Here is a 57671-nt window from a genome sequence, read left to right on the forward strand (position 1 = left end):
CTAAAGTCATCTCACCCGTGCCGGGTCAACGCCTGCGGGTAAACCTCAATGGCGAGGATGCCACCGTGCGGCCGAAGCTGGTGGCGGACTTTCATGGAGAGACGCTGCCCTCCTCCCGCCCCCAGGCCAGCGCCCAAATCAGGCGACTCGAAGACAATGACGGCGCGTTCCAACCCATTCCCGCCAACGACCCATTGCGCCCAGCCGAAAAACGTTCGGCACAGGCGCTGGAAACGCAGAAGCAGAACGCGGCGCGATTCTACCTCTCGGCCCCCCAGGCACTGGCTTACAAACAATTGGCAGTCGATGTGGCCACCACCCTACCCAACACCCGGGCAGAAGCCAAGAAATGGGCCGACGCGATTCTGTTCAAACTGACCGGAAAGCACATCGATTCGGACACCATCTACCTGAACCGCTTCAACGGCGGCGGGCGCACCCCTGATAGCTACGATAAATCGACCGTCACCGGCTGGGAATACGTCATCGTGGAGCCTGTCTCCTCCCTGCGACTACCGGATGCGCTGCTGAAAAACTTCTCCGAAGGCGACTGGGTTCCAGGCAACCTTGACGCGAACTCCGGCCTGTACACAGACAGCTATGGGCAAAGCAATCCAAACAATCAAGGCAATAAAAAGGGCTACGGCGCTCACAACCAACTCCAGATTCTGCCATCCGCAGTGATGCACGAAAGCTGGAAAACCGACTTTCAAGGTCAAATCACCAAAAAAATCGACAGTTTCTGGAACAGCCACACTGATGACTACCGCACAGCCATCAAAGGCGAATTCGCCTACCGGGCCCGTAAGCAGATAAAAGCTACGCAGGCGATGCCGCCCGCCGAACGCGCACTGCAAGCCCCGGAGCACCGCTTCACCCGGGAAGATTACCGCTTGGTGATGGGCGCAGTTCCCAACCTTCCACTGGATGAATATGCCGCGCTGACCATCGAGCAACTCAAAGGCACGGCTACGTTAGAAGGCCGGGTGCATGCGCTGAATATCGCAGGCATTGCGTCCAGCGACATTCTGCGATTCAGTGCTGCTGACGGCAGCCGCCAAGTGCTTTATATCCCTGGCGCCGAGCCTGCTTTTCTGCGTTTCGATTCGCTTGAGAAACTGGAGCAATGGGTCACCGACCAGGCCAAGGACGAAAAAAAACGCGCGGCCCTGGCTTCCCACTTTCCACTGCTCACTCGCCAGGACCACAAGCCCGGAACCCTTTATTCTCTGGCCCATACCTTCATACCGCTGCTCTGGATTGCAGACTCCCACCTACATAAAGATGGCCTGGACACGGTGTTGAAAAACATCGCTTCGGGCAAGCACAGCGGCTCTGTCATCAATAGCAGCGAATCGGAGATCGAAGGGGATGTTTTCTCTACAATGACGTCCACCGGCAAACAGCGCATGACAAGCGACGCCGATGTGGTCATCAAGTCCAACAGCGAAGTCACCCGCGATACCTGGCTCAACGACATTACTGTAGCGGCAGGCCTGCTGGCCAAACTGGCGCCTATCGCTGCGCCTGTGGCGGGAGCGGCCGTAGTACTAGGCTTGACCGAGGCGACACTGGGGGCAGAAAAACAAGCGTCCGGCGATACCGAAGCCGAGCGCCAGGACGGCGCATCCAAGGCGTTCGACGGTTTACTGAACACGTTGTTCTCGGTCGGGGCGAGCACAGTCCCCGAAGATCCGTTCGCCATTGCTCCCGAGAAAGAGACACCGGTGGTAGAGCCACGCCCTCAATCAGAAACCCCTGAAAATGAAGAACCTCAGCCTGGACCGTCCACAGGCCCAGCGCCGACCAAACCGATCGTGCCCGCTCCCTTGCCGCAATCCCCGTCCCTCATCCCCATCGCGCAATATGCCGTCCCTGACGCAGAAGAACTGATCAAGAACGCCACCCGGGATGCCATGGGGGTTTATCGAATGACCGACAGCACGGGAGCCTACCGTCAGTTCGTGCGCATTACCGATGAAACAAACACGAGCAGGGTGTTTGAAATACATGCCCAGCACCGATCGGGTAGCGAATTTGCCTGGGTCATTAATCCAAAAAACGGCAGGGTGATATCGGTGGTAACACCAGGGAACAATGGCGAGTGGAACCGCGTAGCGGGCGATGGTGGTCTCAAGTGGCCTTGGCAACGCGGGTCTTCGCCAACGCCCCCTAACAGTCTCAACCCTCAGGTTTCAGACTTGTTCGCTGAAATCGATGAGCAGGCCGTCACACAGACGAAAAAGCTCGACGAGTATTTGAACGTTGATGAGGCGACCCGCTACGTCGTATCCACAAGTGGATTTGAGGACAATGGCGTCCTTAAAAGAAAGCTCAACCTTTCATGGCAGGGCCGCACCGATGAACGTGTTGAGATTTATGATTCGGAAAAGGCCGCCCCTACGGAATACAGCACCAGCGACTATTCACCCAATTTCATTCTTGACCTTAACCGCGCCGACTATTCGGTCATAAAGGCATCAAAAGAAGGCGACCTTGTGCTGCCACTGAATGCTAAAGGCAGCTCTGCCGAAATGATCAGACAGAACAGAATCAAACAGTTCGAGGAAGCGATTCCCGACGCAGACCTGCGCGCCCGTATTTCAGAGGTCGCTCATCAAGGCTCGGTCTTCCCTGCCAATGCTGAACTGCTCAATACGTTGAAAGAAGGCTACGGCGCCAAGGTCAGCGGCACGTCCTACTTTGTAGACTACGACCCACTCAAAAATGAAACCCAAGTCAGAGTTGTGGCCAAGTGGTACTTCAATGACCTGACGGGCGACAACCCCAGAGCTCTCCAGGACATCGAAGCAACGACGACCCGAACCTTCACAATCCGCGAGAGCAATGAGATATCGGGTGACTCCTACCTCATCGACAACCTCGCCCCCACTCATCTGGAGGTATCGGTGCCAGCCGACCTTCCCGCGTAATTCAAACACTGTCATTCCAGTGTTTGTCTCTACCTGAGCAACCAGAACGGCGGTAACCTCGGTGACCGCCGTTTTCGTTTGGGCAGCCTTATATACCTGCCACTTCAGGGGTCTCCATGGAAAGAATCGCCGTCAAACCGCTCCTCCTCGCTGCAAGCCTGCTGGCTTTTATGCCGATGGCCCACGCCGCCAGCACTTTGGTCTACTGCTCGGAAGCCAGCCCTGCCGGCTTCGATCCCAGCCAGTACACCAGCGGTACCGATTTTGATGCTTCGGCAGAAACCGTGTTCAACCGCCTGACCCAGTTCAAGCGTGGCGGCACCGAAGTGGAGCCTGGGCTGGCGACACGCTGGGACGTGTCCAAAGACGGCCTGACCTATACCTTCCATCTGCGCGATGGCGTCAAATTCCACACCACTGATTTCTTCACCCCAACCCGCGATTTCAATGCGGATGACGTGCTGTTCACCTTCAACCGCCTGCTGGATGCCGACAGCCCGTTTCGCAAGGCTTACCCGTCCGAATCGCCCTACTTCACCGACATGGGCTTGAACACCACGATCAAGAACGTCGAAAAACTCGACGAGCACACCGTGCGTTTCAACCTGAACAACGTCGACGCTTCCTTTGTGCAGAACCTGGCGATGAGCTTCGCCTCGGTGCAATCGGCCGAATACGCCGCCCAGCTATTAAAGGAAGGCAAGGCAGAAGAGATCAACCAGAAGCCGGTGGGCACCGGGCCATTTGTGTTCAAGCGTTACCAAAAGGACTCGCAGATTCGCTACGTCGCCAATAAACAGTATTGGAAGCCCGAAGACGTGAAGCTCGACAATCTGGTGTTCGCCATCACGCCTGACGCCGCCGCGCGCTTGCAAAAACTCAAGGCGGGCGAATGCCAGGTCAGTGGCTACCCGCGCCCGGCAGACATCGAGATCATGAAGCAGGACCCGAACCTGCGCGTGCTGCAACAGGCCGGTTTCAACCTCGGCTTCCTGGCCTACAACGTAACCCACCCACCGCTGGACCAGCTCAAAGTGCGCCAGGCACTGGACATGGCCATCGACAAGCCTGCCATCATCAAGGCCGTGTACCAGAGCGCCGGGCAATTGGCGCAGAACGCACTGCCTCCTGCGCAGTGGTCTTATGACCCGACGATCAAGGACGCGCCGTACGACCCGACCAAAGCGCGGGCGCTACTAAAAGAAGCAGGGGTTGCACCAGGTACCACCATCAATCTGTGGGCGATGACCGTTCAGCGCGCCTCCAATCCGAACGCACGCATGTCGGCGCAAATGATCCAGCAGGATTGGGAAAAAGTCGGCATCAAAGCCAACATCGTCAGCTATGAATGGGGCGAATACATCAAGCGCGCCAAAAACGGTGAGCACGACGCGATGATTTATGGCTGGACGGGCGACAACGGCGACCCGGATAACTGGCTCGGCGTGCTCTACAGTTGTGCCGCAGTCAAGGGCAGCAACTACGCCAAATGGTGTAACCCTGCCTACGACAAACTCGTTCAACAAGCCAAGGTCAGCAACGATCGCGACCAGCGCATCAAGTGGTATCAACAGGCACAAAAAATCCTTAAGGAACAAGTACCTATAACACCTATTGCGAACTCGACGGTTTTCCAGCCACTTCGCAAGGAAGTGCAAGGCTTCAAGATCAGCCCGTTTGGCCTCACGCCGTTCTACGGTGTCAGTCTAGATAAGTAACAAGCGCGCCCCAACCGAGTGCGCCAGACGCCTCGGTTGGTCATTTTTGGTGCGCCTCACGCACCGAAAAAAGCCTCTAAATATATGCATTTATGTCAAAACTTTCATAAATGCGACATTCCTGTACGTTCGTACCACACTTTGACCTTCGCGACGGTTCAGCATCTTGCAATGGGTATGGCGCCTGCATAAGTATCCGCAGGCCGACTCACGAGGTCGCCCTCACCACCAAAAATGACAACAAATCATGAGGCCAACATGCTTAAACACGCAGTCCTTCCGTTACTTGTTAGCGCTGGCCTTATGGCCGCAGCTCCTTTCGCCCAAGCGGCGACTAACCTGGTGTTCTGCTCCGAAGGGAGCCCGGCCGGTTTTGACCCAGGCCAGTACACCACCGGAACAGACTTCGATGCCTCGGCCGAAACCATGTTCAACCGTCTGACCCAGTTCGAACGCGGCGGCACCGCTGTGATTCCTGGGCTGGCCACCAGCTGGGACGTGTCCCCGGATGGCCTGACGTACACTTTCCACCTGCGTGATGGCGTGAAATTCCACACCACCTCGTACTTCAAACCGACTCGTACCTTCAATGCCGATGACGTGCTGTTCACGTTCAACCGCATGATCAACAAGGACGATCCGTTCCGTAAGGCCTACCCCACCGAGTTCCCGTATTTCACGGACATGGGGATGGACACCAACATCAAGAACATCGAGAAAGTCGATGACCACACCGTCAAGTTCACCCTTGGCACCGTGGACGCCGCGTTCATCCAGAACCTGGCGATGAGCTTCGCCTCGATCCAGTCCGCCGAATACGCAGCGCAACTGTTGAAGGAAGGCAAAGCGCCGGACATCAACCAGAAGCCAATCGGCACTGGCCCGTTCGTATTCAAGAGCTACCAGAAAGACTCGAACATTCGTTACACCGGCAACAAGGACTACTGGAAACCTGAAGACGTGAAGATCGATAACCTGATCTTCGCTATCACCACTGACCCGTCGGTGCGTATCCAGAAGCTCAAGAAAAACGAATGCCAGATCACCCTGTTCCCGCGTCCGGCCGACTTGAAGGCACTGGGCGACGACAAGGACCTGAAACTGCCGCACCAGGCCGGTTTCAACCTGGGCTACATCGCTTACAATGTCATGCCGGTTCTCAAAGGCCAGACCGCCGCCAACCCACTGTCTGACCTGCGCGTTCGTGAAGCGCTGGACATGTCGGTGAACAAGCAGCAGATCATCGACTCCGTGTATCAGGGCGCAGGCCAACTGGCCGTCAACGCCATGCCGCCGACCCAGTGGTCCTACGACACCACCATCAAGGATGCCCCTTACGACGTGACCAAAGCCAAGGCTTTGCTCAAGGAAGCGGGCGTCAAGGAAGGCACCGAGATCACCCTGTGGGCCATGCCGGTTCAACGCCCGTACAACCCGAACGCCAAGCTGATGGCTGAAATGCTGCAGAACGACTGGAAACAGATCGGCCTGAAAGTGAACATCGTCAGCTATGAGTGGGGCGAGTACATCAAACGTTCCAAAGGCGGCGAGAACCAGGCCATGATCATTGGCTGGAGCGGTGACAATGGTGACCCGGACAACTGGCTGAACGTGCTGTTCGGCTGCGACTCGCTGGCCGGTAACAACTTCTCCAAATGGTGCGACAAGAAATTCGACGGCATCGTGAAAGAAGCCAAGGCCACATCGGATGTCGCCAAACGCACCGAGCTGTACAAGCAGGCGCAACATATCCTCAAAGATGCAGTCCCGATGACACCTATCGCGCACTCGACGGTGTATCAACCCATGCGCAACACCGTGCAGGACTTCAAGATCAGCCCGTTTGGCTTGAACTCCTTCTACGGCGTGAGCGTCAGCGGCAAGTAAGGATCACTGACGGCGACGTTTCATAACGTCGCCGTTATTGCATCCGCCCGGACCGCAGGAAACAGACCACATCCGCAACCGTTGCCGTCCTACGGCAACGAACTGCGATTTGTGCCTCCGTTACCTACAAGGTCAATCAGTTTCGGCGCATTTACTGCGAAGTCCACGGCCCATAACGTCGCAGGACAGCAGAGGCGCCCACTGAGGGGTACTTGCTGTTTGTGGGATCAGTGATGTCTCCCGAGCTTTTGGCCCGGGTGATTGCTCGCTGATGACAATTACAAACAAGGATCGGGATCGTCATGCGCCATACCACCGTTCTATCCGCAATTTTTGGTACCAGCCTGCTGGCTGTGGCCACGATGGGCCAAGCCGCCGAGAAGAAGAGCCTGGTGTTCTGCTCCGAAGGCAGCCCGGCCGGCTTTGACACTGCGCAGTACACCACCGCCACCGACAACGATGCGGCGGAGCCTTTGTACAACCGCCTCGTGGAGTTCGAAAAAGGTGCAACTAACGTGGTGCCCGGGCTGGCAACCAAGTGGGATATTTCCGAAGACGGCCTGACTTACACCTTTCACCTGCGTGAAGGGGTGAAATTCCACAGCAACAAGGAATTCAAGCCGACGCGCGACTTCAACGCCGACGACGTGCTGTTCACCTTCAACCGCATGCTTGACCCCGAACACCCGTTTCGCAAGGCCTACCCCACCGAGTTTCCGTACTTCAACGGGATGAGCCTGAACAAGAACATTGCCAAGGTCGAGAAAACCGACCCGCATACCGTGGTGATGACGCTGAACACGGTTGACGCCGCGTTTGTACAAAACATCGCCATGAGCTTTGCCTCGATCCTGTCAGCCGAATACGCCGAGCAGTTGCTCAAGGAAGGCAAGCCGAGCGACATCAACCAGAAGCCGATCGGTACCGGCCCGTTTGTGTTCCAGCGCTACCAGAAAGACTCGCAGATCCGTTTTGTGGGCAACAAACAGTATTGGGACCCGAGCCGGGTCAAGCTGGACCAATTGATCTTCGCCATCAACACCGACGCCTCGGTGCGTGTGCAGAAGCTCAAGGCCGGCGAGTGCCAGATCACCCTGCACCCGCGCCCTGCCGACGTCGACGCGCTCAAGGCCGACCCGAACCTGCAATTGCTGACCAAGCCCGGTTTCAACCTAGGCTATATCGCCTATAACGTGCGCCACAAACCCTTCGACCAACTCGAAGTGCGCCAGGCGCTGGACATGGCAGTCAACAAGCAAAGCATCCTGAACGCCGTGTACCAGGGCGCGGGGCAACTGGCGGTCAACGCCATGCCGCCGACCCAGTGGTCTTACGACGACACTATCAAGGACGCGCCCTACAATCCGGAAAAGGCCAAGCAATTGCTCAAGGCCGCCGGCGTGAAGGAAGGCACCGAAATCACCCTGTGGGCCATGCCGGTGCAACGCCCGTACAACCCCAACGCCAAACTGATGGCCGAGATGCTGCAAAGCGATTGGGCCAAGATCGGCCTCAAGGTCAAGATCGTCAGCTATGAGTGGGGCGAATACATCAAGCGCACCAAAAACGGTGAGCACGATATCAGTCTCATCGGCTGGACCGGCGACAACGGTGACCCGGACAACTGGATGGGCACCCTCTACAGCTGCGACGCCATCGGCGGGAACAACTACTCCATGTGGTGCGACCCGGCGTACGACAAATTGGTCAAGCAAGCCAAGGTCGTCACCGACCGCGAACAAAGGACTGTTCTGTACAAACAGGCGCAGCAGCTGCTTAAAGCGCAGGTGCCAATCACGCCAGTCGCCCACTCGACGGTCAACCAACCGTTAAGCGCCAAAGTCGAAGGGTTCAAAGTCAGCCCCTTCGGCCGCAACGTGTTCTCGGGCGTCAGTCTCAACCCATAAGAAAATAACCGGATGATGGAGAGCGAAGTCTGCTCTCCAGTAAACGTGCAGCCTTTTGTTGGGAATTATCCTACGGCAAACGTTTGCAATGGCTTGAACGAGTTACACACCCAATAGCCGGTTCACCTAAAAAGACCGGCATTAAAAAGAGAACCAAAGGAGCTTCACCCATGAAACTGAGCAGCAAAGCGCTTCTGGCCCTGGCCATCAGCAGCATCACGGCAACCGCCTTCGCTGAAACCCAAAGCCAGGACTTCGTTCCTACCACATTGGCCGGCACCAGCGCCCAAAGCGAGGCCAAGGGCTTTGTCGATGGCGCAAGCCTGGGCGGCACCACGCGTAACTGGTTCTCCAACGAACAGAAGTTCCGCGGTGGCAAGTTCACCTACCAGAAACACGGTGAAGCGCGCACCGATGCGTACCGTACCAACTGGGTACAGGGCACCATCCTGAACCTGAGCTCGGGCTTCACCCAGGGCACCGTGGGCGTGGCAACCGAAGTGGCGGCTTACAACGCCATCGTGCTGGACCGCAGCAAGCGTGACATCAAGGGCGGTTCCAACCGTACCCTGGCTGACTCCGACGGCGATGCAGTGGATCAGTGGAGCAAACTGGGCCTGGCCAACGTGAAGTTCCGCGTTTCGAACACCACCTTGACCGCCGGTCGCCAGAACTTCAGCAGCGGCATCATCGACACCATCGGTAACCGTGCCCTGCCATCGAGCTTTGAAGGTTTCGCGCTCAACAGCGAGGAGTTCAGCAACCTGTCGTTCCAGGGCGCTTACTTCGACCGCGTGTCGCCACGTACCGAGCAGAGCCTGTCGAAATTCCGTACCGAATACGGCAATGGCCAGGAAGCAGATCACGTCTACACCGCCGGTGTGAACTACCAGCCGTTCAAGAGCCTGAAAACCAGCTTCTTCGGCGCCCAAGTCAAAGACTTCTGGAACCAGTACTACTTCGGCGCTACCCACGAACTGGGTGACAGCCAGCAACTGAGCCTGACCACTGGCCTGAACTACTACAAAACCGTCGACGAAGGCAAAAAGTTGATGGGCAAGATCGACAACGACACTTACTCGCTGTCGCTTGGCCTGACTCACCAGGCTCACAGCCTGACTTTCTCGTACCAGGAAGTGAACGGTAACGAGTACTTCGACTACCTGCACGAAACCAACGGCATCTACCTGGCCAACTCCCTGACGTCCGACTTCAACGGCCCGAACGAGAAATCGTTCCAGATCGCTTACGGCATCAACATGGCCGAATACGGCGTACCAGGCCTGAAGTTCAACATCTACTCGGCTCGCGGCTGGGGCATCGACGGTACTCACTACACCGGCGACGGCGGCCGTGCCGGCTTCGCTTACAACGGTATCCAGGCTCAGGACGGCGAGAAACACCAGGAATACGGTGTTGGCACTTCCTACGCCATTCAGAGCGGCGCACTCAAGGCCACCACCATTCGTGGTACCTACGTGACTCACCGTGCCACTGCCAACCAGGCTGACGGCAACATCCGTGAGTTCCGCTTGGTCACCACCATCCCGTTCAACATTCTTTAATTAGCGCCAGGTAGACGGCGGGCTCATCACGAGCCCGCCGTCTACGCTTGTCTGGTTCCATCGATTGCAGAGGGCTCTGAATGAAAATGCTCCCGCTACAAGCCGCTGTGGCCGCTGCGCTGTTGAGCGTGGCGATCGGCGTTTCGGCCAAACCGCTGGTGGTCTGCACCGAAGCCAGCCCGGAAGGTTTTGACCCGGTCCTGTACACCACGGCGGTCACCGCTGACGCCGCCGCTGAAACGATGTTCAACCGCCTGGTGGACTTCAAGCCCGGGACCACCGAAGTGATTCCCGCACTGGCCAAGGCCCTGCCGGACATCAGCGCGGACGGCCTGACCTACACGTTCCACCTGCGTGACGACATCAAGTTCCACACCACCGACTACTTCAAACCCACGCGCAACCTGAACGCCGACGACGTGCTTTGGAGCTTCCAGCGCCAGCTGGACCCGAATCACCCGTGGCACAACAAGTCCAACGTGGGCTACCCGTACTTTGAAAGCATGGGCTTCAAGGAACTGCTCAAAAGCGTGACGAAGACCGACGACCACACCGTTGTCTTCACGCTGACCCGTCCCGAAGCACCTTTCCTGGCCGACCTGGCCATGGCGTTTTCCTCGATCCACTCCGCCGAATACGCCGACCAGTTGCTCAAGTCCGGCAAGACCGATGACCTGAACGCCAAGCCCATCGGCACCGGCCCGTTCATCTTCACCCGCTACGCCAAAGACGCCCAAGTGCGGTTCAAGGCCAACCCGGAGTACTTCCGTGGCAAGCCACCGGCAGACCCGCTGATTCTGGCGATTACCACCGACAACAACGTGCGCCTGCAAAAGCTCAAGGCCAACGAGTGCCAGATCGCGCTGTATCCCAAGCCCGATGACGTCCCCAGCGTCAAGGCCGACCCGAACCTGAAAGTCGACGAACTGGCGGCAATGACCACCAGCTACACCGCACTGAACACCACCCACAAGTACATGAGCGATGCCCGTGTTCGCCACGCAATCAACATCGCGTTCGACAAGGCCGGTTACACCGACGCCCTGTACGGCAAAGGCAACGCAGTCGTAGGCACTGGCCCATACCCGCCGACGCTGCTGGGTTTCAACGACAAACTGAAAAACCCGCCACGCGACCTCGACAAGGCCCGCGCCCTGCTCAAGGAAGCCGGCTTACCGGAAGGCACCGAGTTCACCCTGTTCACCCGTAACGGCGGTGGCCCGACCAACCCTAACCCGATGCTGGGCGCCCAGCGCATGCAGGCGGATCTGGCCCAGATTGGCCTGAAGGTCAACATCAAAGTTATGGAATGGGGCGAGATGCTCAAGCGTGCTAAAAACGGCGAGCACGACATGGTTTCGGCCGGTTGGGCCGGTGATAACGGCGACCCGGATAACTTCCTCACCCCAAACCTGAGTTGCGATGCAGCGAAAAACGGCGAAAACTACGCCCGCTGGTGTAACAAAGAGTTTCAAGACTTGATCGACAAGGCGCGCGCCATCGCTGAACCCCCCCAGCGCGCTGCACTCTATGAACAAGCCCTGGACGTTTTCGACAAGGACCAACCCTGGATTCCCATGGCTTACCCGAAAATGTTCACCGCCATGCGCAAAAACGTCGAGGGTTATACCCAAAGCCCTCTGACGACCAATAACTTCGCCACTACCCAGGTGAAGTAATAAGAGAAGACGCTCGGCACCGTCGACATTGACGGTGCCGAACCTGCCTAACCGGCTGACTGAGGTACACAACAAGATGTTTAGTTTTATTGCCCGCCGATTGGGGTTATTGATCCCCACGTTTTTCGGCATCACGTTGCTCACGTTTGCGTTGATTCGCATGATCCCCGGCGACCCCGTTGAAGTCATGATGGGCGAACGACGAGTCGACCCCGAGATGCACGCACAGGCAATGGAACGCCTTGGCCTTAACAAGCCGCTGTATGCGCAATACCTGGACTATGTAGGCAAGCTCGCCCATGGCGACCTCGGTGAATCGCTGCGCACACGCACCAGCGTGTGGACCGAATTCACCGCCCTCTTCCCCGCGACCCTGGAACTGTCCATGGCCGCCCTGTTGTTTGCCGGTATCCTGGGCCTGTTGGCCGGGGTGATCGCGGCCCTGAAACGAGGATCCCTGTTCGACCATGGGGTGATGGGCATCTCCCTGGCGGGATATTCGATGCCGATCTTCTGGTGGGGCCTGATCCTGATCATGTTCTTCTCGGTGAGCCTGGGCTGGACCCCGGTTTCCGGGCGTATCGACCTGCTCTACGACATCGAGCCGCGCACCGGCTTCATGCTGATCGACACCCTGCTGGCTGACGAGCCGGATGCGTTCTTCGACGCCCTGCACCACCTGATCCTGCCGGCCATCGTGCTCGGCACCATCCCGCTGGCCGTGATCGCGCGGATGACCCGTTCATCGATGCTCGAAGTGCTGCGTGAAGACTACATCCGTACCGCCAAGGCCAAAGGCCTGTCGCCGGCGCGCGTGGTGTTCGTGCACGGCCTGCGTAACGCGTTGATTCCGGTACTGACCGTGGTCGGCCTGCAAGTCGGCACCCTGCTGGCCGGTGCGGTTTTGACCGAAACCATCTTCTCGTGGCCCGGCATCGGCAAATGGCTGATCGAAGCCATTGGCGCGCGGGACTACCCGGTGGTGCAAAACGGCATCCTGTTGATCGCCTGCCTGGTGATCCTGGTGAACTTCGTGGTGGATATCCTCTACGGCTTCGCCAACCCACGCATCCGTCACCAGCGCTGAGATCATGACCATGACCACACCTACTCAAGTGTCAGCAGTCGATCAAAGCCTGCTGTACCCGTCCCCGTACAAAGAATTCTGGCAAGCCTTCTCCAAGAACAAAGGCGCGGTTGCCGGCCTGCTGTTCATGTTGCTGGTGGTGTTTTGCGCGCTGTTTGCCCCTTGGGTGGCACCGCATAACCCGAGCGAGCAATACCGTGACTTCCTGCTGACCCCGCCGGCTTGGCTGGAAGGCGGGCAGATGCAGTTCCTGCTCGGCACCGACGAACTGGGCCGTGACCTGCTGTCGCGCCTGATCCAGGGTTCGCGCCTGTCGTTGCTGATCGGCTTGTCGTCGGTGGTGATGTCGCTGATCCCGGGCATCCTGCTGGGTCTGTTCGCCGGGTTCTTCCCGCGCCTGCTTGGCCCAACCATCATGCGCTTGATGGACATCATGCTGGCCCTGCCGTCGCTGCTGCTGGCTGTCGCCATTGTCGCGATCCTCGGCCCTGGCCTGATCAACACCGTGATCGCCATCGCGATCGTCTCGTTGCCGTCGTATGTCCGTTTGACCCGCGCGGCGGTGATGGGCGAGCTGAACCGTGACTACGTGACCGCCGCCCGCCTCGCCGGCGCGGGCTTGCCGCGCCTGATGTTCATCACCGTGCTGCCTAACTGCATGGCGCCGCTGATCGTTCAGGCCACCCTGAGTTTCTCCTCGGCGATTCTCGATGCCGCGGCCCTGGGCTTCCTCGGCCTTGGCGTACAACCGCCAACCCCTGAGTGGGGCACCATGCTGGCCTCGGCCCGTGACTACATCGAACGCGCCTGGTGGGTAGTGAGTTTGCCGGGTTTGACCATTTTGCTCAGCGTGCTGGCAATCAACTTGATGGGTGACGGCCTGCGCGATGCGCTGGACCCGAAACTCAAGAACGCCGCCTGAGGAGATTCCCATGTCACTGTTAGAAATCAAGAATCTCAACGTCCGCTTCGGCGACAAGACCGCCGTACCGGTGGTCGACGGCCTCGACATCTCCGTCGACAAAGGCGAAGTACTGGCGATCGTTGGCGAGTCGGGCTCGGGTAAATCCGTGACCATGATGGCGCTGATGGGCCTGATCGAGCACCCCGGCATCGTCACCGCCGACGCGCTGAACTTCGACGGCAAGGACATGCTCAAGCTGAGCAACCGCCAGCGTCGCCAAATCGTCGGCAAAGACCTGGCGATGGTGTTCCAGGACCCGATGACCGCGCTGAACCCCAGCTACACCGTGGGTTTCCAGATTGAAGAAGTGCTGCGCCTGCACTTGAAAATGTCCGGCAAGCAAGCGCGCAAACGTGCGATCGAACTGCTCGAAAAAGTGGAAATCCCGGGCGCTGCCAGCCGTATGGATGCCTACCCGCACCAACTGTCCGGCGGTATGAGCCAGCGTGTGGCCATCGCCATGGCGATTGCCGGCGAGCCGAAGCTGCTGATCGCAGACGAACCGACCACCGCGTTGGACGTAACGATCCAGGCACAGATCATGGAACTGCTGCTGGCCCTGCAAAAAGAACAGAACATGGGCCTGGTGCTGATCACTCACGACCTCGCGGTGGTGGCTGAAACCGCCCAGCGCGTATGCGTGATGTACGCCGGCCAAGCTGTAGAAGTCGGGCAGGTGCCGCAGTTGTTCGACATTCCGGCGCACCCGTACAGCGAAGCCCTGCTCAAGGCGATCCCAGAGCACAGCCTGGGCGCCACGCGCCTGGCCACGCTGCCGGGCATCGTTCCAGGTCGTTACGACCGCCCGCAAGGTTGCCTGCTGTCGCCGCGCTGCCCGTATGTGCAGGAAAGCTGCCGTCAGACCCGCCCGGGGCTCGACCCTAAATCCAACAGCCTTGCGCGCTGCTTCTACCCCTTGAACCAGGAGGTGGCGTAATGGCCGTCGTTCTTACCGCCCGCGACCTGACCCGTCACTACGAAGTGTCCCGTGGCCTGTTCAAGGGCCACGCGCTGGTACGTGCGCTTAATGGTGTGTCCTTTGAGCTGGAAGCCGGCAAAACCCTCGCCGTGGTCGGCGAGTCGGGTTGCGGCAAATCCACCCTGGCCCGTGCGCTGACGCTGATTGAAGAGCCGTCTTCGGGTTCCTTGAAAATCGCCGGCCAGGAAGTGGCCGGCGCCGACAAGGCCCAGCGCAAGCAACTGCGTAAAGACGTACAGATGGTGTTCCAGAGCCCGTATGCCTCGTTGAACCCACGGCAGAAAGTCGGTGATCAACTCGGCGAACCGCTGTTGATCAATACCAACCTGTCCGCCGCCGAGCGCCGCGAGAAAGTGCAGGCGATGATGAAGCAAGTGGGCCTGCGCCCTGAGCATTATCAACGCTACCCGCACATGTTCTCCGGTGGCCAGCGCCAGCGGATCGCCCTGGCCCGCGCGATGATGCTGCAACCCAAAGTACTGGTGGCGGATGAGCCGACCTCGGCACTGGACGTGTCGATCCAGGCCCAGGTGCTCAACCTGTTCATGGACCTGCAGCAGGAATTCAACACGGCCTACGTGTTCATCTCCCACAACCTGGCGGTGGTGCAACACGTCGCGGACGATGTGATGGTGATGTACCTCGGCCGCCCGGTGGAAGTGGGCCCCAAGGAAGACATCTACGCCCGCCCGCTGCACCCGTACACCCAGGCACTGCTGTCGGCCACCCCGACCATCCACCCGGACCCGAACAAGCCGAAGATCAAAATCGTCGGCGAGCTGCCTAACCCGCTGAACCCGCCACCTGGCTGCGCGTTCCACAAGCGCTGCCCGTATGCGACCGCGCGCTGCAGCAGCGAGGAGCCGCAACTGCGGGCCCTGGATAACCGCCAAGTGGCTTGCCACTACGCGGAGCAATTCGTGGCCTGACCCGTAAAAAGATGCCCCGGCTGACAAAGCCCGGGGCATTGCTTGAGTTCTACCGCCCCGCCCGCCAGATTGCGCATCAGTCCGGCCGGTGGGGCTTTTTTATGCCTCAGGTATCGCTGTCACCTTCAGGGGTGTCATCGTCATCCGGCGGCGCTTGCTGGTCATCATCATCCTTGCTGCCGCCCTGATCTTCATCGCCGGGTTCAGCTTCCGACTTGGCCAGTTGCAAGTGCTTGCCCTGCGCCGTCTGCACTGCCGAAAAGCCCGCCTGGCTGCCCTGCGCCGGGGTATGCGCCCAGGCCGTCGACATCCCCAACGACAACAGCACCAACACTTTTATCAACAGCACTACACGTTGAAAAATACTCATGGTCGATTTCCGTCCAGTCAGTAGATGAATCCTGCACGACAGCCTTTTACCGCCGCCAGGGTAGACGCTAGTCCTAATGCCGGGTTTACGCCAGGCCTCAGGTGTCGCCGTCGTCGTAGGTTTCGCTGTCCTCACCTTCGTTATAAGGGTTTTCTGCATCCTCCTTCGGCGCGGGTTGGGCCTGGGGCTGCCAACTGCCGGAGTTGACCTCGCTTTGCTTCCTTTTGGTGACCGGGCCGGTGTCCTTCCACTGAGGTGTTCCGGCATCCGCCAGCGCCGCGGTGCACGCCAGCCCCAGGCACCCCAGCAGCACCAGATGAATGGCGCGTTGAGTTATACGCAAGATCGCCTCCTGATCCGTCGGTGAATGGGTGCAATAGTTGAAACGCTAGACCGGATGTGGCCTTCCCGCCAACTCCCGGTTATACGCAGATCAAAATGTGGGAGCTGGCTTGCCTGCGATGCAGACACCTCGGTGCTTCAGAGACACTGAGTTGATGCAATTGCAGGCAAGCCAGCGCCCACATGGTTGATAGCTCAAAGCCGGGAGGTAGTTGCGCGTCAGACTTTTCCGAAAATCTTGAACCCTCTGCCTGGATCATTGCTCCGGCGAAACATCAAACACTAAAGTCCAGCCTTTCCTCATCAAGGCTAAAGCATGAAAACTTTACTGGCTGCACTCGCACTCACCACCGCCGTTATCAACCTCACGGCCTGCGCAGGTCTCTACAACACCATCTATAACGACAACTGGAACTACTCCGACCTCAATAAGGACGGGCAACTTTCAAGGCAGGAATGGAGCGTGTACATGCAGGATCGCGGTAATAAAACAGCCCAGGAACTGGGGTATACCGACAAATCAGAATTTGATGGTGTTGCCTTTAAAACGGCAGACAAAGACAAGAATGGATTTATCGCTCGCGCCGAATACGACCGTTATGTAGAAGAAGCGATTACTAAAAGTTACTACCCCGCAAAGAAATAGCCATCACCACCAAATGCGGAGCCGGCTCTGTATTCATTGGGGATAGGGAGCGCTACAAGATGGGCCATACCAGCGGTATGGCCCATCTTGTTTTTTAGTGATGCTCGCGGGTCGCGCGGAATTTCACATCCGGCCAGCGTTCTTCCATCAACGCCAGGTTGACCCGGGTCGGCGCCAGGTAAGTCAGGTGACCACCGCCGTCCACCGCGAGGTTTTCCACGGCCTTGTTGGAGAACTCTTCCAGCTTCTTCTTATCGGCGCATTCGATCCAGCGCGCGGAGTACACGGTGATCGGCTCGTAGGAGCACTCAACCTTGTATTCCTCTTTCAAGCGGCTGGCGACCACATCGAACTGCAGCACACCGACGGCGCCGAGAATGATGTCGTTGCTGCGCTCGGGGAAGAACACCTGGGTGGCACCCTCTTCCGCGAGTTGCTGCAGGCCCTGGCGCAGTTGCTTGGACTTGAGCGGGTCACGCAGGCGTACGCGGCGGAACAGTTCCGGGGCGAAGTGCGGGATGCCGGTGAAGCCCAACGCTTCGCCTTCGGTGAAGGTGTCACCGATCTGGATGGTGCCGTGGTTGTGCAGACCGATGATGTCACCGGCGAAGGCTTCTTCGAGCTGTTCACGCTCGGAGGAGAAGAACGTCAGGGCATCGCCGATGCGCACGTCCTTGCCGGTGCGCACGTGGCGCATCTTCATGCCTTTTTCGTATTTGCCGGAGCAGATGCGCATGAAGGCGATACGGTCGCGGTGTTTGGGGTCCATGTTCGCCTGGATCTTGAACACGAAACCGGTGAATTTCTCTTCAACCGGCTCCACGGTGCGCTCGTTGGCAACACGGGCCAAAGGCTTCGGCGCCCAATCGACCACGGCATCGAGCACGTGGTCCACACCGAAGTTGCCCAGAGCAGTACCGAAGAACACCGGGGTCAGCTGGCCGTCGAGGAACTCCTGCTGGTTGAACTCGTGACAGGCGCCCTGCACCAGTTCCAACTGGTCGACGAAACGGTCGTACTCGTCACCCAGGTGGGCGCGGGCTTCGTCCGAATCAAGCTTCTCGATGATCTTGGTTTCGGTGCGCTCGTGACCGTGGCCGGCGGTGTAGACAATGATGTAGTCGTCGGCCAGGTGGTACACGCCTTTGAAGTCGCGGTAGCAACCAATCGGCCAGGTGATCGGCGCGGCCTTGATCTTCAGGACGGCTTCGATTTCATCGAGCAGCTCGATCGGGTCGCGGATGTCGCGGTCGAGTTTGTTGATGAAGCTGACAATCGGCGTGTCACGCAGACGGCATACGTCCATCAGCGCGATGGTACGTGGCTCGACGCCTTTACCGCCGTCGAGGACCATCAACGCCGAGTCCACCGCAGTCAGAGTGCGGTAGGTGTCTTCGGAGAAGTCTTCGTGGCCCGGGGTGTCGAGCAGGTTGACCATGTGGTCGCGATACGGGAACTGCATGACCGACGTGGTAATGGAAATACCCCGTTGTTTCTCCATTTCCATCCAGTCAGAGGTGGCATGGCGGTCGGATTTGCGGGATTTCACCGTGCCGGCCACAGCGATTGCCTTGCCCATCAGCAACAGCTTTTCGGTGATGGTGGTTTTACCGGCATCGGGGTGGGAAATAATGGCGAAAGTGCGGCGTTTCGCGACTTCGGCGGCCTGGTGGGTCATGGGAAATCGCCTGGCAGGTGAGTCAAAAAAGGGCGGCGAGTATAGCGCAAACCCCGGGCGCCGGACCACCGTTCACCCGATTGGGGGTGGCTAAATGCTGCCAAGTATGGAACCTTTTAAAAGGTCGAGACGTCCACTCCCCTGCTACCGCACTCGGAACAGGGGCTGATAAATCAGCAAGTTAGCCTGACGAGGCTGCGCTCATGGCTCGATCGCATACCGCGTTGCCGGTATCGGCGAGCTGCTTTTCGCGAACACATTCGCCGACAGCCAGGAATGGCATTGCCGCTCGGAAATGTGTTCGCCGACAAAAGAAAAAAGGAGTCCGCCTGTGGCTATTCGCTATGGCAAAGGGCTGATAGGAGGAGCGGTTGTCGTCGCCCTTCTGGCCCTGCTGGTCCACTGGATCGGCATCAACACGATCGAATTGTACCGCGACGATTTGTTGTTTTACCTGCAAGCTCACCTGATCCTCGTTCTAGTCTCCATGCTGGCCGCCCTTGTTGTGGGCATCCCCGCCGGTATCCTGCTCAGCCGACCGAACATGGTCGGGCGCGCAGAACGCTTCATGCAGATCTTCAACATCGGCAACACCGTCCCTCCCCTGGCCGTACTGGCCATCGCCCTCGGCGTCCTCGGCATCGGCAGTGGCCCGGCCATCTTCGCGCTGTTCCTGGCCTCCCTCCTGCCCATCGTGCGCAACACCTACGAAGGCCTCAAAAACGTCCAGGGTTCCCTGAAAGAAGCCGCCACCGGCATCGGCATGACGCCGCGCCAGGTGCTGTTTCGCGTGGAGTTGCCCAACGCCGTGCCGATTATCATCGGCGGCGTGCGCGTGGCCTTGGCGATCAACGTGGGGACCGCACCGCTGGCCTTTCTGATTGGCGCCAACAGCCTCGGCAGCCTGATTTTCCCCGGTATTGCCCTGAACAATCAGCCGCAATTGCTGCTCGGCGCCGCGTGTACCGCGTTGCTCGCCTTGCTGCTTGACGGGCTGGTGACCCTGGCCAGCCGCCTCTGGCTGGAACGCGGGCTGCGGGCGTCTTAAGGAATCGACATGAAAAAGCTGACATTGATACTGAGCTGCGTCCTGCTGTTCGCAGGGTTTGCGCAAGCCGCTGAAAAACCGGTCATCCGCATCGGTGCCCGGGTGTTCACCGAACAGACCCTGCTCGCCGAAATCACCTCCCAGTACCTGCGCACCAAGGGCTACGACACCCGCGTGACCGGCGGCCTGGGCAGCAACCTGGCGCGCAGTGCCCAGGAAAGCGGGCAACTGGACCTGATCTGGGAATACACCGGCGTGTCGCTGGTGGCCTACAACCATGTGGACGAGAAGCTCGATAGCGAACAGTCCTACGCCCGAGTGAAAGAACTCGACGCGAAAAAAGGCCTTGTCTGGCTCTCGCCGTCGAAGTTCAGCAACACTTACGCCCTGGCCCTGCCGGAAAAGGTGGCCGCGGAATACCCTGAAATCAACAGCATCAGCGACCTCACTCAAGCCATGGCCGAAAACACCAGGGAAAACCGCCTGGTCGCCCTGGACACCGAGTTCGCCAACCGCTCCGACGGCCTGGCCGGCATGGTCAAGCTGTACGACATGAACCTGACCCGCAAAAACACCCGGCAGATGGACGCCGGCCTGGTCTACACCGCGCTGCGTAATGGCCAGGTGTTTGCCGGCTTGGTCTACACCACCGACGGTCGCCTGAACGCCTTCAAATTGAAGCTGCTGGCAGACGACAAGCATTACTTCCCGGACTACACCGCAGCGCCCGTGGTGCGCCAGGTGTATCTCGACGCCCATCCGGAATTGGCGGCCGACCTCAAGCCACTGGCTGCCCTGTTCGACGACGAAACCATGCGCCAGCTCAACGCGCGCGTCGACGTCGACCATGAAAGCCCATCCGCTGTTGCCGCCGATTTCCTGCGCCAACATCCGATCAACTGAAAAGAGGAGAAGACATGGAATTTTTAAACGCCTTTTCCCATCTTGATTGGGCTCAGGTCCTGCACCTGACCTGGCAGCACATCACCCTGGTCGGCATCGCCGTGGTCCTGGCCATCGTCGTGGGCGTGCCCCTGGGCGTGCTGATGACGCGCTTCCCAACCCTCGCCGGCCCGCTGCAAGCCAGCGCCACGGTGCTGCTGACCGTGCCGTCCATTGCGCTGTTCGGCCTGCTTCTGCCGTTTTACTCCAAGTTCGGCCAAGGCCTGGGGCCGATGCCGGCGATCACCGCCGTGTTCCTCTACTCCCTGCTGCCGATCATGCGTAACACCTACCTCGCCCTGACGGGCGTGGACGCGGGCATTCGCGAAGCTGCACGCGGCATCGGCATGACCTTCGGCCAGCGCCTGCGCATGGTCGAGTTGCCCATCGCGGTGCCGGTGATCCTCGCCGGTGTGCGCACCGCCGTGGTGATGAACATCGGTGTAATGACCATCGCCGCCACCATCGGCGCCGGTGGCTTGGGTGTACTTATTCTGGCTGCCATCAGCCGCAGCGATATGTCGATGCTGATCGTCGGCGCCGTGCTGGTCAGCCTGCTGGCTATCTTCGCCGACCTGCTTTTGCAATGGCTGCAACGCTCGCTGACTCCAAAAGGACTGCTCAAATGATCGAACTTCAAAACCTGACCAAGACTTTTCAAAGCAACGGCAAAACAGTGTCTGCCGTGAACGACGTAAGCCTGACCGTCAATGAAGGCGAAATTTGCGTGTTCCTCGGCCCGTCGGGCTGCGGCAAGAGCACCACGCTGAAAATGATCAACCGCCTGATCAAGCCCACGTCGGGCAAGATTCTGATCAATGGCGAAGACACCACCGACCTCGACGAAGTGACCCTGCGTCGCAACATCGGTTATGTGATCCAGCAAATCGGCCTGTTCCCGAACATGACCATCGAGGAAAACATCGTGGTCGTGCCCAAGCTGCTCGGCTGGGACAAACAGAAATGCCACGACCGCGCCCGCGAGTTGATGAGCATGATCAAGCTGGAGCCCAAGCAGTACTTGCACCGCTACCCGCGTGAGTTGTCCGGTGGCCAGCAACAGCGGATCGGTGTGATCCGCGCGCTGGCAGCTGACGCGCCGCTGTTGTTGATGGACGAGCCGTTCGGTGCGGTCGACCCGATCAACCGCGAGATGATCCAGAACGAGTTCTTCGAGATGCAACGCGCGCTGAACAAGACCGTGATTATGGTCAGCCACGACATCGACGAAGCCATCAAACTGGGCGACAAGATCGCGATCTTCCGCGCCGGCAAACTGCTGCAGATCGATCACCCGGACACCTTGCTGGCCCACCCGGCCGACGAGTTCGTCAGCAACTTCGTGGGCCAGGACAGCACCCTCAAGCGCCTGTTGCTGGTGAAGGCCGAGGATGCGGCCGACAATGCGCCGTCAGTGAGCCCGGAAACCCCCGTGGCCGAGGCGCTGGAACTGATGGACGAGCATGACCGCCGTTATGTGGTGGTCACCTGCGCCGAGAACAAGGCGCTGGGTTATGTGCGACGCCGCGACCTGCACCGTCAGGCCGGTACCTGCGGCCAGTACCTGCGCGAGTTCAACGCTACGGCGGCGTATGACGAACACTTGCGCATCCTGCTGTCGCGCATGTACGAGTTCAACCGCTCGTGGTTGCCGGTGATGGATGCGGAGCGAGTGTTCCTGGGTGAGGTGACGCAGGAGTCGATTGCCGAGTACTTGAGTTCCGGTAAGTCCCGTGGGGGCAAGACCAGTATTGTTTCGCCTGCCGAGACGGCGTTGGCCTGATAGACCGCTATCGCAGGCAAGCCAGCTCCCACAGTTGAAATGCATTTCCCTGCTGGAATGCAATTCCCTGTGGGAGCTGGCTTGCCTGCGATGAAGGCACCACAAATCCCGCTGATTTGCCCCAACCGGGGAACATCAATCCGTCACACCGGTCGGTTACATAAGTAGCTGCACGCGGTCCCGCGACGAACGCGTGCAAAAACGCGACATTTTTAGTTGATCTCAAGCCCCTCACGCCCTAAAGTTCGCGCCGAACGTCCATGCTGGAAACGATCCATCCGGCTCAAGTACTGACGACGAGACAGCAAGGCCAAGGGAAGCGGTTATTCCCATGGCCTTTTTGCTTTCGGCGACATGCCTTGGGAAGTAGGCGAACCAAAGTGGGGATACGGAGGACGTTCATTTGCACCCATTGACTAAAACAGTTTGCCCTTAGGAGTTCCCAGCATGTCGATCAACGTCGAAGATTATTTCGCGCGCGCCACTTTTGACAAAATGAAGGCGTTCGCCGACAAGCAAGAAACCCCGTTCGTGGTGATCGACACCGCGATGATCAGCCAGGCCTACGATGACCTGCGCGCCGGTTTCGAATTCGCCAAAGTCTATTACGCGGTCAAGGCCAACCCCGCCGTCGAGATCATCGACCTGCTCAAAGAGAAGGGTTCGAGCTTCGACATCGCCTCGATCTACGAGCTGGACAAGGTCATGGACCGTGGCGTCAGCGCCGACCGTATCAGCTACGGCAACACCATCAAGAAATCCAAGGACATCCGCTACTTCTACGAGAAAGGCGTGCGCCTGTTCTCCACCGACTCCGAAGCCGACCTGCGCAACATCGCCAAGGCCGCGCCGGGCTCGAAAGTGTATGTACGGATCCTCACCGAAGGCTCGACCACCGCTGACTGGCCTTTGTCGCGCAAGTTCGGCTGCCAGACCGACATGGCCATGGACCTGCTGATCCTCGCCCGCGACCTGGGCCTGGTGCCGTACGGCATCTCCTTCCACGTCGGTTCGCAACAGCGCGACATCAGCGTGTGGGACGCAGCGATTGCCAAGGTCAAAGTGATCTTCGAACGTTTGAAAGAAGAAGACGGCATTCACCTGAAGCTGATCAACATGGGCGGTGGCTTCCCGGCCAACTACATCACCCGCACCAACAGCCTGGAAACCTACGCTGAAGAAATCATCCGTTTCCTCAAGGAAGACTTCGGCGACGACTTGCCGGAAATCATCCTGGAGCCAGGCCGTTCGTTGATCGCCAACGCCGGTATCCTGGTCAGCGAAGTGGTCTTGGTCGCGCGTAAATCCCGCACCGCCGTCGAGCGTTGGGTGTACACGGATGTGGGCAAATTCTCCGGCCTGATCGAAACCATGGACGAAGCCATCAAGTTCCCGATCTGGACCGAGAAGAAAGGCGAGATGGAAGAAGTGGTCATCGCCGGCCCGACTTGCGACAGCGCCGACATCATGTACGAGAACTACAAATACGGCCTGCCGCTGAATCTGGCCATTGGTGATCGTCTGTACTGGTTGTCGACCGGTGCCTACACCACTAGTTACAGCGCGGTTGAATTCAATGGCTTTCCGCCGTTGAAGTCTTACTACGTGTAAGAACGCTGCGCATAAAAAACCCATGACGTGTCATGGGTTTTTTTATGCCTCAAGACAAGGTAACGGCGCGTTGCTGGTAGGCTTCAGCCATGGCGCGAATCTGCGGATCGTTTGCGGCCTCCAAGGCTTTATGGGCCGTACGCAAAAACTTGAGATTCCCGCCCGTCAACGCCTTGCGCAACCACTGCAGTGCCTCTTCGATTTGGCCTTTATCAGCCAGCACCGCTGCATAACTGAACTGTCCGCGAAAATCGCCACCCTCGGCGGAACGGCGATACCAGTCGACGGCGGCCTCCAGATCTCGTGGACAAAACTGCCCGTCTTCCAAATAACGACCCACCAGGTTCATGGATTTGGCATGCCCCTGCTCGGCCGCCAGACGATAAAACATCAGCGCTAGCGGGCGATCTTCAGCCACACCTCGGCCGGTAGCCAGCAGGTTCGCGTAGTTGTACTGGCCCCAATCCAACCCAGCCTCCGCCGCTCGGCAATATTCCTTCGCCGCCGCTGCCTGATCGACGGCACAGCCCCAGCCATGCTCCAGGCAACGTCCGGCCATATTGCGCGCCATCAAATGCCCACCTTGGGCCGCGATCTGAAACCAACGCAGTGCCAACGCTTCATCCCGCGCAATGCCGCGCCCTTCCAGCAGGATTTGCCCGAGCAACGCCTGGGCGTCGAGCACGCCCTCCTTCGCCGCCATCAGGATGGCCTGGGCGGCGCGCACCGGGGAGTCGTCGAGCATGCTTTGCAGTTGCTCGACGTTGAGCACTTCTTCGCGGCGCAATAAAAAGCCCATCTCAGACCTCAACCCAGCGGCGCAGCAGGTTGTGATAGGTGCCCGTCAGTTGGATCAGCGCCGGGTGGTCCGGCACGTCACGGGTCAGTTGCTGGATGGCGCCGTCCATCTCGAACAGCAGCGTGCGCTGGCTGTCTTCACGTACCAGGCTTTGGGTCCAGAAGAACGAGGCATAGCGTGCGCCTCGGGTCACGGCGTTGACTTTGTGCAGGCTGGAGCCGGGGTACAACACCATGTCGCCGGCCGGCAGCTTGACGCGCTGCAGGCCAAAGGTGTCCTGGATCTCCAGCTCGCCGCCGTCGTATTCCTCCGGGTCGCTGAAGAACAGCGTCGACGACAGGTCAGTGCGCACCCGTTCGTGGCTGCCCCGGGCTTGGCGCACGGCGTTGTCGATATGAAAGTCGAAACTGCCGCCGGCGGTGTAGCAATTCAGCAGCGGCGGGAAGACCTTGTGCGGTAACGCCGCTGACATAAACAGCGGGTTTTTCCACAAACGTTCCAGCATCGCCGCGCCGATTTCCTTGGCCAGCGGGTGGCCTTCGGGCAACTGCAGGTTGTGTTTGGCCTTGGCCGACTGGTGCCCGGCGGTGATTTTACCGTCGGCCCATTCGGTATTTTCCAGGGCCTGGCGAATGCGCTGCACCTCCTCGCGAGAGAACAGGCCGGGAATGTGCAGCAACATGGGCGATACCTGAAATCAGAGGGATGCCAATGGTATTGATTCTTATCCGCCCTGTAAAACACGGCAGACGAATGAGTTCGTAAAAACCGTAAGGCAAAAGTGTAAAGAATGTAAATTCCTCACGAATAGCAATGTATCGCAATTGATAGAAAGTCTTGTTCGCCCTATATTCCGCGCCCTCACCTCCTTGGGGAAAGGACAACTCATGTCGCGCACCATACAAAAAACACCTGTCAGTTCACCTCGCATGCTGGCTTCGGCCATCGGCGTTGCCCTCAGTGCCAGCTCTGCCGCCCAATTGGCGCAAGCGGCCGAAGACACCGAACCAAAAGGCCAGCGCAACAGCATCTCCCTTGGCGCCACCAGCATTACCGGTGAGGCACAGGACAACACCTCTTATCAGGTCGAAAAAGCCTCTTCGCAGAAGTACACCGCGCCGCTGGTAGACACCCCCCGCTCGGTCACCGTCGTGCCGCAACAAGTGTTGAAAGACACCGCCGCCACCTCGTTGCAGGACGCCCTGCGCACCGTGCCGGGCATCACCTTCGGCGCGGGTGAAGGCGGTAATCCCCAGGGCGACCGCCCGTTCATCCGGGGTTTTGACGCCCAGGGTGACACCTATCTGGATGGCGTGCGCGACACCGGCGGCCAGAGCCGCGAGATTTTCGATATTGAATCGATTGAAGTCAGCAAAGGCCCGAACTCGTCCTTCGGCGGTCGCGGCTCAGCCGGCGGCAGCATCAACCTGGTCAGCAAGACGCCCCAAGCGCGCGACTTCACCAACGGTGGTTTCACCTACGGTTCCGACCAGACCCGGCGCTACGTACTCGACGTCAACCGTCAGTTCCTCGACGACAGTGCCGCGTTCCGCCTGAACTTGATGAGCCACGAGCAAAACGTGGCCGGCCGTGACGTGATCGACTACGACCGCTGGGGCGTGGCGCCATCGCTGACCTTCGGCCTGGGCACACCGACCCGCGTCAACTTCAGCTACTACCACGTGGAAAGCAACGACCTGCCGGATTCGGGGATTCCGTATGGCTACAGCTCGCCGACGGCCACTGCACACGTGCATGACAAACCCACCGACGGCGGCGACAGCAATAACTTCTACGGCCTGAAAGACCGCGATTTTCGCAAGACCCGCGCCGACATCAGCACGTTCTCGATCGAGCACGACCTGAACGACAACATGACGCTGAAAAACACCCTGCGCCACGGCAGCACTGGCCAGGATTATGTGCTGACCCAGCCAGACGACAGCCAGCGCAACGTCAACCGTTTCGGCACGGTGTGGCGCCGCGCCAATACTCGGGTTTCGACCACCGAAACCACGACCAACCAGACTGACCTGTTCGGCAACTTCCAACTGGCGGGCATGAAGCACTCGTACTCCACCGGCTTGGAATTCACCGGCGAAGAAACCCGCGTCAGCGGCTACACCGTCAGCCCGAACGCCAACCCGACCTGCACCGTGGCCAAAGGCAGCCTGGGCGGCCAATGCACCTCGCTGAGCAACCCGACACCGGACGACGCCTGGACCGGCAGCGTCGCGCGCAACTACATGGGCACCAACACCAAGGCCACCAGCCGCGCCGCCTATGTATTCGACACCATCGAGCTGGATCCGAAATGGCTGCTGAACGTCGGTTTGCGTTACGACACCTTTGATACAGTAGCCAACACCAATGCCGTAGCCGGGCGCAGCAAGCTCAAGGACGACAGCCAGTTCTTCAACTGGCAGGCGGGTCTGGTCTGGAAGCCGCTGGACAACGGCAGCATCTACACCTCCTATGCCACCTCGGCAACACCTGCTGGTGGCCTGGTCGGTGAAGGTGCAGAGAGCAATCCGCTCAGCAGCGATCTGCAACCGGAGGAAACCGTCAACTACGAGCTGGGCACCAAGTGGGATCTGTTCCACAACCGCCTTTCCCTGACCGGCGCGATCTTCCGTACCGAGAAGAAAAACACCCGAATCCTGGTAGACGCCAACACCTATGACACTGCGGGCGAGTCGCGCGTCGATGGTCTGGAACTGTCCGCCAGCGGCAAGCTCACTGATCAATGGCAGGTGTTCGCCGGTTACAGCTACCTGAAAAGCGAGCTGGTCGACCCTGGCAAAAACGGCAACCGTTCCGGAGCAATCATCGCCGGCTCCAACAAAGGCAACCAGATGCCCAACACGCCGAAGAACACCTTCAGCCTGTGGACCACGTATGACATCACGCCAAAACTGACCGTCGGCGGCGGCGCGTTCTACGTCGATCAGGTTTACGGCGACCCGGCCAACACCGTCTACGTACCGGCCTACACCCGCTACGACGCCATGGCCAGCTACAAGTTGACCAAGAACGTCGACCTGCAGTTGAACGTGCAAAACCTGACCGACAAGACCTACTACGACAAAGCCTACGCGGCGCATTTCGCCAACCAGGCTGCCGGTCGTACGGCCCTGTTGACCACCAGTTTCCACTTCTAAACACGGCCAGGGTTCGGCCAGAAGCCCCACGCATCGGATGCGTGGGGCTTTTGCGTGTAAAACAGAATATTTCTCGTTAACCCACGGCATAATGCGCGCCGTGACTTTTATATCCAGCTGAGCGAGGCGGTCCGACGTGTTGAAGAAAACCCTGTTCCAGTTGCACTGGTTCTTCGGCATTACCGCCGGGCTGGTGCTGGCGTTGATGGGGATCACCGGGGCCACGGTCTCGTTTCAGGATGAAATTCTGCGGGCGCTCAACCCTACCGTCTTGAGCGTCGAAAAACGTGAAGCCGGCGTGCTGCCGCCTGCCGAACTGGTGCGCAAGCTCGAAGCCACCGAGGGCAAGACCGTCGCCATGCTCTGGGTGGAAAGCGAGAGCGGCAACGCCGCGCGCGTGTTCTTCACGGCCCCGCCCGGCGAGCGTCGTGGCCAGATGCGCTACTTCGATCCCTACACCGGCGACTACATGGGCGACGCTGTCGGCCAGGACTTCTTCGGCTTTATCCTGCAGTTCCACCGTTTCCTGGTCATGGGTGATGTGGGGCGCAACATCACCGGTGCCTGCACCCTGATCCTGGTGTTTTTCTGCCTGAGCGGCCTGTACCTGCGTTGGCCGCGCCAAGTGGCGAGCTGGCGTGCCTGGCTGACGCTGGACTGGCGCAAAAAAGGCCGCAGCTTCAATTGGGACCTGCACTCGGTGTTCGGCACCTGGTGCCTGCTGTTCTACCTTTTTTCGGCGCTGACCGGCCTGTATTGGTCCTACGACTGGTACAGCCAGGGCCTGAACAAATTGATGTCCGACGCGCCGCAAAACGAGCGTGCGCGCAAACGTGGCCCCGCGCCCGAAGGCCCGGCGCCGGTGGCCAACTACGATGCGATCTGGAGCAGCATCTACAGCAACGCCGGCCCCGAATTGAGCGCCTACAACATCCGCATGCCGGCCGTCGCCGGGCAGCCGGCCATTGTGTATTACCTGCTCAAATCATCGCCCCACGACCGCGCGCAAAACCAGATCAACCTTGACCCGGCCACCGGCGAGGTCAAGTCCCAGGACCGCTACGCCAGCAAGAGCTTCACGTCCCGCCTGCTCACCAGTATCTACGCCCTGCACACCGGCAGTTACTTCGGCCTGCCGGGGCGGATCATCCTCACCGTCAGTTCGTTGATGATGCCGCTGTTCTTCATCACCGGCTGGCTGTTGTACCTCGACCGTCGTCGCAAAAAACGCCAGGTGCGCGAGGCCCGCAAAGGCCTCGGCCCCCCCCAGAGCAACGCACCCGCCTGGCTGATCGGCTTCGCCAGCCAAAGTGGTTTCGCCGAACAACTCGCATGGCAAACGGCCGGGCAATTACAGGCGGCAGGGTTGCCGGTGAAAGTGCAGCCGCTGGGCAGCGTCAGCCAAAGTGACTTGAGCCAGTCAGAAAACGCGCTGTTCGTGGTCAGCACGTTCGGCGATGGCGAAGCCCCCGACAGCGCCCGTGGTTTCGAACGCAGCGTGCTCGGCCAGGACCTGCCCCTCAAAGGCCTGAACTATTCAGTGCTGGCGCTGGGTGATCGCCAGTACGAACATTTCTGTGGCTTTGCCCGGCGCCTGCATTTCTGGCTGACCCACCAGGGCGGCAATGCGCTGTTCGCCCCGGTGGAGGTCGACAGCGGCGACACCCTGGCGTTGCAGACCTGGCAACAGCAACTGGGCCAACTCACAGGCCACGCACCCGCAGCTGTCTGGCAGCCCGCGCAGTACGATAACTGGACGCTGAGCCAACGCCGTTTGCTCAACCGCGACAGCGTCGGCGCAGACGTCTACTTGCTGGGCCTCACACCGCCTTCGCCGCAGACCTGGCTGGCGGGTGACCTGGTGGAAATCCTGCCGCGCAATTGCCCGTGGGCTATCGAGCATTTCCTCGCGGGCCTCGGCCTGGCAGGCAGCGACGGCGTGGTGATTGACGACCTGCCGCAAACCCTCAACCAAGCCTTGGCCACTCGCCAACTGCCGGACAACCGCGCCCATCTGGTGGGCTTGCATGCTCAAGCGCTGGTCAGCGCGCTGGTGCCGTTGGGCATGCGCGAATACTCCATCGCCTCGATTGCCAGCGACGGCGTGCTGGAGCTGATCGTGCGCCAGGAACGCCACCCCGACGGCAGCCTGGGCCTGGGCTCCGGCTGGCTGACCGAACACGCCGCCCTCGGCACCGGCATCAGCCTGCGCCTGCGCCGCAACAGCGGTTTCCACCTGCCGGAGGCGCCCGTACCGTTGATTCTGCTCGGCAACGGCACCGGCCTTGCCGGGTTGCGCAGCCTGCTAAAAGCGCGCATTGCCGACGGTCAGCAGCGCAACTGGTTGCTGTTTGGCGAACGCAATATCGCCCATGACTACCTGTGCCAGGACGAGCTGCAAGGTTGGCTGGCCAGCGGCGACCTGGCCCTGCTGGACCTGGCGTTTTCCCGCGACCAGGAAGAGAAAATCTACGTGCAGGACCGCCTGCGTGAGTCCGCCGATGTGCTGCGCAAATGGCTGGCAGACGGCGCCGCGATCTATGTGTGCGGCAGTTTGCAGGGGATGGCGACGGGGGTGGATCAGGCGTTGCACGACATCCTCGGAGGCGAAGCCGTGGAGCGCTTGATCGAGCAAGGCCGTTATCGGCGGGATGTGTACTGAGCCCCCATAAACACCGAGGAACAAATGTGGGAGCTGGCTTGCCTGCGATGCAGGCACCTCGGTGTGTCAGTCACACCGCAGTGATGCTATCGCAGGCAAGCCAGCTCCCACCGTTTTGACTGCATTCCACGTCAGGCCGGCTGCAGCTTTTGCTCGAACACCGAGACCCCATCCAGATCGCGCAAAATCACCGTCAACTCCGCCGTCCGCCCATCAATCTGCACCTCGCCAAAAAACTGGAACCCGGCCAACGGCGAGCTGTTTTGCACGGCTGGCGCCTTCTGAAAAACCACCTCGGGCCCGAACGTCTTGTCCAACTGGTTCGGCCCGAAACTCCCGGCATTCAATGGCCCGGCCACAAACTCCCAGAACGGCTCGAAATCCTGAAACGCCGCCCGGTCCGGGTGATAGTGGTGCGCCGCGCAGTAATGCACATCCGCCGTCAGCCACACATGGTTGCGCACCTGTTGCGCGCGCAAGAAACCCAGCAACTCGGCAATCTCCAGCTCACGGCCTTGCGCCGGCCCCGGGTCGCCGTTGGCGATGGCCTCCCAGCGCGGCACACCGGGGCTGACTTCGCCGTCGGGCACGCCGAGGCCGATAGGCATGTCGGCAGCGACCACTTTCCACTGGGCCTGTGAGGCCTTGAGTTCGCGTTTGAGCCAGTCCAGTTGCTCACGGCCCATAAAGGGTTTTTCGCCGCCCAGGTTGTCGTCGTTGGGGCCGCGATAGCTGCGCATGTCCAGCACGAACACATCCAGCAACGGGCCATAACTGAGCTTGCGATAAATCCGCCCGCCACCGTCGGCCGCCTGCCGGCGCATCGGCGAATACTCCAGCCACGCCTGGCGCGCGCGGCCCACCAGGGTGTTGATGTCTTTGGTCTGATAGCGCTCATCGAGCTGCTTGCTCGGCGACCAGTTATTCACCACTTCGTGGTCGTCCCACTGCCAGATCTGCGGCACTTCGGCATTGAAGCGGCGCACGTTGTCATCGAGCAGGTTGTAGCGGTAGTTGCCGCGATACTCATCAAGGGTTTCGGCGACTTTGCTTTTGGCCTCGGTGGTGATGTTGCGCCAGACGCGCCCGTCCTCGACCGTGAGCTGCGCGGGCACCGGGCCGTCGGCGTAGATGGTGTCGCCGCTGTGGATAAAAAAGTCCGGCAGGCGCAGGCGCATGGCTTCGTAGATGCGCATGCCGCCGATGTCCGGGTTGATGCCAAAGCCCTGGCCGACGGTATCGCCACTCCATACAAACCGAATGTCGCGGCGCTGTTGCGGCACGCTGCGCAAGTGGCCGAACCACGGCTCGCTGGCGACGCCGGTCTGGGCGTCTTCGAAATGCACGCGGTAGAAAATCGCCTGGTCGGCGGGCAGCCCGGTGAGTTCGACGCGGGCGGTGAAGTCGGTGCGGTTGTCAGCCAGCGGCGAGATGAATTTACGCGGGTTGCTGAACACGCTGCGGGTGTCCCACTCCACCACCATGCGCGCCGGGCGATCGCTGCGGCTCCAGATCATCGCGCGGTCGCCGAGCAGGTCGCCGGACTGCACGCCATCGGTGAGTTGCGGGCGGTCCTTCACCGAAGCGATCACCACCGGGGCCAGGCCCGGCAACAACAGGCCGGCACCGACAGCTTGCATCACACGGCGGCGGCCGAGGTCGAAGTGGCTCATGCAGGTTCCCTCTTGAGCATCAAAAGGGAAACTTAAGCATGGGCGGATGAAGCCCATGTGACACCGACCTGAAGGAAGAAGGAGATCAAATGTGGGAGCTGGCTTGCCTGCGATACAGGCAACGCGGTGTTTCAGTCACACCCCAGTGATGCAATCGCAGGCAAGCCAGCTCCCACATTGTTAGGCCGTGACTGGCAGCTCCACCGCCTCCGGGCGCTTGATCAGCGCATACACCAAACCGGTCACCAGGCTGCCGGCCACAATCGCCAGCAAGTACAGCAGCGCATGGTTCATCGCATTCGGGATGATCAGCACAAACAAGCCACCGTGCGGCGCGGCGAGCTTGCAGCCAAAGTACATCGACAATGCGCCGGTCAAGGCGCCACCAGCGATGCTGGCCGGTATCACCCGCAGCGGGTCTTTGGCGGCAAACGGAATGGCGCCTTCAGAGATAAAGCACAGGCCGAGAATCATCGCCGCTTTGCCGGCCTCGCGTTCGGTCTGGGCAAACTTGCGCCGGGCCAGGAACGTGGCGATGCCCATGCCGATCGGCGGCACCATTCCCGCCGCCATGGTTGCCGCCATCGGCGCACCGCTGGAGGCGGCCAGCAAACCGACGGAAAACGCATACGCAGCCTTGTTGATCGGGCCGCCCAAATCCACACACATCATGCCGCCGAGCAAGATCCCCAGCAGCACTGCATTGGTGGTGCCCATGGTGCTGAGAAAATCCGTCAGCCCGGTGAGCAGGCGTGCAACCGGCGGCCCGACCAGATAGATCATCGCAAGGCCGGTGAACAAACTCGCCAGCAACGGAATGATCAGGATCGGCTTCAACGCCTCGAGGCTCTGCGGCAACTTCACCGCGCGGGTGATCAGCTTGACGCAGTAGCCTGCGAGGAAACCGGCGAAGATGCCGCCGATAAAGCCCGCCCCCAACGTCCCCGCCAGCAGCCCGCCGATCATGCCGGGCGCAATGCCGGGCCGGTCGGCAATCGAGTAAGCGATATAGCCTGCGAGCAGCGGCACCATCAGCATGAAGGCTTGATCGCCGACGGTTTTGAGCGCCGCCGCCAGCGTGCCCTTTTCCTCAAACGCATGAATCCCGAACACGAATGACAGGGCGATCAACAGCCCGCCCGCCACCACCATCGGCAACATGAACGACACGCCGGTGAGCAGGTGTTTGTACACACCGGTTTTTTCCGACGTCTTCGCCACCGCTGCGCCGGTTGCACTTTCCACTGCGCCGTCGGCCAGGGCCTTGTTGAGGGTCGCTTCGGATTGCTTGAGGGCGATGCCGGTGCCGCAACGGTAGATCTTCTTGCCGGCGAAGCGCTCGGTGGCCACTTCAATATCGGCCGCCAGCAACACCACATCAGCGTCAGCGATGGCTTGCGCGCTCAACGGCGTACGTGCGCCCACCGAGCCCTGGGTCTCGACCTGCAAGTCGTAGCCCAGGCGTTTGGCGGTTTGCTGCAAGGCTTCGGCGGCCATGAAGGTATGCGCCACGCCCGTCGGGCACGCGGTAATCGCGACGATACGCGGGGCATTCTTCGCAACCACCGGCGCTTCACTGGCGACATATACCTGGGCTTCTTCGGCGCCCCGGCGCAACACCGCGTCGACATCCGCCAGCGCCTGGGCCGGCGTGCTCTGGAACACACGCTTGCCAACAAAGCGCAGCATGTCGACCGGCGTGCTGCTGACCAGCAACACCCATTCGGCAGCCTCGAGTGTGGCCTGGGACAACTGGCGCTCCGGGCGCTGCGCGTCCACCACTTCGACGCTGGTGCTCCAGCCTTGGCGCTGCGCGGCGGCGTCCAACAAGCGGGCGCACAGCACACTGGTGACCATGCCGTTCGGGCAGGCGGTAACAATGGCTAACTTCATCACAAACCCTCTTATTGTTCTGTCAGCGCGCGCACGCGGACGCCGCTTTCGAGGCGCGCCAGTTGCGCGTCATCGCTGATGCCGAAACCGATTTGCGTGACTGCCATCGCGGCAATCGCCGTGGCGCGGCGCAGGGTCTGCTCGGGCGTATCGCCAGCGAGCAAGCCGTGAAGCATTCCGGCCAAGAGTGAATCGCCTGCGCCCACAGTGCTGGCAACCGTGACCTTTGGCGGCGTGGCCTGCAGCGCAACACCCGGGCTGTACCAGGTCACGCCCGCAGCGCCATCGGAGACCACCACATGCTCCACACCCTGCTGATGCAGGCGGTGGATGGCCTCTTTGGAGTTGCCCAGCACCTCGGCGAGCTCTTCGGTATTGGGTTTGACCAGCCACGGGCCGGCTTGCAGACCGGCGCGCAAGGCTTCGCCGCTGGTGTCCAGGGCGACTTTCAAACCCAGGCCTTTGATTTTTTCCAGCAAGCCCTGAAACCACTGAGGGCTGACACCCCGCGGCAGGCTGCCTGCCACCACCACCGCATCGAATTCAGGGCCGACGATGGCGATGAGTTTGAGCATTTCCTCTTGCGCCTCTTTATCGACCAGCGGCCCCGGCGCATTGATATCGGTGACTCGGCCATCCCTCTCGGCAATCTTGATATTGCTGCGCGTCTCGCCCGGCACGCGAATGAAGGCATTGCCAAACTTGCGGCGGGCGATCAACGCTTCGAACGCCTGGGGGTTCTCATCACCGAGAAAACCACCCACGCTCACTAGGTGACCCAGATCCGCCAGCACCTGCGCCACATTCACGCCTTTGCCGGCGGCGTGTGTCAGCAGGGTTTCGCTGCGGTTGACTTCACCCGGCTCCAGGCGGCCCAGGCGTACGGTCAGGTCCAACGCCGGGTTCAGCGTCAGGCATAAAATCCTTGCCATTTACACGGCCTCCACAAGAGCACGCACTTCGGCGGGCGAACCCACCGCCAGTGCTTTTTGCGCAAGGCTTTGAGCCTCGCTCAGATTGAATTCCCGTACCCGCGCCTTCACTTCCGGAATGCTGCGGGCCGACACGCTCAACTCATCCACACCCAAACCGACCAACACCGGCACCGCGAGCGGATCCGCCGCCAGCTCGCCGCACACGCCCACCCACTTGCCATGGGCATGGGCGGCGCGCACGGTGATGTCGATCAGTTGCAAAACCGCCGGGTGCAGGCCATCAGCCTGGGCCGACAAGGTCGGGTGACCACGGTCGATGGCCAGGGTGTACTGGGTCAGGTCGTTGGTGCCGACGCTGAAAAAGTCGACCTCTTTGGCGAGCACCGGCGCAAGCAAGGCCGCCGATGGCACCTCGATCATGATGCCCAGCTGCAAGTCGGCCACCGGGATTTCCAGGCGCAGGCGCTCGGTCATGTCGCGGGCGGCGCGCCACTCATCAACACTGCCGACCATGGGAAACATGATGCGCAGCGGGCGGTTGTCCGCCGAGCGCAGCAGCGCGCGCAATTGCGCCTCCATGATCTGCGGGCGTTGCAAAGTCAGCCGAATGCCGCGCACGCCGAGGAAGGGGTTTTCTTCCTGAGCGATGGGCCAATACGGCAGCGGTTTGTCGCCACCGACGTCGAGGGTACGCACCACCAGCGGGCGGCCGCCGAGGCCGTCGAGCACGCGGCGGTATTCGGCCTCCTGCGTGGCCTCATCCGGCGCTTGCGGGTGGGCCATGAAAATCAGTTCGGTGCGCAGCAGGCCGATGCCTTCAGCCCCCTGCTCCACCGCGCCGGCAACGCCAGCGCTTTCGCCGATATTGGCAAACACTTCCACGGCGTGGCCGTCACGGGTCAGGGCCGGTTGATGGCGCTGCGCCGAAGCGGCTTGCAGGCGTTGTTCGCGGGTGTCGCGCTCAACGGTGGCGCGTTGCAGGGTGGCGGCGTCGGGAGCCACATGCAGGCGACCGCGCTGTCCGTCGAGCAGCAACGGCGTGCCGGGGGTCAGCAATAACACTGCTGCGCCTGCGCCGACCAACGCCGGAATGCCAAGTGCCCGGGCGACAATGGCGCTGTGGGCCGTGGCGCCGCCACGGGCGGTTAGGATGCCGGCCACACGGGCCGGATCCAGACGCGCGACATCAGAAGGGCCCACTTCGTCCATCACCAGAATGTAGGGTTCGCTCGGCTCCTGGGCGGTTTCGACGCCACAGAGTTGCGCCAGTACGCGGCGGCCAATGTCGCGCAAGTCGGCGGCGCGCTCGGCGAGCAAGGCGTCCTGCAGCGACTCCTGCTGTTTGGCGGCGGCTTCGATCACGCTCATCCACGCGGCTTCAGCGCTTTCGCCTTGTTTGAGGCGGGTGTCGACTTCGCCGGTCAGTTCCGGGTCGTCGAGCATTTCCTGGTGGGTGATAAAGATCTCGCGAATGGCTTTGGACGTGCTGCGCTCGATCAGGCCGTGGATATCACGGCGTACGTCGGTGAGCGCAGCGTGCAGGCGCTGGCGCTCAATCACGGGAGTTTCACCGCGCAGCGGGTAATCGAACACCTGCTGGATCTGGATATGCGCCGGGCCGATGGCAATACCGGGCGCGGCCGCAATGGCCTGGATTTGACTCCCCGCCAAAGGCACGCTGACCACCGGCTCAATATCGAGTGTTGCGGGTTGAGCGCTGGCCGTCGGCAACGGCTCGACTTCTTCGCCCAGCCCATCTTCCACGGCCGCCAGCAACGCAGGCAGCGCATCGCCCGCAATCGCCGGCTCGGCGACAAACTCCAGCACCTGGCCGCGACGCGCACCGAGGCTCAGCAACTTGCTCAGGCTTTTCACCGACACCGCGCCCACCGCGCCATCAACGATGCGTACGCGAATATCGCCCTCAAAACTTTTCGCCAACTGCGCGAGGATCTTCGCCGGGCGCGCGTGCAGGCCATGAGCATTGGCCAGAGTAATGCGTGCGCTCGGCCAATCCGGCGGTAGCTCGCCGCCGAGCACTTCCAGCACCGCACGGCTACTGGTGGCACGCCCCAATTCCTGGCCGCGCCCTTCAATCAGCAACGCACAGAGGCGTTCGAGCAAGGTTTGATGCGCCTCGCCGAGACTGGCTAGGCAGAACAGGCCGTTGAGCGGCTGGCCGAGGTACCGCATGGGTTTGTCCGGGGTGACGAACGCCAGGCCCGGGCGCTTGACGGTCTGCTCGCTGTGCAGCCACCACAGGCCATCGCCCAGCGGCAATGCATCGACTTGCTGCAACACGGCGGCGAAACCGTTGCTGACACAATCGGCCTGGCGCAACAGGCGCGCGCCCCTCCACACAAGCTCTTCAAAATCGTCGGCAGACACGCCAAGGCCGATCATCTGCGCATCCAGCGCCAGCTCCTGCGGCGCGCCTTGCAGCAGTTTCAGCAAGGCCTCGGCAGAACCGGCACGGCGCAGCGCCTGGCCCAGGTCGGTTTCACCGAGGGCGCGGGTCAGCAGTTGCAGTAAACGCAGGTGTTCGTCGGACTTGGCGGCAATGCCGATGGCCAGGTAGACGATCTGGCCGTCGCCCCAGTCCACCCCTTCGGGGAACTGCAGCAGGCGCACGCCGGTGGAAAACACCTGGTCACGGGTTTCAGGGGTGCCGTGGGGAATGGCGATGCCTTGGCCGAGAAACGTCGAACCCTGGGCTTCACGGGCTTGCAAGCCGCTGAGGTAACCCTCGGCGACCAGGCCGTCGGCCACCAATGTGTCAGCGAGCAGGTGCAAGGCAGCAGATTTGTCCACAGCCACCTGGCCCATGGAAATCTGCTCTACAGTGAGCTCAAGCATGCCGTTCTCCTAGTTAGTGCGATGGGCGCACTAGGTATTGTTTTGAATAATTCAGCGCATGGGTGTTCAAAAATAGCTGACCGAGTGGTCAATTGGCAGTAGCCACTCGGAGACGAACATCGTAAAAATACGCCTGCTGAAACGTTTAATCTAGAATTTCTGGCAGGTTACGCGTTAATTGCGCAAGCTTGAAGGACCACTCGGCGCTTGAGTTCAGACATTGGTCGTGTGCAGGAATCGGTTACGATTGGACAAAATGTCGGGGCAAGCTCTAAAAAACAAGGAAATCCCGGTTTGAAACTCAGTGATATCGCACGTCTGGCCGGTGTGTCCGTGACCACCGCCAGTTATGTCATCAATGGCAAGGCCGAACAGCAACGTATCAGCACCGCGACCGTCGAGCGGGTGCGTGCTGTGGTCGAGGCCCATGGCTTTACACCTAACCCTCAGGCGGCAGGGTTGCGCAGTCGGCATACGCGCACCTTGGGCTTTATTCTCCCGGACCTGGAAAACCCCAGTTACGCACGCATCGCCAAGCTCCTGGAGCAAGGTGCACGGGCACGCGGCTATCAGTTGCTGATTGCCAGCTCCGACGATGAGGCCGATAGCGAACGCCAACTGCTGAAACTGTTCCGCGCGCGGCGCTGTGATGCGTTGTTCGTCGCCAGTTGCCTGCCGGCCAGCGATGACAGTTACCACGAGCTGCAGGCCAAAGGCTTGCCGGTGATTGCCATCGACCGCGTCATGGACCCGGGGCAATTCTGCTCGGTGGTCAGCGACGACCGCCAAGCCTGCCAGCAACTGACCAGCAGCCTGTTGCAACCACAGCCCAAGCAAATCGTGTTGATTGGCGCGCGCCCTGAGCTGAGCATCAGCCAGGAACGCGCTGCCGGTTTCCGCGAAGCGCTGCAAGGGTTCACTGGTGAAGTGATCATTGAACACGGCGAGGCCTTCAGCCGTGACTGTGGCCGACAGCTGATGGAGCAACTTCTACAACAACTGGGGCATTTGCCTGACGCACTGGTGACCACCTCCTACGTGCTGTTGCAGGGCGTGTTTGATGCATTGCACGACTTCCCGCTCAAGTCCCGGCCGCTACGCCTGGGGACGTTCGGCGATACGCAACTGCTGGACTTCCTGCCGCTGCCGGTCAACGCCATGGCCCAACAGCATCAGTTGATCGCCGACACCGCCCTGCGTCTGGCCCTGGCCGCGATTGAAGAAGAACACTACCAGCCCGGCGTGCATGCGATTGGCCGAACCTTCAAGCAGCGTATTCACGAGGCGTGAGCGTGGAGTTGATCGATACCCATACCCACCTGGACTTCCCGGATTTCGATCACGACCGCCAGGCCGTCCTCGCCCACAGCCGGCAAAGTGGCGTGTCGCGGATGGTGGTGTTGGGGGTCTATCAGCAAAACTGGCAACGTGTGTGGGACCTGGTGCAGCAGGATGAAGGCTTATTCGCCGCCTTCGGCCTGCACCCGGTGTACCTCGATGAGCATCAGCCCGCCGACCTGACCGAGTTGGGCGAATGGTTGACGCGCCTGCGTGGCCATCGGCAACTGTGTGCGGTCGGCGAGATCGGCCTGGATTACTTCCTCGAACAGCTGGACCGCGAACGCCAGCAAGTGCTGTTTGAAGCGCAACTGAAACTGGCTGTGGATTTCCAGCTCCCGGCGCTTCTACACGTGCGCCGTAGCCACGCGGCGGTGATCGCCACGCTCAAGCGCATTCGCCTGCCACGCGGCGGCATCATTCACGCCTTCGCCGGCAGCGTCGAAGAGGCCCGCGAATACATCAAACTCGGCTTTAAACTTGGCCTGGGCGGCGCGCCCACCTGGCCCCAGGCATTGCGCATGCACAAGGTGCTGGCTCAACTGCCTCTTGAGGCCGTTGTGCTGGAAACCGATTCGCCGGACATGGCGCCCGTCATGTACCCAGGCGTTCGCAATAGCCCGCAACATTTGCCGGACATCTGCACGGCCTTGGCCGCACGCATGGGCATCAGCCCTTCATTGCTGGCCGAGACGAGCACACGCAACGCGTGCGAAGTGTTTCAGTGGTAGCCGCGTGACTGCTTGCAGGTTCACCGTCAGACGTTGCCGGTAACGGACATAACGCAACACCAGAAAGTGCACCAGTACCACCACCAGTGAAATGTTGAGCTGCCCGATAACATTGAGCAGCCCCACCCATTCCGCCACCAGTGCAATGATGAGCACCATGCAGGTGAATGCCATCATGCCCGGAGGCACCATGGCCCAGTGGTCCAGCGCCTTGAATTGGCGCTGTTGACGGGGGCAGTTCAACTGCACGGTCATTTGACAATAAGGGCACTCGAAAGGCTCGTGGATAGCGATGGCATTCAACTGCCAGGGCTTGAGTTCAAAAGTGATATCGCAGTGGGCGCAGTGCCCTTTGATGCCGATTGCAGCGGCCATCGCTGTGCCTCCCTTGAACGGTGATGATCTGAAACAAAGTCTCGCCCATTCGCGTCGCCAAAAGAGACTCACAGTGAAATCTGGACAAGCACCACGCCAAAAAAGGACACTTCCTACACTCGAAACGCTCCGATCAGTTGCTTCAACTCAATGACTTGCATCGACAACTGCCGGCTGGCCGCCTCGGTCTGGTTCGCCCCCCGGGCCGCATGCTCGCCTGCACGGTTGATCTCGACGATGTTCTGGTCGATATCGTGGGCCACCGCAGTCTGCTGCTCTACCGCTGCGGCAATCTGCTGGTTCTGGTCGACGATCATGCCCACCGCGCCCAGGATATTTTCCAACGCCAGCTGGACCTTTTCCGACTGCCCCACGGTGCCGCTCGCCATGGCATGGCTGGTGCCCATCGCCTTCACTGCCGCCCCGACGCCACTGTGCAAGCGGCTGATCATCTGCTCGATTTCTTCGGTGGAATGCTGGGTGCGCCGCGCCAACGTACGCACTTCATCGGCCACCACCGCGAAACCACGCCCCTGTTCACCGGCACGCGCGGCCTCAATCGCAGCATTCAGTGCCAGCAGGTTGGTTTGTTCTGCGATGCTCTTGATCACTTCCAGCACGCTGCTGATGGCCTGGCTGTCGGTCGCCAATTGGTTGATGACCCGCACCGACTCATCGATCTCCGACGCCAGGCGCGCAATGCTGCCTTGTTGGGATTGCACAAGGCCACGACCACTGACGGTTTCGTCGTTGACGCTGTGCGCACTGCTGACCGCCGCCGCCGCGCTGCGCGCCACTTCCTGCGCCGTGGAGGACATCTGATTCATTGCCGTCGCCACCTGTTCGATCTGGTTGCGCTGGCCGGACACCGCCTGATTGCTTTGGGCCGAGACCGCCTCGACTTCGCCGGCTTGCAGTTCGACCTGGCTGACGGTGTGCCCCACGCGCTCGATCAAGTCATGGATCTTCGCCACGGTGCCATTGAACACCAGGCCCAATTCCCCCAGCTCATCGCGGCTGTGGGCCACAAAAGTGACGGTCATGTCGCCGGCCGCTACCTTGTCCATCATCGCCCCCAGGCGGCGCAGGGTGGTGCGGGTTGAAGCATAAAAACCGGCATACAAATAAAAGATCAACAAAAAGACGGCGGTCAGGGCGCACACCAGCAGCACCATGTGCGTGCGGTTCTGCGCCAGGCGCTGCTCCAGCTGTTGCCCGAGAAACGTCAGGGTTGCTTCATTAAGCTGATAGGTGTGAGCCATCAACTGACTGACATCCTCATAAAACGCCTGCCACGGCGCATCAAGGGTTTCAGCCATCACCACCTGCTCTTCAAACACCTCACTGGCGCGCTTGAGGCTGGCAGCGCTGCCCTGAGCCAAAGCGTCGAGCGCAGCGTGAGCGGCCCTACTGGCACCGAGCGCGTCCTGCAATTTCAGAGCGTACTGCGCCTGCAGCTTTTCCAATTGCTGCTGCAACTCTTCAAAACGCGTGCTGGATGACGAATTGAGAAAGCCCTGACCCAATGAATACGCGCCCATCGCCCGCCCTTCGCCCAGGGTTTGGGTGACTTGGGGAGTGACGCCGGTGATCAACTCGCTGAGTTGGCGCAAATCACTTTGCGGGTCGCGGCTCAAGCCGGACTGGCTGGCGATGACCTGGCTGAGCGTTTGGGCCTGGTTGAGCAGCTTGCCGATCAATGCGCTTTTACTCAGCAGCGACGTTTCTTGTTGCTGGGCCTTGAACGCGGCGATCAATTCGTCGCGCTTGCCCTCAAAAGCGGCGACTTGCTCCGGGTCAGTGGCCATTGCGTTGAGGCCTTGCAGGCGGCTCAGCACGCTTTGCTCCACGGCACTGATTTTGGTTTCGAGGTCGCCCGCCTTGCCGGCTTGGCCGAGAGTTGCGTTGATTTGCACCTGGTTGTTCAGGGTTTCCAGGTCCCGGCGCAGGGCCAGGCTGCTGCCGAGCAGGTCGAGGCTTTGCAACTCGGTGCGCGTGCCCTGGAATTCACGCCAGGAATCGCGCACCAGAACGGCGTTGGTCGCCAGCATCGGCAGCAGGAACAGCACGCTGATCAGGCTGAATTTCATACCGAAACTCAGGCGATTCATCAACGCCACAGCGGGATAGAGCAAGCTCTTCACGGGTGAACTCCCTTTCTATTATTTTTATTGAGGCGCAGGGAAACGGCAGAAGGCCACTATTTGGCGCACTGACTGTATAGCTCAATTCGAAAGGGAGTTTTGTAACGTAAGGTTAACGACCTGTTGGAGCTGGCTTGTTGTGGCGAGCAAGCTTGCTCACCACAACAAGCCAGCTTGTATGCTAGGACTTGAAGGGAGGAGGAGGGACAAAGCCAGATTCTGACTGTTGGCGCAGTACAGACCGTGGGAGATTTCGCCCCTCCTCCTTTCACCCAAGCGCCGATAAAGAATGCATCTGGCTATGACCGACGATAGGAACAAGCCTGCGCCTCTGGGTGAGCCCTTCAAGTGCTCAAAACCTTAGCCCGGAGGAAGTCACTATGGCAATGCCAGTTCCCGTCTCCAAGCCGATTGTTGGTATTGATGTCGCAAAAAATGAATTGGTGATTTATCACGCCGATCTCGATCTTTTGGAAGCAATCCCGAATACCAAAGCCGCTATCAAAAAGTGGCTGAGGGCTTTACCAGGCAGCGTTGCTATCGCCATTGAGGCCACCAACACCTACCACTTGGAGTTTGCTGATCTGGCCTATGAAGCTGGCTGCGTTATCTACATGGTCGGTGGTTATGAACTCAGTCATTACCGCAAAAGTGTGAAGGTTCGTGCCAAAACTGATGCCCTGGATGCCCAATTACTAGCACGGTATTTGCGAAAAGAAGCCGACGAGCTTCACCCCTGGACACCGCCGTCCCCTCTTTATCGCCAACTGTTAAGCCTTTTCCGCCGCCGTGCCGCCCTGGTTCAAGCTCGCGTTAGCCTGACGCAAAGCTGGGCGAATGAACCGCTGTTGAAGGCCTCTTTTGCCGAGCAAATGAAGTCGATGCAAAGACTTGAAGGATTGATCGAAAAAATGATCAGCGATCGACTGAAAGAGGCTGGGTTACTGGGCCAACTCAAACGTTGCATGAGCGTTGAAGGTATCGGTTTTTTGACCGGGGCTCGCTTGATTACCAGCTTCCAGCGAGGGGACTTTAGAAACGCGGACGCATTTATCGCTTTCTTGGGTATGGACTTGCGCGTCTCCAAGTCCGGGCAGAAAGATAATCGGCGCAGTTTAAGCAAGCGCGGCGACTCAGAAGCGCGGCGCCTTCTGCATAACGCAGCAATGGCGGCTAGCCGGACTGCAGCATGGAAGGAGTTTTACCAGGCGCAGCGGGCACGGGGATATAGCACCACTCAGGTACTGGTAATGTTGGCTCGCAAGCTTGCTCGGGTGGTATTTGCCTTGCTGAAAGGGCAAAACGAATACCAACCGAAGGTTGGTTGAGGGTTGCCCCCAACCATAGAATCTCCCACATTTTTGACCGCGCCGATCAGGGCAGCACGGTCCAGATGGCAAACCCGGCATACCACAGCACCGCCGCGCGCAGCAGCAGTTCCCACAGGCGATCCAGGCTGTTGATGCCATCCGCCCCGACTGCCGGCGGTGGAATTTCCGCCGCCACCAAGCCGACCTTTTCCACCAACTGTGCCGCGCTGATGTCCCAGCTCAGCAACTCATGGAGCATCACCCGGCCGACCGCGACAAAGTTACCCACCAAGGCAAAACTCGCCGCGAGCAGGCGCACGGGCAGCCAGTCAAACGCATGACGCAGTTGCCCGGCGCGCTCCGCCACCAGCGGGTTCTGGCTGTGCTCACTGGCCAGCGCCAGCAATCGATAAGCCAATGCCGCGACCGGGCCGAGCAGGAAGTACCAGAAAATCACCGCGAAAAAGCTCTGGTAGGCCTGCCATAAGAGGTGGCCCTGGACGCGTTCCAACAGTTGCTCGCCGCTGTCAGCGGCGATCTTCAGGTCGCGCTCGGCCACATGTTCGGCGGCTTGCAGGTCACCACGCCGCCACGCATCACGAAACGGCCCGAGCCCGGCCAGCAGATCGCCACGCCCCAGGCTGTAAATCACCACCAACAAGTGCACCGGCAACGCCAACAGGCCGTACGCCACCGGTTCCAGCACCAGCAACAACAGCCCCAGCACGGCAACGGGCAACAGCACCAGCAACACGAGAATCAGCCACGGTTGCTTGCCCATCCGCGGGCTCGCTTCCAGCTTGGCCAATTCACGCAGCCATCCGCCGTCGCGTTGCAGCCGCTGGCGCAGGGCCGAGAACTTCTCGATCCACACCGCCAGCACCAACACCAGGAAACTCATCGTGCGTGTCCTCCATCCTGCAGGGCGCTGCGAAAGCGCGTCCAATCAAAAGCCGGGCCCGGGTCGGTCTTGCGCCCCGGTGCGATATCACTGTGACCACAAATGCGTTGACGGGTAATGCCCGGGTAAGCCGCCAGCAACTGGCGGGCGAGCTCGATCAGTGACGCATATTGGGCATCGGTGAACGGCAGCTCGTCTGTTCCCTCCAGCTCGATACCCAGGGAAAAATCATTACAGACCTCGCGCCCCTCGAAGCGGGAAACCCCGGCATGCCAGGCACGGTCCCGACAGGATACAAACTGCGTGACCTTGCCGCTGCGCTCTATCAGAAAATGCGCTGATACCCGTAGGTCGGCAATCCCTTCAAAGTAGGCATGTTCCGTGACATCCAGGCGGTTCTGGAAAAACGCCTGCACCTTGCCGGTCTCGAATTGCCCCGGTGGTAGGCTGATGTTATGCACCACCAACAGTGAGATTTCGCCTGCGGGGCGCTCGTTGAAGTTGGGTGAAGGGCAATGTGCAATGCCCTGGCACCAACCGCTGGCGGGGTCCAACTGCATACCGGTTCCTTGAATGAGACGAGGTGTTACCAGTATGCCGCGTTCAGGCCTGTGGTTGCGATCACTTGCCGCGATTGAGTTGACGCAGGTTGGCGATCACTGCGGCCAGGGCGCGGTCGAACAGCAAACCATCATCCAGGACGCGCAACGCGCCCTGCTTGAACGCCATGGCCAATTGGCCAGCACTTTGATCGAGCACCTTGAGGCCCGTGCGGCTGACAAAAACGTAGGTATTGGCCGGCGCCATGATCGCGGTGAGCTTGCAGCGCAAGGTTGTGGCTTCATCCGGTTGAAGTTCGAACCAGTCGCCAATGCGCATTTGGTAGGCCCTCAACAGGTCCGGGTCATCAGAGGGCAAGTTTTCGATGGGATCTGGGGCGCCCCTATCGGCCACAAAAGGCTCACGCACTTCGATCAGCGTGTCGAGGCGTTCCGCGTCGAAGGATTGTGCGTGCATGGCCTGCAAGCGCACAAAAAACTCGCGCGTACTGAAAGGGTCGAACGCGGCGCTGGCCAAACCGTCACGCAAGGCCTTGAGCAGCCCGGGCAGTTGTTCCAGCAGATGCCGGCCCGCCTCGGTATCTTTCTGCAGGCTCACACTCCAGATCAATTCGTCCATGGTGCGCAGCCCCGCCTGCCATTGCACCGATTGTTCGCCGTGCTTGAGGCTGGCCAACAACAGTACCTGGCTCCAGGCCTGCTGGAGGAAATGCACCACCGCCAGCGGCAAGAGTTTGCCCAACACCCTGCGGCTTACCACGTCGGCCACCCGCTGACGGGCGGCCTGGGTGCGCACACGCCCTTCTTCAGCCTCTTGGGTGTGCTGCTCAAGCAATTCACTGCGGCGCCGCTCATCGGCGGCAAACGCGCTGAATTGCGCCAGCAACCGGGGGAAAATCGCCTGATCCTCAACGAATTCGTTGAGCAACTGCTGCACCACCTGCTCGATGCGCAGGTACAGACTGTCGCGCTGATAGTCGCCGCGCGGGCTCCAGCCAATAACGGCGGCGGCGATCTCATTGAGCAGGCGCCGCGCCGGATGGCCAGGGCGGCTGAGAAAGCTCTTGTCCAGCACCGCCACTTTCAGCAGTGGAATCTGCAGGCGGCCGATCAACGCCTTGAAGGCGTCCGGCACACTGCGGTCATTGCGCACGAACTCGAACAGCAAGGCCACCAGATTGATCGCGTCTTCGTCGGCATCTTCCACGACACGGGATTTACCGCTTTTCACACTCACCCGGGTCAACAGCTGCTCCAGCTGATTACGCAGGTCGAAATCGTCTTCAGCGTCGGGTTCCGGCACGTATTGCTGCAGGTGGGAGAGCAGGCGCAGCAGGTCGCGGCTGCTGATTGGCTGGGGTTCGGCGCTGGCTTCCAGGGTCGGCGCGACGCTGCCGCGCACAGCGGCCAGCAGTTTCTGCAAGGCTGCGAAGGCTTCCTGGCCCGTCTCATCGAGCGGCGGGTCTGCACTCGGCAGGCTGCCCTCGCGCTGCTGTTCTCGCGCTGCACGCCCACCCGGACGACGTGACGGCACAGCCTTGAGCTCAGGCAACACACCAGTGGCGACCAACAACTGGTTGGCTTCGCCAAACAACTGGTCGGCATCGCTGAGCACATACTTTTCAAAGAGTTTGAGCATGATCAGCTTGACGCGGATCTCCACGCCCAGGCTGCGCCCCGCGCATAAAAAGAACTCGCACAGCAGCGCCGGGCCCAGCGGGTTATCACGCTCATCCAGCGCCTTGCCCAGCAACGCGCTCAAGCGAGCAGTGAGTTGCCCCAATGCCAAGCCATCGCGATGCCGCACGCGACCGAGCATGGCCTCCAGCGCCACGGCTTTTTCCAGATCGTCATTGGAAGTACCCGGCGTAGCCTCATAGGACACCACAGGTAATAACTGCAACTCACCCCGGGCGGTCTGGCCCAGGCCGGCGAACGCGGCGAACAACTGCTCCATGAACACGCGCTCGAAATTCTTGCGCTTGAGCCGCAAGTCGCGCATGGCTTCGAAGAAAATGTGATGGTCGACATTGCTGCGGGCCTTGTCGGCCATTTCGAACAGGGTGTCGTCAGCGTTATCGAACAGTTCCTGCAAACCCTGTTGCAACTGCTGCGCGGCCTTGTCACGTACCTGCAGCAACACCACCGGCAAGCGCGCAAGCGGCGATGGCGTGGTCTGTGCCTTGTTGATGGGCACCACCTTTCCGTCAATGTGCATCCTGGCCTCCTGAAACGGCGGTGTAGGTTCGGGGAAAGATCGGCGGCGGGCCCTGTGGGCACTGCAAGTCACCGGTCATCACCAAGACGTCAAAGCTATGACGCCAATTGCAAGGCGCGAGATTATCTTGCAAACGAGGGCCATTGCGCCAGCAAACTCTGTCATTGCGCGGTAATTGGGTGGCGAGTCTGGGTTCAAAGGCGCACAGCCCCTATAATCGAGGCACTTTGTTTGTGGAGCCCGTTATGCCGAATCTCCGTCTTGCCGACCTCACCGCCGAAATCGAAGCCAACGTGCGCCGCGCGCTGCTGGAAGACATCGGCAGCGGCGACATCACCGCACAGTTGATCCCCGCCGAACGGCTGGCCAAGGCCACGATCATTACCCGCGATGCGGCCGTTATTGCCGGTACAGCCTGGGTGGATGCGGTGTTCCGCCAGCTCGACCCGCGGGTCGCGGTGCATTGGCAAGTGGCCGACGGTGAGCGCGTCAGCCCCAACCAGGTGCTGTTTCACCTCGAAGGCCCGGCCCGTTCGCTGCTCAGCGGGGAACGTTGTGCGCTGAACTTTCTGCAAATGCTGTCGGGCGTAGCGACCCGTGCGCAGTACCTGGCGGATTTTGTCGCCAGCACTCAGGTCAAGTTGCTGGACACCCGCAAAACCCTGCCAGGCCTGCGCCTGGCACAGAAATATGCAGTGACCTGCGGCGGCTGCCACAACCATCGCATCGGCTTGTATGACGCATTCCTGATCAAGGAAAACCATATCGCCGCGTGTGGCGGTATCGCTCAGGCCATTTCGGCCGCCCACAAGATCGCCCCCGGCAAGCCGGTGGAAATCGAAGTGGAAAGCCTGGAAGAACTGCGCGAAGCGTTGGCGGCGGGCGCCGATATCATCATGCTCGACGAATTGAGCCTGGACGACATGCGTGAAGCCGTACGGCTGAACGGGGGCAAGGCCAAGCTGGAAGCCAGCGGCGGGATCAACGAAACCACCCTGCTGCCCATCGCGCAGACCGGGGTGGATTACATCTCCATTGGCGCGATGACCAAGGATGTGAAGGCGGTGGATCTGTCGATGCGGCTGAGTATCTGAAAACGTTGAAAGGGCCGGTTTGCCGGCCCTTTCAATGAGGTTTCAAACCACCAGGTCATTCATCTCGCAATATTCTTCCCACTCGACACCCAGCACCTCTGCCGCCTCTTTGTGCAAGGCCAGCCGTGCGGCTTCGAACTCCTCCGGCGTCGAGGTGTACTTGAGGGTCAGTTCCCAAGGCTGATAGCCCTGGCTCTCGGCCTCATCCTCAAATGCCCACTGGATCTGGTCGCGCTGATCATCAGCGCTCAGGTCCTTGATCTCTTCTTTAAGCTGCGGCGACTCCTCGAGGTATTTCTCGAGGGCTTCTTCGTGCCGGGCTTCCTGGGTCTTTTCAGTCGTGGTCATGTTGTTCTCTTAGATCAAGGAATGGGGATGCATCTGGGTCATCAAGGTTGCGCAGATACAAAAGAGTGGGCACGAATGCCGCCTCGTCTGGCCTTCAGAACCATTCTGGGATCATCTGAAAACGTTGCCGTAGAACAATGTTGCATTTGTGCTTTGGACAGAAACCGCGTGTGGCACTTTATCACCAGCATTGGCTGGGCCTGCCCGGTTAAAACATTGCCTCTGTACCGCCCACTGTACTTTTTTCGCCTCGCTGGACCCTCTGATGGTCGTACTTGCCGACCGAGCACGGGCCAACTCGCTCAAGAATAGACCACACCACGCAAGCCGTATCAACCCTGACAAAGACCGGCGATCGCCTGTAGAATCCGCCCCCGCCATCAATTCGCCACCGGTAATCCGGAGAAAAGGAAGTCATGCAAGTTAAAAAACAAGTCTATAGGCCCGACATTGATGGGCTGCGCGCCATTGCCGTGTTGCTGGTCGTTCTCTACCACGCAAAATTCCCTGTGCTGGGTGGGTTCGTCGGCGTAGACGTGTTCTTTGTTATTTCCGGCTACTTGATTACGTCCATTCTGCGCAGGGAAATACTGGCCGGTCAGTTTTCGTTCAAGTCATTTTATGTTCGTCGCATCAAGCGTTTGTTGCCAGCCTACGTATTCATGATGATCTGCCTGGCTGCCTACTGTTACAACTACCTCATGCCGGACGACATGATATCGTTCGCCAAGAGCGCTGTTTATTCGATGGTAGCGGTCAGTAACATCTATTTCTTTTCGGGCACCGGCTACTTTGGGTCTGCCAGTACTGAGCCTTTACTGCATACCTGGTCAATTGCTGTAGAGGAACAGTTCTATATTGTCTGGCCCTTTATCCTGTTGGCGCTGGCGTGGATCAACAACAAGAAAGTCGCTCGCGTTGCAATTGTCGGACTGTTCGTTGTTTCGCTGGTTGCATCCGAGTATTACGCGGTTAACCATAAAAACGCCGCCTATCTGCTGCTGCCATTTCGTTTCTTTGAATTATTGATTGGCTGCATCCTCGCCGTGTACCAACACCGAATCGCGCGCCACACTACGATGCCGGGGTTCATGTCGGTCACGGGAATTGCATTGATTATTGGCAGTGCGCTGTTACTTGATGAGTCCTTTTCTTTTCCCGGTCTGAATGCGCTGCCTGTCTGCCTGGGTACCGCCTTGGTAATTGCCGCCGGTTTCCGGTCGCAAGCAGGGATCGGAACCAGGCTGTTGAGCCTCGCCCCTGTTCGATACGTCGGTAAAGTGTCCTATTCATTTTACCTGTGGCACTGGCCGGTGCTGGTGCTGGCAGCGTATCGAGGGATAGAACTCAACCATTTAAACGCCGCACTGCTGATGGCGATCGCCTTTGCTGCATCAGTAGTCAGCTTCCATCTGGTGGAAGAACGGTTCCGAAACGTTCGACAAAAAGGCTTCGCCCCCATCTTCGCCAGCATGTACATACTACCGCTCGCCTTTGCGGGTGCCTTCGCCTACATAGTGATTGCAAACGACGGCTACCGCGCACAGTCCGGAGCCTTGGTGGCTGAACTGGATGAAGCCAATACCTCGCATATTCAGCGCCCCAAATGCATCAGCGCCATGCTGGTAGGCAACGTAGAGGACTGCTACCTGGGCGTTGAGAAACCGAAAATGGATGGCATGCTTGTGGGTGATTCCTTTGCAAATGCTTACGCACCGTTCATTGGCGAGCTTGCAAAGGACGCCGGCCTGATGATCCACGACACAACGGCAGGTTCAACCCCGGCCATACCCGGTGTGTTCATGATGGACATGCAAAACAAGCTGTCCACAGAAGAAGCAATGAAGATCGCAAACTACAACACTGCTCGATTCGAACTGGCGAAAAAGCAAAAAATAGTGATCCTCTCAAACTTCTGGAACAACTACGCGGACTGGCAAGTCAGGTTCAGAATCCACAATGACAAAATAGAAGATGTAACAAACAACGCCGACGGCCTGCAAATGCAAACGGTGAAAGCTTATCTTGATGCGGGCGTAAAGGTAGTGGTGGTGGTTCAGCCATTCGCTGAAATTGGCAGAGCCGCAGTCAGCAAACTGCGCAGCATGAAGTTGAGGCATGCTGATGCGTCCGAGCTGATGCTACCGCCGGTTGAAAAAAATGAAGACCGGATAGAATACCGAATCAAAAAGGCTTTCCCGGAGATAGTATTAATTGATCCTAACGTTGTTCTTTGCAACGAGGCATGCACGTCGGTCATTGACGGAAAAATCATATTCCGCCTGGACGGATCACACCTCAATGCACCTGGAGCTGCAGCGCTTGGGGACGAATACATCAGGCGAGAGGGGAACCCCCTGAAATCGCTGTAATAAAAAGGGGCGTTTAGTACATAGCCGGACAATCGAATTTCTTGTTTGCCCTGCCGGGAACGCCTCGTAACGCTTAAGAAATCAACCTGTGCCCGAGACAGGAATCGAACCTGCGACCTTCGCGTTACGAGTGCGCTGCTCTACCGGCTGAGCTACACGGGCGGTGGGCTAAAGCTAGCACCGCATTGGCCATGCGGCAACTGACTCGCCACCACCCGGCGGGGCTTATGCGCCGTCCGCGCCGCAACCCTTGGCGACGTATTGCGCGTCAGCGGTGGTGGCGCATTTCCAGCCCGTAGTGGCACTGCGTGTCAAGGTGATGGTCTTGCCCAGCACGGGCGCCGGCGCATCGAGGATTTCACAGCTGATGGACCCGGCACCGGTAGCGACATCCCCGGTCACGTCAATCCTGCAGTTGGCGGTGGGGCTGGTGCCGCCGACCAACGCAACGGTCGGCACCGTGCCGCTGTTGATCGTCTCTTCGTAGCCGGCTTTCAACGCCGAAATTTCAGCCAGCCCTGCCGTGAACTTGGCCTTGGCCTGGTGCTTGGTGTACATGGGCAACCCGATGGTGGCCAAAATGCCGATGATCGCCACGACGATCAGCAACTCGATCAAAGTAAAACCTTTCTGACGCATCACATTCACTCTCCAGATATGGAACCCGATTCAGGGCGCTTCCTGCGCCCCGCAATGTGCAGCGGCGCCAGTGTACTCATCCGTGAGCGGTCAATCGCGTCCAGGACGCACAATCTGACATTTTATCCCGGGCCGGCCGCCTGCCCAAATCCGTCACCTGACTAAGCTATAAATCTTCAACTACCGGTGTGCGGAAACGCGTCATGAATGAAGCCTCAACGATCTACGCCTGGGAAGGCATCAACCGCAAGGGTCGCAGGGTATCCGGTAAAACTGCCGGAAAAAGCCTTGCCCTGATCAAGGCACAATTGCGCCAGCAAGGCATCTGCCCCAGCCGCGTGCGCAAGAAAACCCCGAGCTTGCCAAGCTTCGCTCCACCGATAAGGCCCGCCGATACTGCGCTGTTCACACGCCAGTTGGCGACCTTGCTGCGCGCCGGCATACCGCTGCTGCAAGCGTTCGATATCATCCGCGAGGGCTTCGACCACCGCCAGATGCGCGCACTGATACAAGGCTTGAAACAGGAAATCGCCGGTGGTAACACGCTGTCGGCAGCACTGCGCAAACACCCGCGCCACTTCGATGAGCTGTATTGCAACCTGGTTGCCGCCGGTGAACAGGCCGGCGCCCTGGAAACCCTGCTGGAACGGGTGGCGATTCATCTGGAGAAAAGCCAGCAGCTCAAGGCCCGCATCAAAAAGGCCATGACTTACCCTGCTGCCGTCATCGTGGTCGCGTGCGGGGTCAGCACAGTGCTGCTGATCCACGTGGTGCCGCAGTTCCAGAACCTGTTCGCCGGGGTCGATGGCAACCTGCCAAGCTTTACATTGGCTGTCATTGCCCTGTCCGAGTTCCTGCAGCGAGCCTGGTGGATGATTGCGCTGGGCACAGGCGGCGCACTCATCGGGTTTCGACAGGCCTATCAAAGCTCCCAGGGTTTACGTCATCAGGTGGACGCCGGTTTGTTGAACGTGCCTCTGGCAGGCACACTGCTGAAAAAATCCGCCATCGCCCGTTACGCCCGCACCCTCTCGACGACCTTTGCGGCGGGCGTGCCTTTGGTGCAGGCTCTGGGTTCCGTGGCAGGCGCGACGGGAAATGGAATGTTCAAACAGGCGATCGAACATATGCGTCACGATGTATCCACCGGCATGCAATTGCATCAGTCCATGACCCGCAGCGGTCTGTTTCCCCGCATGGCCATCCAAATGACGGCGATCGGAGAAGAGTCGGGCACTCTGGATAGCATGCTGGAGAAGGTTGCCGATCACTACGAGGCCGATGTGGATAACCTGGTCGACAACCTCACGAGCCTGATGGAGCCGTTGATCATGGTGATATTGGGTGGCATTGTCGGCGCGCTGGTGATCGCCATGTACCTGCCGGTGTTCCAGTTGGGGTCGGCATTTTGAGCCTGCTGCTGATTGAACGACCGTGGTTGTTTGTCGGGATCGCGCTGGTGTTGGGCCTGATCGTCGGCAGCTTCCTCAATGTGCTGGTGTGGCGCCTGCCGAAGATGCTGGAACGTGAATGGCGTGCCCAGGCCCAGGAGATTCTCGGCTTGCCGGCTGACCCCGAAGGCCCCGTTTACAACCTTGCGCAGCCCAATTCCTGCTGCCCGCAGTGCAACCAGCCGATTCGCCCCTGGGAAAACATTCCCCTGCTCAGCTACCTGATGCTCAGGGCGCGTTGTGCTCATTGCCGCGAGCCGATCAGCGCCCGCTATCCCTTCACGGAACTCGCCTGTGCGCTGATCTCTGGCGCAGTGGCCTGGCATTTCGGCTTCGGCTGGGAAGCAGGCGCGGTGCTGCTGCTGAGCTGGGGCCTGCTGGGAATGAGCCTGATCGACACGGACCATCAGTTGTTGCCGGACGTGCTGGTGCTGCCATTGCTGTGGCTGGGTTTGATCGCTAACGGGTTCGGCTTGCTGGCGACGCTGCACGATGCGCTGTGGGGCGCGGTCATTGGTTATATGAGCCTGTGGACAGTGTTCTGGGTGTTCAAGCGGGTCACCGGCAAGGACGGCATGGGCCACGGCGACTTCAAGTTACTGGCCCTGCTCGGTGCCTGGGGTGGTTGGCAGATTTTGCCGATGACGCTGCTGATGGCATCGCTGCTCGGGGTGTGTGCCGGGCTTGTGCTGATGCGTTTGCGCAAGTCCCAGGCCTCGGTGCCCATGCCTTTTGGGCCGTGCCTGGCAATTGCCGGCTGGATTGCATTGCTCTGGGGTGGTCAAATAACCGACTTCTATTTGCAGTCTGTCGGTTTCAAATGACCACTTCTGTCGCAACACCCTGGATTCTTGGCCTCACCGGTGGCATCGGCAGCGGCAAAAGCGCAGCCGCCCAGCACTTTATGGAGCTGGGCATCGACCTAGTCGACGCCGACCATGCCGCGCGCTGGGTAGTCGAGCCCGGCCGGCCGGCCCTGGCGCGTATCGCCGAGCATTTCGGTGGCGGCGTGCTGCAACCCGACGGCCAACTGGACCGCGCGGCGCTGCGCAAGCTGATCTTTGAAGTACCCGAAGAGCGCCGCTGGCTGGAAGCCCTGCTGCACCCGTTGATTGGCGAGGAAATTCGCAGCCACCTGGCCCGCGCCCGCTCGCCTTACGCGATCCTGGTGTCGCCGTTGCTGATCGAGTCCGGCCAATACAGCATGACGCAGCGCATTCTGGTGATCGATGTGCCGCAATCGCTGCAAATTCAACGTACCCTGCAGCGCGACGGCATCAGCGAGCAACAGGTGCAGGCGATTCTCAAGGCCCAGTCCAGCCGCGAAGACCGCCTGAACCATGCCGATGATGTGCTGGTCAACGACAAAGACCTCGCCTGGCTGCACAGCGAGGTCGAGCGACTGCATCACTTTTACCTTACTTTGCGTGGAGGCCGATCATGAGCCAACCCTTGACCGTCGACTGCCCAACCTGCGGCGCACCCGTGGAATGGAAAGCGACCAACCTCAACCGGCCGTTCTGTTCGGACCGTTGCAAACTCATCGACCTGGGCGCCTGGGCGGCCGAGGAACACAAGATTCCCGTGGCACCGGATGCTGAAGACGAGTTGTTTTCCGAAGACCTGCCGCCGCGCCATTAAGGCCGCATAAAGGCGTATTCCTGCTGGTCGTCGAGATTCTCTGCAAGGTATTGCAACTCGTCGGCCAGGTCTTCAAAAGTGCGCACACCCTTGCTCTGCTGCACCACTGCGCTGAGCATGGCGCGAAGGGTCAAACCCGGGTCGAAGCCGATTTCCTGTGCCGCATCCTGGCTTCTGCGCAACTCCTGCCGTGCCCACTCGTACACACTCATGGTTCGTGCTCCCGCTCGCTCAAAAAGTTTCGCGGAGCATGGGCCTGCCGGGCTGCCCGGGATTTGATCTGGATCAACGCTGCGAATCGTCATCCTTCCACGGCGCCGAGAGATAACGTGCGCGATTGAAGGTCTCCAGCCATTCAGGGCAAAACACCACCAGTGCGCTGATGACCATGCCGTTGATAAAAGCTTCGGGGAAGATGATCAGCCACAGGTAACCGACGAAGTCTTCCAGCCACTCGGGCATTGCGAAACGGCCGTCGAACCACAGCAACCCAAGCCCGACCAACAGACACAGCAAGGCTGACAGCGCGGCGGCAAAGAAACCGGAGCAAAAGATATACACAAAGGGGTTTCGCGGTTGCGCCCGCTCAACCAGCAGCGCGCACGTTTCGGTCACCAGCACCGGCAGCGCGATCAGCAATAAACCGTTGACGCCGACAGCCGCCAGGTCCTGACGCCCGAGCAACACCAGCCCCACCTGCGCGGCGAGCCCGCCAACGATTGCCAAAGGCCAGTCGAGCAGCAAAGTGACAGCCGTCATGCCGATAAAATGGTAAGAGACGCCGGTATCGAAATCCCGCCGCACCAGCCACAGCATGAACAGCGCGAACACCGTGCCGAACAACAAATGCTGGCGCCGTCGGTCGGCAAACAGCTCCACCCACGGCGAACGCAGGATTGCCCACATCACCAGCGGCGCATAAAGCAGCCAGCCGATAACGAGAGTTTGCGGTGCCAATACCGCTGCGCTGATCACGAATGCTGCCTCTCTGCATGAAACCTCATCACGCACCTCATCCCTGCGGTTGCCGTTGAGTCGTCAGTCTATACCCGTGTTTTAAAGCAAGACTTCCTGCGGTCATCATTTGGACGCTAAGCTGCCACTATGGATGACTCAGATTATTTGCGCCTGCTCACCGTAGCGGCCGAACAAGCCAATGCGTTTTTGTCCAATGCCCGCAAATGGGAGCGTGAGCGTTGGGTCTGCCAGCGCCTGTTGCAAGGCCTGAATGTGCCCTACCGCGCCGAAGAGTTTCACGCCGCCGGCCAGGAACCGCCCGACGTACTGTTTCGGGATGCCAGTTTCGAGGTGTTTTTCGTACTGGATGAGGGGCGCCGCCTGAACGACGAGTGGCGCGATGAGTTGTTGCGCCGGCGCAGTGCGTTTTCCCTGAGTCAGCTGGTGCGGCGCGAGGCCAAACCGCGACGCATCCCGGCCCATGAGTTTCTGCTGCGTCTGGCGCCGACCCTGCGCAAAAAAGCGCATAACTACAAAGAACGCGGGATGGACCTGGGCGAGCTGGACCTGATCGCCTTCACCAGCCTCAAGCGCGAAGTACTGGACCTCAACAGCCACTTCCCGCCGCCCACCGAATACCTGCGCCAGGGCTGGCGCTCGCTGTCCCTCGTCGGGCCGACCTTCGCCCGCGTGCTGTTCGCCCACCCGGACGCACCGGACTTCTTGCGCAACAACCTGGGCCGCAGCATAGTATTCGACGTGGGCATCAGCCTGTGACGCGGGCACAGGCTACGCTTGTGGCAATCGCGCCAAGCCGCTGACTGTAACGTGGCGCTCTTTTGCAACGTCTACCTGACGAGGCCTTTATGACCAGCCGCCTGAACCCCGATGACCAACAGCATGTCGAAGAGTACCTGCAACTCTCCCAGAACAGAGTCGAGCGCAAGCCTTTCAGGCCGTGGCTGCTCCTCGTTGTGGTGCTGGTGGCCGTGATCGGGCTCGGTCTGCTGAGCCGCCTTTTGAGTTACCTGACGCTATGAGCTGCCTGGCGCTCGCGGGGGTAACTGCTCCGATTTCTTTTAGCCTTGCGAGATATCCCCATGACCCATCGTATTATTATCGTCGGCGGCGGCGCCGGCGGCCTGGAGTTGGCTACCCGCCTGGGTAAGACTCTGGGCAAGCGCGGCACCGCCAGCATCACGCTGGTGGACGCCAACCTGACCCACATCTGGAAACCGCTGCTGCATGAAGTGGCTGCAGGCTCGCTGAACTCATCGGAAGACGAACTCAATTATGTCGCCCAAGCCAAATGGAACCACTTCGAGTTCCAACTGGGGCGCATGAGCGGGCTCGACCGTGAGCAAAAGAAAATCCAGCTGGCCGCTACCCTTGATGAAGAAGGCCGTGAACTGGTGCCTGCACGCGTGCTGGGCTACGACAGCCTGGTGATCGCGGTCGGCAGCACCACCAATGATTTCGGCACCGAAGGCGCGGCGCAGCACTGCCTGTTCCTCGATACCCGCAAACAGGCCGAGCGTTTCCATC

Annotated in this window: 48 protein-coding genes, 1 tRNA gene and 1 pseudogene (2 of these 50 cut by a window edge); 30 read left to right on the forward strand and 20 right to left on the reverse strand. The window is 59.9% G+C overall.

Annotation, left to right across the window (positions count from 1 at the left end):
* The 10 genes from AB4P94_RS01865 to AB4P94_RS01910 all read left to right on the forward strand — a co-directional run.
* Window positions 1-2933, forward strand: partial view of a dermonecrotic toxin domain-containing protein gene (locus tag AB4P94_RS01865; RefSeq protein ID WP_395609168.1) — the 3' portion only. Its footprint begins 439 nt before the window's first position; only the last 2933 of its 3372 coding nucleotides appear in the window; its start codon lies off the left edge, out of view; its stop codon occupies window positions 2931-2933.
* A 116-nt stretch (window positions 2934-3049) separates the two neighbouring features.
* Window positions 3050-4651 (forward strand): ABC transporter substrate-binding protein, encoded by a 1602-nt coding sequence (locus AB4P94_RS01870; RefSeq protein ID WP_395609169.1) that lies wholly within the window; start codon window positions 3050-3052, stop codon window positions 4649-4651.
* Window positions 4652-4909: 258 nt separating this feature from the next.
* A complete protein-coding gene (locus AB4P94_RS01875) occupies window positions 4910-6538 on the forward strand; it encodes an ABC transporter substrate-binding protein (protein ID WP_395609170.1) in 1629 nt (542 codons plus the stop codon).
* A 362-nt stretch (window positions 6539-6900) separates the two neighbouring features.
* Window positions 6901-8445, forward strand: a complete 1545-nt coding sequence (locus tag AB4P94_RS01880; RefSeq protein ID WP_395611280.1) for an ABC transporter substrate-binding protein — start codon at window positions 6901-6903, stop codon at window positions 8443-8445.
* Window positions 8446-8615: 170 nt separating this feature from the next.
* Window positions 8616-10010 carry an OprD family porin gene (locus AB4P94_RS01885; RefSeq protein ID WP_395609171.1) on the forward strand — a complete coding sequence of 465 codons (1395 nt, stop codon included), beginning with the start codon at window positions 8616-8618 and terminating at the stop codon, window positions 10008-10010.
* A gap of 80 nt (window positions 10011-10090) precedes the next feature.
* Window positions 10091-11689: an ABC transporter substrate-binding protein gene (locus AB4P94_RS01890; RefSeq protein ID WP_395609172.1), complete on the forward strand. Its 1599-nt coding sequence runs from the start codon at window positions 10091-10093 to the stop codon at window positions 11687-11689.
* Between the two features lie 76 nt (window positions 11690-11765).
* A complete protein-coding gene (locus AB4P94_RS01895; RefSeq protein ID WP_010565541.1) occupies window positions 11766-12776 on the forward strand; it encodes an ABC transporter permease subunit in 1011 nt (336 codons plus the stop codon).
* 10 nt (window positions 12777-12786) lie between these two features.
* Window positions 12787-13698 (forward strand): ABC transporter permease subunit, encoded by a 912-nt coding sequence (locus AB4P94_RS01900; RefSeq protein WP_065911602.1) that lies wholly within the window; start codon window positions 12787-12789, stop codon window positions 13696-13698.
* Between the two features lie 10 nt (window positions 13699-13708).
* Window positions 13709-14677, forward strand: coding sequence for an ABC transporter ATP-binding protein (locus AB4P94_RS01905; RefSeq protein WP_053131654.1), 969 nt, complete (start codon window positions 13709-13711; stop codon window positions 14675-14677).
* Window positions 14677-15648 carry a peptide ABC transporter ATP-binding protein gene (locus AB4P94_RS01910; protein ID WP_017138288.1) on the forward strand — a complete coding sequence of 324 codons (972 nt, stop codon included), beginning with the start codon at window positions 14677-14679 and terminating at the stop codon, window positions 15646-15648. Before AB4P94_RS01905 ends, AB4P94_RS01910 begins: the two co-directional genes overlap by 1 nt.
* A gap of 106 nt (window positions 15649-15754) precedes the next feature.
* On the opposite strand, the gene AB4P94_RS01915 is transcribed toward AB4P94_RS01910, so the two are convergent.
* Window positions 15755-16018 carry a hypothetical protein gene (locus tag AB4P94_RS01915; RefSeq protein ID WP_395609173.1) on the reverse strand — a complete coding sequence of 88 codons (264 nt, stop codon included), beginning with the start codon at window positions 16016-16018 and terminating at the stop codon, window positions 15755-15757.
* Between the two features lie 97 nt (window positions 16019-16115).
* Window positions 16116-16361: a hypothetical protein gene (locus AB4P94_RS01920; protein ID WP_395609174.1), complete on the reverse strand. Its 246-nt coding sequence runs from the start codon at window positions 16359-16361 to the stop codon at window positions 16116-16118.
* A gap of 315 nt (window positions 16362-16676) precedes the next feature.
* Between AB4P94_RS01920 and AB4P94_RS01925 the strand changes: the two genes are divergently transcribed.
* Window positions 16677-17006, forward strand: a complete 330-nt coding sequence (locus AB4P94_RS01925; protein ID WP_395609175.1) for a hypothetical protein — start codon at window positions 16677-16679, stop codon at window positions 17004-17006.
* A gap of 94 nt (window positions 17007-17100) precedes the next feature.
* Here AB4P94_RS01925 and AB4P94_RS01930 read toward each other — a convergent pair whose 3' ends face one another.
* Entirely contained in the window at window positions 17101-18684 is a 1584-nt protein-coding gene (locus AB4P94_RS01930) for a peptide chain release factor 3 (RefSeq protein WP_395609176.1), read from the reverse strand.
* Window positions 18685-18979: 295 nt separating this feature from the next.
* Between AB4P94_RS01930 and AB4P94_RS01935 the strand changes: the two genes are divergently transcribed.
* The 5 genes from AB4P94_RS01935 to AB4P94_RS01955 all read left to right on the forward strand — a co-directional run bounded on the left by AB4P94_RS01935 (window position 18980) and on the right by AB4P94_RS01955 (window position 24068).
* A complete protein-coding gene (locus tag AB4P94_RS01935) occupies window positions 18980-19732 on the forward strand; it encodes an ABC transporter permease (RefSeq protein WP_395609177.1) in 753 nt (250 codons plus the stop codon).
* A gap of 9 nt (window positions 19733-19741) precedes the next feature.
* A complete protein-coding gene (locus AB4P94_RS01940; RefSeq protein WP_395609178.1) occupies window positions 19742-20635 on the forward strand; it encodes a glycine betaine ABC transporter substrate-binding protein in 894 nt (297 codons plus the stop codon).
* A 14-nt stretch (window positions 20636-20649) separates the two neighbouring features.
* On the forward strand, window positions 20650-21303 hold the full coding sequence (locus tag AB4P94_RS01945) for an ABC transporter permease (RefSeq protein ID WP_395609179.1): 654 nt from the start codon (window positions 20650-20652) through the stop codon (window positions 21301-21303).
* Window positions 21300-22457 carry a betaine/proline/choline family ABC transporter ATP-binding protein gene (locus tag AB4P94_RS01950; RefSeq protein ID WP_057006931.1) on the forward strand — a complete coding sequence of 386 codons (1158 nt, stop codon included), beginning with the start codon at window positions 21300-21302 and terminating at the stop codon, window positions 22455-22457. Before AB4P94_RS01945 ends, AB4P94_RS01950 begins: the two co-directional genes overlap by 4 nt.
* A 447-nt stretch (window positions 22458-22904) precedes the next feature.
* Window positions 22905-24068 (forward strand): type III PLP-dependent enzyme, encoded by a 1164-nt coding sequence (locus AB4P94_RS01955; RefSeq protein ID WP_053117055.1) that lies wholly within the window; start codon window positions 22905-22907, stop codon window positions 24066-24068.
* A gap of 49 nt (window positions 24069-24117) precedes the next feature.
* On the opposite strand, the gene AB4P94_RS01960 is transcribed toward AB4P94_RS01955, so the two are convergent.
* Together AB4P94_RS01960 and AB4P94_RS01965 are read right to left on the reverse strand one after the other, a co-directional pair.
* Window positions 24118-24867, reverse strand: a complete 750-nt coding sequence (locus AB4P94_RS01960) for a tetratricopeptide repeat protein (protein ID WP_395609180.1) — start codon at window positions 24865-24867, stop codon at window positions 24118-24120.
* A gap of 1 nt (window position 24868) precedes the next feature.
* A complete protein-coding gene (locus AB4P94_RS01965; protein ID WP_395609181.1) occupies window positions 24869-25549 on the reverse strand; it encodes a Fe2+-dependent dioxygenase in 681 nt (226 codons plus the stop codon).
* Window positions 25550-25754: 205 nt separating this feature from the next.
* Here AB4P94_RS01965 and AB4P94_RS01970 point away from each other — a divergent pair, with 205 nt between their 5' ends.
* Both AB4P94_RS01970 and AB4P94_RS01975 read left to right on the forward strand, forming a co-directional pair.
* The gene (locus AB4P94_RS01970) at window positions 25755-28028 is read left to right on the forward strand and encodes a TonB-dependent receptor (protein ID WP_395609182.1); all 2274 of its coding nucleotides are present in this window, start codon (window positions 25755-25757) and stop codon (window positions 28026-28028) included.
* Window positions 28029-28164: 136 nt separating this feature from the next.
* Complete coding sequence (locus AB4P94_RS01975) at window positions 28165-30690, forward strand: PepSY domain-containing protein (protein WP_395609183.1); 2526 nt, start codon at window positions 28165-28167, stop codon at window positions 30688-30690.
* 131 nt (window positions 30691-30821) lie between these two features.
* On the opposite strand, the gene AB4P94_RS01980 is transcribed toward AB4P94_RS01975, so the two are convergent.
* The 4 genes from AB4P94_RS01980 to ptsP all read right to left on the reverse strand — a co-directional run bounded on the left by AB4P94_RS01980 (window position 30822) and on the right by ptsP (window position 38047).
* On the reverse strand, window positions 30822-32363 hold the full coding sequence (locus AB4P94_RS01980) for an alkaline phosphatase D family protein (RefSeq protein WP_395609184.1): 1542 nt from the start codon (window positions 32361-32363) through the stop codon (window positions 30822-30824).
* A 180-nt stretch (window positions 32364-32543) separates the two neighbouring features.
* Entirely contained in the window at window positions 32544-34256 is a 1713-nt protein-coding gene (locus AB4P94_RS01985) for a PTS fructose-like transporter subunit IIB (protein WP_395609185.1), read from the reverse strand.
* A gap of 11 nt (window positions 34257-34267) precedes the next feature.
* Window positions 34268-35188 (reverse strand): 1-phosphofructokinase, encoded by a 921-nt coding sequence (gene pfkB / locus AB4P94_RS01990; RefSeq protein ID WP_395609186.1) that lies wholly within the window; start codon window positions 35186-35188, stop codon window positions 34268-34270.
* Window positions 35189-38047, reverse strand: a complete 2859-nt coding sequence (ptsP, locus tag AB4P94_RS01995) for a phosphoenolpyruvate--protein phosphotransferase (protein WP_395609187.1) — start codon at window positions 38045-38047, stop codon at window positions 35189-35191. It abuts the gene before it with no gap.
* 294 nt (window positions 38048-38341) lie between these two features.
* On the opposite strand from ptsP, the gene cra reads away from it, so the two are divergent.
* Both cra and AB4P94_RS02005 read left to right on the forward strand, forming a co-directional pair.
* Window positions 38342-39337, forward strand: a complete 996-nt coding sequence (gene cra, locus AB4P94_RS02000) for a catabolite repressor/activator (protein WP_395609188.1) — start codon at window positions 38342-38344, stop codon at window positions 39335-39337.
* 2 nt (window positions 39338-39339) lie between these two features.
* Window positions 39340-40116, forward strand: coding sequence for a TatD family hydrolase (locus AB4P94_RS02005; RefSeq protein ID WP_395609189.1), 777 nt, complete (start codon window positions 39340-39342; stop codon window positions 40114-40116).
* Here the strand turns inward: AB4P94_RS02005 and AB4P94_RS02010 are convergent.
* The 3 genes and pseudogenes from AB4P94_RS02010 to AB4P94_RS02020 form a co-directional block, all read right to left on the reverse strand.
* A complete protein-coding gene (locus tag AB4P94_RS02010) occupies window positions 40063-40491 on the reverse strand; it encodes a hypothetical protein (protein ID WP_395609190.1) in 429 nt (142 codons plus the stop codon). The two genes, AB4P94_RS02005 and AB4P94_RS02010, sit on opposite strands and share 54 nt — an antisense overlap.
* Before the next feature lie 113 nt (window positions 40492-40604).
* Window positions 40605-41534 carry a methyl-accepting chemotaxis protein gene (locus AB4P94_RS02015; RefSeq protein WP_395611281.1) on the reverse strand — a complete coding sequence of 310 codons (930 nt, stop codon included), beginning with the start codon at window positions 41532-41534 and terminating at the stop codon, window positions 40605-40607.
* Window positions 41511-42602, reverse strand: a pseudogene (locus AB4P94_RS02020) (methyl-accepting chemotaxis protein); the annotation flags it as partial. The gene AB4P94_RS02015 and the pseudogene AB4P94_RS02020, both read right to left, overlap by 24 nt.
* 413 nt (window positions 42603-43015) lie before the next feature.
* Between AB4P94_RS02020 and AB4P94_RS02025 the strand changes: the two are divergent.
* The gene (locus AB4P94_RS02025; RefSeq protein ID WP_395607597.1) at window positions 43016-43963 is read left to right on the forward strand and encodes an IS110 family transposase; all 948 of its coding nucleotides are present in this window, start codon (window positions 43016-43018) and stop codon (window positions 43961-43963) included.
* Between the two features lie 46 nt (window positions 43964-44009).
* Here AB4P94_RS02025 and ampE read toward each other — a convergent pair whose 3' ends face one another.
* The 3 genes from ampE to AB4P94_RS02040 all read right to left on the reverse strand — a co-directional run bounded on the left by ampE (window position 44010) and on the right by AB4P94_RS02040 (window position 47624).
* A complete protein-coding gene (gene ampE, locus AB4P94_RS02030; RefSeq protein WP_395609191.1) occupies window positions 44010-44846 on the reverse strand; it encodes a regulatory signaling modulator protein AmpE in 837 nt (278 codons plus the stop codon).
* A complete protein-coding gene (gene ampD, locus AB4P94_RS02035; protein ID WP_395609192.1) occupies window positions 44843-45406 on the reverse strand; it encodes a 1,6-anhydro-N-acetylmuramyl-L-alanine amidase AmpD in 564 nt (187 codons plus the stop codon). The genes ampE and ampD overlap by 4 nt, the downstream gene beginning before the upstream one ends.
* 61 nt (window positions 45407-45467) lie before the next feature.
* Window positions 45468-47624, reverse strand: coding sequence for a DUF1631 domain-containing protein (locus AB4P94_RS02040; RefSeq protein WP_395609193.1), 2157 nt, complete (start codon window positions 47622-47624; stop codon window positions 45468-45470).
* A 245-nt stretch (window positions 47625-47869) separates the two neighbouring features.
* Between AB4P94_RS02040 and nadC the strand changes: the two genes are divergently transcribed.
* Window positions 47870-48718, forward strand: coding sequence for a carboxylating nicotinate-nucleotide diphosphorylase (nadC, locus tag AB4P94_RS02045; RefSeq protein WP_395609194.1), 849 nt, complete (start codon window positions 47870-47872; stop codon window positions 48716-48718).
* Between the two features lie 42 nt (window positions 48719-48760).
* Here nadC and AB4P94_RS02050 read toward each other — a convergent pair whose 3' ends face one another.
* Window positions 48761-49066 carry a DUF6388 family protein gene (locus AB4P94_RS02050; RefSeq protein WP_395609195.1) on the reverse strand — a complete coding sequence of 102 codons (306 nt, stop codon included), beginning with the start codon at window positions 49064-49066 and terminating at the stop codon, window positions 48761-48763.
* A gap of 416 nt (window positions 49067-49482) precedes the next feature.
* Between AB4P94_RS02050 and AB4P94_RS02055 the strand changes: the two genes are divergently transcribed.
* Complete coding sequence (locus tag AB4P94_RS02055) at window positions 49483-51438, forward strand: acyltransferase family protein (protein WP_395609196.1); 1956 nt, start codon at window positions 49483-49485, stop codon at window positions 51436-51438.
* An 89-nt stretch (window positions 51439-51527) separates the two neighbouring features.
* Here AB4P94_RS02055 and AB4P94_RS02060 read toward each other — a convergent pair.
* Together AB4P94_RS02060 and AB4P94_RS02065 are read right to left on the reverse strand one after the other, a co-directional pair.
* Window positions 51528-51600 (reverse strand) — tRNA-Thr (locus AB4P94_RS02060).
* Window positions 51601-51663: 63 nt separating this feature from the next.
* Window positions 51664-52077 (reverse strand): pilin, encoded by a 414-nt coding sequence (locus tag AB4P94_RS02065; protein WP_395609197.1) that lies wholly within the window; start codon window positions 52075-52077, stop codon window positions 51664-51666.
* Window positions 52078-52280: 203 nt separating this feature from the next.
* Between AB4P94_RS02065 and AB4P94_RS02070 the strand changes: the two genes are divergently transcribed.
* The 4 genes from AB4P94_RS02070 to yacG are packed head-to-tail and all read left to right on the forward strand — an operon-like array spanning window position 52281 to window position 55169.
* Window positions 52281-53489, forward strand: a complete 1209-nt coding sequence (locus tag AB4P94_RS02070; RefSeq protein ID WP_395609198.1) for a type II secretion system F family protein — start codon at window positions 52281-52283, stop codon at window positions 53487-53489.
* The gene (locus AB4P94_RS02075; RefSeq protein ID WP_395609199.1) at window positions 53486-54352 is read left to right on the forward strand and encodes a prepilin peptidase; all 867 of its coding nucleotides are present in this window, start codon (window positions 53486-53488) and stop codon (window positions 54350-54352) included. The genes AB4P94_RS02070 and AB4P94_RS02075 overlap by 4 nt, the downstream gene beginning before the upstream one ends.
* Window positions 54349-54972, forward strand: coding sequence for a dephospho-CoA kinase (coaE, locus tag AB4P94_RS02080; RefSeq protein WP_395609200.1), 624 nt, complete (start codon window positions 54349-54351; stop codon window positions 54970-54972). The genes AB4P94_RS02075 and coaE overlap by 4 nt, the downstream gene beginning before the upstream one ends.
* The gene (gene yacG, locus AB4P94_RS02085) at window positions 54969-55169 is read left to right on the forward strand and encodes a DNA gyrase inhibitor YacG (protein ID WP_003188437.1); all 201 of its coding nucleotides are present in this window, start codon (window positions 54969-54971) and stop codon (window positions 55167-55169) included. Before coaE ends, yacG begins: the two co-directional genes overlap by 4 nt.
* Here yacG and AB4P94_RS02090 read toward each other — a convergent pair.
* Window positions 55166-55381: a hypothetical protein gene (locus AB4P94_RS02090; RefSeq protein ID WP_025856597.1), complete on the reverse strand. Its 216-nt coding sequence runs from the start codon at window positions 55379-55381 to the stop codon at window positions 55166-55168. The genes yacG and AB4P94_RS02090 overlap by 4 nt on opposite strands.
* 73 nt (window positions 55382-55454) lie before the next feature.
* Window positions 55455-56144 (reverse strand): energy-coupling factor ABC transporter permease, encoded by a 690-nt coding sequence (locus AB4P94_RS02095; RefSeq protein ID WP_395609201.1) that lies wholly within the window; start codon window positions 56142-56144, stop codon window positions 55455-55457.
* Window positions 56145-56273: 129 nt separating this feature from the next.
* Here AB4P94_RS02095 and AB4P94_RS02100 point away from each other — a divergent pair, with 129 nt between their 5' ends.
* From AB4P94_RS02100 to AB4P94_RS02110, 3 genes are all read left to right on the forward strand, one after another.
* On the forward strand, window positions 56274-56903 hold the full coding sequence (locus AB4P94_RS02100) for a DUF1780 domain-containing protein (protein WP_083360208.1): 630 nt from the start codon (window positions 56274-56276) through the stop codon (window positions 56901-56903).
* A gap of 89 nt (window positions 56904-56992) precedes the next feature.
* Window positions 56993-57166 carry a DUF3094 family protein gene (locus tag AB4P94_RS02105; RefSeq protein ID WP_016971625.1) on the forward strand — a complete coding sequence of 58 codons (174 nt, stop codon included), beginning with the start codon at window positions 56993-56995 and terminating at the stop codon, window positions 57164-57166.
* A 60-nt stretch (window positions 57167-57226) separates the two neighbouring features.
* A protein-coding gene (locus tag AB4P94_RS02110; protein WP_395609202.1) for an NAD(P)/FAD-dependent oxidoreductase crosses the window boundary here: on the forward strand, window positions 57227-57671 show its 5' end (the start). 854 nt of this gene lie beyond the right edge of the window; the window shows 445 of its 1299 coding nt (coding positions 1-445); its start codon is at window positions 57227-57229; the stop codon falls past the right edge of the window.

The organism is Pseudomonas sp. B22129 (assembly GCF_044218875.1).
Taxonomy (GTDB): Bacteria; Pseudomonadota; Gammaproteobacteria; order Pseudomonadales; family Pseudomonadaceae; genus Aquipseudomonas.

Coding starts and splice junctions, on each gene's coding strand:
- AB4P94_RS02040 (WP_395609193.1), bottom strand. CDS start 47,624: ATGCACATTGACGGAAAGGTGGTGCCCATCAACAAGGCACAGACCACG.
- AB4P94_RS01925 (WP_395609175.1), top strand. CDS start 16,677: ATGAAAACTTTACTGGCTGCACTCGCACTCACCACCGCCGTTATCAAC.
- AB4P94_RS02065 (WP_395609197.1), bottom strand. CDS start 52,077: ATGCGTCAGAAAGGTTTTACTTTGATCGAGTTGCTGATCGTCGTGGCG.
- AB4P94_RS01985 (WP_395609185.1), bottom strand. CDS start 34,256: ATGAAGTTAGCCATTGTTACCGCCTGCCCGAACGGCATGGTCACCAGT.
- AB4P94_RS02015 (WP_395611281.1), bottom strand. CDS start 41,534: ATGACCGTCACTTTTGTGGCCCACAGCCGCGATGAGCTGGGGGAATTG.
- yacG (WP_003188437.1), top strand. CDS start 54,969: ATGAGCCAACCCTTGACCGTCGACTGCCCAACCTGCGGCGCACCCGTG.
- AB4P94_RS01900 (WP_065911602.1), top strand. CDS start 12,787: ATGACCACACCTACTCAAGTGTCAGCAGTCGATCAAAGCCTGCTGTAC.
- AB4P94_RS01965 (WP_395609181.1), bottom strand. CDS start 25,549: ATGTTGCTGCACATTCCCGGCCTGTTCTCTCGCGAGGAGGTGCAGCGC.
- AB4P94_RS01905 (WP_053131654.1), top strand. CDS start 13,709: ATGTCACTGTTAGAAATCAAGAATCTCAACGTCCGCTTCGGCGACAAG.
- AB4P94_RS01895 (WP_010565541.1), top strand. CDS start 11,766: ATGTTTAGTTTTATTGCCCGCCGATTGGGGTTATTGATCCCCACGTTT.
- ampD (WP_395609192.1), bottom strand. CDS start 45,406: ATGCAGTTGGACCCCGCCAGCGGTTGGTGCCAGGGCATTGCACATTGC.
- AB4P94_RS01880 (WP_395611280.1), top strand. CDS start 6,901: ATGGGCCAAGCCGCCGAGAAGAAGAGCCTGGTGTTCTGCTCCGAAGGC.
- AB4P94_RS02100 (WP_083360208.1), top strand. CDS start 56,274: ATGGATGACTCAGATTATTTGCGCCTGCTCACCGTAGCGGCCGAACAA.
- AB4P94_RS02010 (WP_395609190.1), bottom strand. CDS start 40,491: ATGGCCGCTGCAATCGGCATCAAAGGGCACTGCGCCCACTGCGATATC.
- AB4P94_RS01960 (WP_395609180.1), bottom strand. CDS start 24,867: ATGGGCTTTTTATTGCGCCGCGAAGAAGTGCTCAACGTCGAGCAACTG.
- AB4P94_RS01910 (WP_017138288.1), top strand. CDS start 14,677: ATGGCCGTCGTTCTTACCGCCCGCGACCTGACCCGTCACTACGAAGTG.
- ptsP (WP_395609187.1), bottom strand. CDS start 38,047: ATGCTTGAGCTCACTGTAGAGCAGATTTCCATGGGCCAGGTGGCTGTG.
- AB4P94_RS01935 (WP_395609177.1), top strand. CDS start 18,980: ATGTGTTCGCCGACAAAAGAAAAAAGGAGTCCGCCTGTGGCTATTCGC.
- AB4P94_RS01885 (WP_395609171.1), top strand. CDS start 8,616: ATGAAACTGAGCAGCAAAGCGCTTCTGGCCCTGGCCATCAGCAGCATC.
- AB4P94_RS01915 (WP_395609173.1), bottom strand. CDS start 16,018: ATGAGTATTTTTCAACGTGTAGTGCTGTTGATAAAAGTGTTGGTGCTG.
- AB4P94_RS01980 (WP_395609184.1), bottom strand. CDS start 32,363: ATGAGCCACTTCGACCTCGGCCGCCGCCGTGTGATGCAAGCTGTCGGT.
- AB4P94_RS01870 (WP_395609169.1), top strand. CDS start 3,050: ATGGAAAGAATCGCCGTCAAACCGCTCCTCCTCGCTGCAAGCCTGCTG.
- AB4P94_RS01890 (WP_395609172.1), top strand. CDS start 10,091: ATGAAAATGCTCCCGCTACAAGCCGCTGTGGCCGCTGCGCTGTTGAGC.
- coaE (WP_395609200.1), top strand. CDS start 54,349: ATGACCACTTCTGTCGCAACACCCTGGATTCTTGGCCTCACCGGTGGC.
- AB4P94_RS02070 (WP_395609198.1), top strand. CDS start 52,281: ATGAATGAAGCCTCAACGATCTACGCCTGGGAAGGCATCAACCGCAAG.
- AB4P94_RS01940 (WP_395609178.1), top strand. CDS start 19,742: ATGAAAAAGCTGACATTGATACTGAGCTGCGTCCTGCTGTTCGCAGGG.
- AB4P94_RS01955 (WP_053117055.1), top strand. CDS start 22,905: ATGTCGATCAACGTCGAAGATTATTTCGCGCGCGCCACTTTTGACAAA.
- ampE (WP_395609191.1), bottom strand. CDS start 44,846: ATGAGTTTCCTGGTGTTGGTGCTGGCGGTGTGGATCGAGAAGTTCTCG.
- AB4P94_RS02055 (WP_395609196.1), top strand. CDS start 49,483: ATGCAAGTTAAAAAACAAGTCTATAGGCCCGACATTGATGGGCTGCGC.
- AB4P94_RS02050 (WP_395609195.1), bottom strand. CDS start 49,066: ATGACCACGACTGAAAAGACCCAGGAAGCCCGGCACGAAGAAGCCCTC.
- nadC (WP_395609194.1), top strand. CDS start 47,870: ATGCCGAATCTCCGTCTTGCCGACCTCACCGCCGAAATCGAAGCCAAC.
- AB4P94_RS01945 (WP_395609179.1), top strand. CDS start 20,650: ATGGAATTTTTAAACGCCTTTTCCCATCTTGATTGGGCTCAGGTCCTG.
- AB4P94_RS01950 (WP_057006931.1), top strand. CDS start 21,300: ATGATCGAACTTCAAAACCTGACCAAGACTTTTCAAAGCAACGGCAAA.
- AB4P94_RS01875 (WP_395609170.1), top strand. CDS start 4,910: ATGCTTAAACACGCAGTCCTTCCGTTACTTGTTAGCGCTGGCCTTATG.
- AB4P94_RS02105 (WP_016971625.1), top strand. CDS start 56,993: ATGACCAGCCGCCTGAACCCCGATGACCAACAGCATGTCGAAGAGTAC.
- AB4P94_RS02025 (WP_395607597.1), top strand. CDS start 43,016: ATGGCAATGCCAGTTCCCGTCTCCAAGCCGATTGTTGGTATTGATGTC.
- pfkB (WP_395609186.1), bottom strand. CDS start 35,188: ATGGCAAGGATTTTATGCCTGACGCTGAACCCGGCGTTGGACCTGACC.
- AB4P94_RS02090 (WP_025856597.1), bottom strand. CDS start 55,381: ATGAGTGTGTACGAGTGGGCACGGCAGGAGTTGCGCAGAAGCCAGGAT.
- AB4P94_RS01970 (WP_395609182.1), top strand. CDS start 25,755: ATGTCGCGCACCATACAAAAAACACCTGTCAGTTCACCTCGCATGCTG.
- AB4P94_RS01930 (WP_395609176.1), bottom strand. CDS start 18,684: ATGACCCACCAGGCCGCCGAAGTCGCGAAACGCCGCACTTTCGCCATT.